This window comes from Streptomyces sp. NPDC047917 (assembly GCF_043204345.1).
In the GTDB taxonomy this organism is placed as follows: domain Bacteria; phylum Actinomycetota; class Actinomycetes; order Streptomycetales; family Streptomycetaceae; genus Streptomyces; species Streptomyces sanglieri.
Window position 1 is genome coordinate 263,274 of the sequence record NZ_JBIDCA010000006.1, and the last position, 56,390, is coordinate 319,663.

50 protein-coding genes and 2 pseudogenes (1 of these 52 only partly in view) are annotated in these 56,390 nt (G+C 71.6%); 15 read left to right on the forward strand and 37 right to left on the reverse strand.

Annotation, left to right across the window (positions count from 1 at the left end; all coding sequences use genetic code 11):
• Positions 1-606 precede the first annotated feature (606 nt).
• On the forward strand, positions 607-1,809 hold the full coding sequence (locus ACGF8B_RS16510; RefSeq protein ID WP_392738857.1) for an amino acid deaminase/aldolase: 1,203 nt from the start codon (positions 607-609) through the stop codon (positions 1,807-1,809).
• A 15-nt stretch (positions 1,810-1,824) separates the two neighbouring features.
• Here ACGF8B_RS16510 and ACGF8B_RS16515 read toward each other — a convergent pair whose 3' ends face one another.
• Positions 1,825-2,835 (reverse strand): DUF2510 domain-containing protein, encoded by a 1,011-nt coding sequence (locus ACGF8B_RS16515; protein WP_392738859.1) that lies wholly within the window; start codon positions 2,833-2,835, stop codon positions 1,825-1,827.
• 233 nt (positions 2,836-3,068) lie between these two features.
• On the opposite strand from ACGF8B_RS16515, the gene ACGF8B_RS16520 reads away from it, so the two are divergent.
• On the forward strand, positions 3,069-3,764 hold the full coding sequence (locus ACGF8B_RS16520; protein ID WP_392739282.1) for a FadR/GntR family transcriptional regulator: 696 nt from the start codon (positions 3,069-3,071) through the stop codon (positions 3,762-3,764).
• Between the two features lie 51 nt (positions 3,765-3,815).
• Here ACGF8B_RS16520 and ACGF8B_RS16525 read toward each other — a convergent pair whose 3' ends face one another.
• Positions 3,816-4,112: a hypothetical protein gene (locus ACGF8B_RS16525; RefSeq protein WP_392738862.1), complete on the reverse strand. Its 297-nt coding sequence runs from the start codon at positions 4,110-4,112 to the stop codon at positions 3,816-3,818.
• A gap of 34 nt (positions 4,113-4,146) precedes the next feature.
• Positions 4,147-5,070 carry a LysR family transcriptional regulator gene (locus ACGF8B_RS16530; RefSeq protein WP_342284061.1) on the reverse strand — a complete coding sequence of 308 codons (924 nt, stop codon included), beginning with the start codon at positions 5,068-5,070 and terminating at the stop codon, positions 4,147-4,149.
• A gap of 70 nt (positions 5,071-5,140) precedes the next feature.
• Between ACGF8B_RS16530 and ACGF8B_RS16535 the strand changes: the two genes are divergently transcribed.
• Entirely contained in the window at positions 5,141-6,319 is a 1,179-nt protein-coding gene (locus tag ACGF8B_RS16535) for a TDT family transporter (protein ID WP_392738865.1), read from the forward strand.
• On the opposite strand, the gene ACGF8B_RS16540 is transcribed toward ACGF8B_RS16535, so the two are convergent.
• The 4 genes from ACGF8B_RS16540 to ACGF8B_RS16555 all read right to left on the reverse strand — a co-directional run bounded on the left by ACGF8B_RS16540 (position 6,258) and on the right by ACGF8B_RS16555 (position 11,386).
• The gene (locus ACGF8B_RS16540; RefSeq protein ID WP_392738868.1) at positions 6,258-6,965 is read right to left on the reverse strand and encodes a helical backbone metal receptor; all 708 of its coding nucleotides are present in this window, start codon (positions 6,963-6,965) and stop codon (positions 6,258-6,260) included. The genes ACGF8B_RS16535 and ACGF8B_RS16540 overlap by 62 nt on opposite strands.
• Positions 6,966-6,977: 12 nt before the next feature.
• Entirely contained in the window at positions 6,978-7,523 is a 546-nt protein-coding gene (locus tag ACGF8B_RS16545; protein WP_266691864.1) for a helix-turn-helix domain-containing protein, read from the reverse strand.
• A 160-nt stretch (positions 7,524-7,683) separates the two neighbouring features.
• Positions 7,684-10,320, reverse strand: a complete 2,637-nt coding sequence (locus ACGF8B_RS16550; RefSeq protein WP_392738871.1) for an ABC transporter permease/substrate binding protein — start codon at positions 10,318-10,320, stop codon at positions 7,684-7,686.
• Positions 10,313-11,386, reverse strand: coding sequence for a glycine betaine/L-proline ABC transporter ATP-binding protein (locus ACGF8B_RS16555; protein ID WP_392738873.1), 1,074 nt, complete (start codon positions 11,384-11,386; stop codon positions 10,313-10,315). Before ACGF8B_RS16555 ends, ACGF8B_RS16550 begins: the two co-directional genes overlap by 8 nt.
• 348 nt (positions 11,387-11,734) lie before the next feature.
• Between ACGF8B_RS16555 and ACGF8B_RS16560 the strand changes: the two genes are divergently transcribed.
• Complete coding sequence (locus tag ACGF8B_RS16560; protein WP_392739284.1) at positions 11,735-12,643, forward strand: 5'-3' exonuclease H3TH domain-containing protein; 909 nt, start codon at positions 11,735-11,737, stop codon at positions 12,641-12,643.
• Between the two features lie 46 nt (positions 12,644-12,689).
• Complete coding sequence (locus ACGF8B_RS16565; RefSeq protein ID WP_392738875.1) at positions 12,690-13,532, forward strand: siderophore-interacting protein; 843 nt, start codon at positions 12,690-12,692, stop codon at positions 13,530-13,532.
• 153 nt (positions 13,533-13,685) lie between these two features.
• Here the strand turns inward: ACGF8B_RS16565 and ACGF8B_RS16570 are convergent, their stop codons facing one another.
• Positions 13,686-14,402, reverse strand: coding sequence for a MerR family transcriptional regulator (locus tag ACGF8B_RS16570; RefSeq protein WP_392738877.1), 717 nt, complete (start codon positions 14,400-14,402; stop codon positions 13,686-13,688).
• A 154-nt stretch (positions 14,403-14,556) separates the two neighbouring features.
• Here ACGF8B_RS16570 and ACGF8B_RS16575 point away from each other — a divergent pair, with 154 nt between their 5' ends.
• Entirely contained in the window at positions 14,557-15,486 is a 930-nt protein-coding gene (locus ACGF8B_RS16575) for a hypothetical protein (RefSeq protein ID WP_392738880.1), read from the forward strand.
• Positions 15,483-15,950: an ABA4-like family protein gene (locus tag ACGF8B_RS16580; RefSeq protein WP_392738883.1), complete on the forward strand. Its 468-nt coding sequence runs from the start codon at positions 15,483-15,485 to the stop codon at positions 15,948-15,950. The genes ACGF8B_RS16575 and ACGF8B_RS16580 overlap by 4 nt, the downstream gene beginning before the upstream one ends.
• A 9-nt stretch (positions 15,951-15,959) precedes the next feature.
• Here the strand turns inward: ACGF8B_RS16580 and ACGF8B_RS16585 are convergent, their stop codons facing one another.
• The 3 genes from ACGF8B_RS16585 to ACGF8B_RS16595 all read right to left on the reverse strand — a co-directional run bounded on the left by ACGF8B_RS16585 (position 15,960) and on the right by ACGF8B_RS16595 (position 18,657).
• On the reverse strand, positions 15,960-16,739 hold the full coding sequence (locus ACGF8B_RS16585; protein ID WP_392738885.1) for an ABC transporter permease: 780 nt from the start codon (positions 16,737-16,739) through the stop codon (positions 15,960-15,962).
• Positions 16,736-17,779, reverse strand: a complete 1,044-nt coding sequence (locus ACGF8B_RS16590; RefSeq protein ID WP_392738888.1) for an ATP-binding cassette domain-containing protein — start codon at positions 17,777-17,779, stop codon at positions 16,736-16,738. Before ACGF8B_RS16590 ends, ACGF8B_RS16585 begins: the two co-directional genes overlap by 4 nt.
• A gap of 197 nt (positions 17,780-17,976) precedes the next feature.
• Positions 17,977-18,657 carry a PadR family transcriptional regulator gene (locus ACGF8B_RS16595; RefSeq protein ID WP_392739285.1) on the reverse strand — a complete coding sequence of 227 codons (681 nt, stop codon included), beginning with the start codon at positions 18,655-18,657 and terminating at the stop codon, positions 17,977-17,979.
• Between the two features lie 218 nt (positions 18,658-18,875).
• On the opposite strand from ACGF8B_RS16595, the gene ACGF8B_RS16600 reads away from it, so the two are divergent.
• The 3 genes from ACGF8B_RS16600 to ACGF8B_RS16610 all read left to right on the forward strand — a co-directional run bounded on the left by ACGF8B_RS16600 (position 18,876) and on the right by ACGF8B_RS16610 (position 22,463).
• Positions 18,876-20,639, forward strand: coding sequence for a molybdopterin-dependent oxidoreductase (locus ACGF8B_RS16600; RefSeq protein WP_392738891.1), 1,764 nt, complete (start codon positions 18,876-18,878; stop codon positions 20,637-20,639).
• 290 nt (positions 20,640-20,929) lie between these two features.
• Positions 20,930-21,919, forward strand: a complete 990-nt coding sequence (locus ACGF8B_RS16605; RefSeq protein WP_392738894.1) for an ADP-ribosylglycohydrolase family protein — start codon at positions 20,930-20,932, stop codon at positions 21,917-21,919.
• Positions 21,920-22,019: 100 nt separating this feature from the next.
• Positions 22,020-22,463 carry an SPW repeat protein gene (locus tag ACGF8B_RS16610; protein WP_385825678.1) on the forward strand — a complete coding sequence of 148 codons (444 nt, stop codon included), beginning with the start codon at positions 22,020-22,022 and terminating at the stop codon, positions 22,461-22,463.
• A gap of 134 nt (positions 22,464-22,597) precedes the next feature.
• On the opposite strand, the gene ACGF8B_RS16615 is transcribed toward ACGF8B_RS16610, so the two are convergent.
• From ACGF8B_RS16615 to ACGF8B_RS16635, 5 genes are all read right to left on the reverse strand, one after another.
• Positions 22,598-23,671, reverse strand: a complete 1,074-nt coding sequence (locus ACGF8B_RS16615) for a DUF917 domain-containing protein (RefSeq protein ID WP_392738898.1) — start codon at positions 23,669-23,671, stop codon at positions 22,598-22,600.
• Positions 23,664-25,259, reverse strand: a complete 1,596-nt coding sequence (locus ACGF8B_RS16620; protein ID WP_392738900.1) for a hydantoinase/oxoprolinase N-terminal domain-containing protein — start codon at positions 25,257-25,259, stop codon at positions 23,664-23,666. The genes ACGF8B_RS16615 and ACGF8B_RS16620 overlap by 8 nt, the downstream gene beginning before the upstream one ends.
• A gap of 48 nt (positions 25,260-25,307) precedes the next feature.
• Positions 25,308-26,735, reverse strand: coding sequence for a purine-cytosine permease family protein (locus ACGF8B_RS16625; protein WP_392738903.1), 1,428 nt, complete (start codon positions 26,733-26,735; stop codon positions 25,308-25,310).
• A 122-nt stretch (positions 26,736-26,857) separates the two neighbouring features.
• On the reverse strand, positions 26,858-28,198 hold the full coding sequence (locus ACGF8B_RS16630) for a hydantoinase/oxoprolinase N-terminal domain-containing protein (RefSeq protein ID WP_392738904.1): 1,341 nt from the start codon (positions 28,196-28,198) through the stop codon (positions 26,858-26,860).
• Positions 28,195-29,241: a DUF917 domain-containing protein gene (locus ACGF8B_RS16635; protein ID WP_392738907.1), complete on the reverse strand. Its 1,047-nt coding sequence runs from the start codon at positions 29,239-29,241 to the stop codon at positions 28,195-28,197. The genes ACGF8B_RS16630 and ACGF8B_RS16635 overlap by 4 nt, the downstream gene beginning before the upstream one ends.
• Before the next feature lie 101 nt (positions 29,242-29,342).
• On the opposite strand from ACGF8B_RS16635, the gene ACGF8B_RS16640 reads away from it, so the two are divergent.
• From ACGF8B_RS16640 to ACGF8B_RS16650, 3 genes and pseudogenes are all read left to right on the forward strand, one after another.
• Positions 29,343-30,935 (forward strand): PucR family transcriptional regulator, encoded by a 1,593-nt coding sequence (locus tag ACGF8B_RS16640; protein WP_392738909.1) that lies wholly within the window; start codon positions 29,343-29,345, stop codon positions 30,933-30,935.
• A gap of 31 nt (positions 30,936-30,966) precedes the next feature.
• Positions 30,967-32,226 (forward strand): annotated as a pseudogene (locus ACGF8B_RS16645) (allophanate hydrolase); the annotation flags it as partial.
• A 226-nt stretch (positions 32,227-32,452) separates the two neighbouring features.
• Positions 32,453-33,544, forward strand: coding sequence for an LLM class flavin-dependent oxidoreductase (locus ACGF8B_RS16650; RefSeq protein WP_392738912.1), 1,092 nt, complete (start codon positions 32,453-32,455; stop codon positions 33,542-33,544).
• 327 nt (positions 33,545-33,871) lie between these two features.
• Here ACGF8B_RS16650 and ACGF8B_RS16655 read toward each other — a convergent pair whose 3' ends face one another.
• From ACGF8B_RS16655 to ACGF8B_RS16710, 12 genes are all read right to left on the reverse strand, one after another.
• Positions 33,872-36,706 (reverse strand): DEAD/DEAH box helicase, encoded by a 2,835-nt coding sequence (locus ACGF8B_RS16655; RefSeq protein ID WP_392738914.1) that lies wholly within the window; start codon positions 36,704-36,706, stop codon positions 33,872-33,874.
• A gap of 45 nt (positions 36,707-36,751) precedes the next feature.
• Positions 36,752-37,660 carry a diacylglycerol kinase gene (locus tag ACGF8B_RS16660; protein ID WP_392738917.1) on the reverse strand — a complete coding sequence of 303 codons (909 nt, stop codon included), beginning with the start codon at positions 37,658-37,660 and terminating at the stop codon, positions 36,752-36,754.
• A gap of 17 nt (positions 37,661-37,677) precedes the next feature.
• Positions 37,678-38,628, reverse strand: coding sequence for a twin-arginine translocase subunit TatC (tatC, locus tag ACGF8B_RS16665; RefSeq protein WP_392738920.1), 951 nt, complete (start codon positions 38,626-38,628; stop codon positions 37,678-37,680).
• A gap of 65 nt (positions 38,629-38,693) precedes the next feature.
• The gene (gene tatA, locus ACGF8B_RS16670) at positions 38,694-38,987 is read right to left on the reverse strand and encodes a Sec-independent protein translocase subunit TatA (RefSeq protein ID WP_392738923.1); all 294 of its coding nucleotides are present in this window, start codon (positions 38,985-38,987) and stop codon (positions 38,694-38,696) included.
• Positions 38,988-39,270: 283 nt separating this feature from the next.
• A complete protein-coding gene (locus ACGF8B_RS16675; RefSeq protein WP_259933213.1) occupies positions 39,271-39,468 on the reverse strand; it encodes a hypothetical protein in 198 nt (65 codons plus the stop codon).
• 19 nt (positions 39,469-39,487) lie between these two features.
• Complete coding sequence (locus ACGF8B_RS16680; protein WP_392738926.1) at positions 39,488-39,784, reverse strand: hypothetical protein; 297 nt, start codon at positions 39,782-39,784, stop codon at positions 39,488-39,490.
• Positions 39,785-39,803: 19 nt separating this feature from the next.
• Positions 39,804-40,760, reverse strand: coding sequence for a helix-turn-helix transcriptional regulator (locus ACGF8B_RS16685; protein ID WP_392738928.1), 957 nt, complete (start codon positions 40,758-40,760; stop codon positions 39,804-39,806).
• Positions 40,761-40,777: 17 nt separating this feature from the next.
• Positions 40,778-41,731 carry a helix-turn-helix transcriptional regulator gene (locus ACGF8B_RS16690; protein ID WP_392738931.1) on the reverse strand — a complete coding sequence of 318 codons (954 nt, stop codon included), beginning with the start codon at positions 41,729-41,731 and terminating at the stop codon, positions 40,778-40,780.
• Positions 41,732-41,844: 113 nt separating this feature from the next.
• Positions 41,845-42,219 (reverse strand): FKBP-type peptidyl-prolyl cis-trans isomerase, encoded by a 375-nt coding sequence (locus tag ACGF8B_RS16695; RefSeq protein WP_342286731.1) that lies wholly within the window; start codon positions 42,217-42,219, stop codon positions 41,845-41,847.
• A 43-nt stretch (positions 42,220-42,262) separates the two neighbouring features.
• Positions 42,263-43,210 (reverse strand): FKBP-type peptidyl-prolyl cis-trans isomerase, encoded by a 948-nt coding sequence (locus ACGF8B_RS16700; protein WP_392738934.1) that lies wholly within the window; start codon positions 43,208-43,210, stop codon positions 42,263-42,265.
• Positions 43,211-43,336: 126 nt separating this feature from the next.
• Positions 43,337-44,698, reverse strand: a complete 1,362-nt coding sequence (pafA, locus tag ACGF8B_RS16705; protein ID WP_266421641.1) for a Pup--protein ligase — start codon at positions 44,696-44,698, stop codon at positions 43,337-43,339.
• Positions 44,699-44,707: 9 nt separating this feature from the next.
• On the reverse strand, positions 44,708-45,967 hold the full coding sequence (locus ACGF8B_RS16710) for an MFS transporter (RefSeq protein ID WP_392738937.1): 1,260 nt from the start codon (positions 45,965-45,967) through the stop codon (positions 44,708-44,710).
• Positions 45,968-46,103: 136 nt separating this feature from the next.
• Here ACGF8B_RS16710 and ACGF8B_RS16715 point away from each other — a divergent pair, with 136 nt between their 5' ends.
• The gene (locus ACGF8B_RS16715; protein WP_392738940.1) at positions 46,104-47,144 is read left to right on the forward strand and encodes a LacI family DNA-binding transcriptional regulator; all 1,041 of its coding nucleotides are present in this window, start codon (positions 46,104-46,106) and stop codon (positions 47,142-47,144) included.
• Between the two features lie 69 nt (positions 47,145-47,213).
• Here the strand turns inward: ACGF8B_RS16715 and prcA are convergent, their stop codons facing one another.
• From prcA to arc, 6 genes and pseudogenes are all read right to left on the reverse strand, one after another.
• Positions 47,214-48,023 carry a proteasome subunit alpha gene (gene prcA, locus ACGF8B_RS16720; RefSeq protein WP_392738943.1) on the reverse strand — a complete coding sequence of 270 codons (810 nt, stop codon included), beginning with the start codon at positions 48,021-48,023 and terminating at the stop codon, positions 47,214-47,216.
• Positions 48,024-48,081: 58 nt separating this feature from the next.
• Positions 48,082-48,927, reverse strand: coding sequence for a proteasome subunit beta (prcB, locus tag ACGF8B_RS16725; protein WP_342286709.1), 846 nt, complete (start codon positions 48,925-48,927; stop codon positions 48,082-48,084).
• A pseudogene (locus tag ACGF8B_RS16730) lies at positions 48,879-49,066 on the reverse strand (endonuclease domain-containing protein); the annotation flags it as partial. The pseudogene ACGF8B_RS16730 and the gene prcB, both read right to left, overlap by 49 nt.
• A gap of 104 nt (positions 49,067-49,170) precedes the next feature.
• Positions 49,171-49,389, reverse strand: coding sequence for a ubiquitin-like protein Pup (locus ACGF8B_RS16735; RefSeq protein WP_124718707.1), 219 nt, complete (start codon positions 49,387-49,389; stop codon positions 49,171-49,173).
• Positions 49,390-49,510: 121 nt separating this feature from the next.
• The gene (gene dop, locus ACGF8B_RS16740; RefSeq protein WP_342286710.1) at positions 49,511-51,022 is read right to left on the reverse strand and encodes a depupylase/deamidase Dop; all 1,512 of its coding nucleotides are present in this window, start codon (positions 51,020-51,022) and stop codon (positions 49,511-49,513) included.
• 232 nt (positions 51,023-51,254) lie between these two features.
• On the reverse strand, positions 51,255-53,021 hold the full coding sequence (gene arc, locus ACGF8B_RS16745; RefSeq protein WP_392738948.1) for a proteasome ATPase: 1,767 nt from the start codon (positions 53,019-53,021) through the stop codon (positions 51,255-51,257).
• A 241-nt stretch (positions 53,022-53,262) separates the two neighbouring features.
• Here arc and ACGF8B_RS16750 point away from each other — a divergent pair, with 241 nt between their 5' ends.
• The gene (locus tag ACGF8B_RS16750; protein WP_392738950.1) at positions 53,263-53,574 is read left to right on the forward strand and encodes a ferredoxin; all 312 of its coding nucleotides are present in this window, start codon (positions 53,263-53,265) and stop codon (positions 53,572-53,574) included.
• Between the two features lie 39 nt (positions 53,575-53,613).
• Here the strand turns inward: ACGF8B_RS16750 and ACGF8B_RS16755 are convergent, their stop codons facing one another.
• From ACGF8B_RS16755 to ACGF8B_RS16765, 3 genes are all read right to left on the reverse strand, one after another.
• A complete protein-coding gene (locus tag ACGF8B_RS16755; protein WP_392739287.1) occupies positions 53,614-54,192 on the reverse strand; it encodes a hypothetical protein in 579 nt (192 codons plus the stop codon).
• 246 nt (positions 54,193-54,438) lie between these two features.
• Positions 54,439-55,344: a tRNA (adenine-N1)-methyltransferase gene (locus tag ACGF8B_RS16760; RefSeq protein WP_124718703.1), complete on the reverse strand. Its 906-nt coding sequence runs from the start codon at positions 55,342-55,344 to the stop codon at positions 54,439-54,441.
• A 61-nt stretch (positions 55,345-55,405) separates the two neighbouring features.
• Positions 55,406-56,390: the 3' portion of a site-2 protease family protein gene (locus tag ACGF8B_RS16765; RefSeq protein WP_392738954.1), read on the reverse strand. Its footprint extends 266 nt past the window's final position; the window shows 985 of its 1,251 coding nt (coding positions 267-1,251); the start codon falls outside the window, past its right edge; it ends in the stop codon at positions 55,406-55,408.

Here is a 56,390-nt window from a genome sequence, read left to right on the forward strand (position 1 = left end):
CCGGCGACCGGCGGAACGGCGGGTGGAACAGCGGGCGCGGACGCGGGCGCGACAGCGACCGGCGGAACGGCAACCGGCGGGGCCGCGACGGGCGCGGACGCCACGGCGACCGGCGGAACGGCGGGTGGAACAGCGGGCGCGGACGCGGGCGCGACAGCGACCGGCGGAACGGCAACCGGCGGGGCCGCGACGGGCGCGGGCGCTTCGGGGGTGGGGGCCGGGGGCACCGGGCGCAGCCGGGCCGTGGTCTCCACCGGCGGGACGGCCGCCGTGGACGGTGGTGTGCTCCGGCTCGTGGGATCAGGTGCGTCCGCCGGAGTCGTGGGAGCCGGCGCGGGGCCCTGCGCCGGAGCCGCCGGGGGCGTCGACGGCGGGGTCGTGGGGCGGGGCGGGACAGGAGCGCGCTGCGCCTCGGTACTCATCCGCCCCCCTGGTCCCGTTCCGTACCGTGCGCGGATCGACGTAACAGGCAGGCCTGTTGGTTGCCGCGTGCGGTCACTCTACGGGGTGGAAAGGCCCCGGCGGGAGCGGGCGGCCTCCCGTCCCGGACGATCTGCGCAGATCGTCCCCCTACCCAGCGGTACGGACGTCTGGCAAGCTGCGGCCATGACTGCCCGTGCCACTGACCGGACCCGATACGACCGGGCCACCGCCCATCTGGACGCCCCGATCGCCGTCGTCGATCTCGATGCGTTCGACGCCAATGCCGACGACCTCGTCCGCCGGGCGGCCGGGAAGCCGATCCGGGTGGCGAGCAAGTCGGTGCGCTGCCGCGCGCTGCTGGAACGGGTGCTCGCCCGGCCCGGGTTCGCCGGGATCATGTCGTTCACGCTGGCGGAGTCGCTGTGGCTGGCGCGGGCCGGGTTCGAGGACGTGCTGCTCGCCTATCCGACGGCCGACCGGGCCGCCCTCGCCGAGCTGGCCGCCGATCCGAAGCTGGCCGCCGCGGTGACGGTGATGGTCGACGACCACGCGCAACTGGAGCTGATCGACGCGGCGCGGTCGGGCGGCGGCGAGGAGATCCGGGTCTGTCTGGAACTGGACACCTCGCTCCGGCTGCTCGGCGGCCGGGTCCGGGTCGGCGCCCTGCGTTCCCCGCTCCGCTCCCCCGCCCAACTGGCGGAGCTGGCACGCTCGGTGGCCCGGCGGCCGGGGTTTCGGCTGGTGGGTCTGATGGCGTACGAGGGTCATATCGCCGGGGTCGGGGATTCCGTCGCGGGCAGGCCGCTGCGCTCCCGGGCGGTCCGGCTGATGCAGGCCGCGGGCCGCAGGGAGCTGGCCGTCCGGCGGGCCGAAGTCGTGCGGGCGGTACGGGCGGTGGCATCGGACCTGGAGTTCGTGAACGGCGGCGGCACGGGCAGTGTGCAGCACACGGCGGCCGAGCGCGCGGTGACCGAGATCGCGGCCGGGTCGGGGCTCTACGTACCGAGGCTGTTCGACAACTACACGTCGTTCACCGCCCGTCCGGCGGCGCTGTTCGCCCATCCCGTGGTACGTCGGCCCGGTGTGGGCGTGGTGACGGTTCTCGGTGGCGGCTATCCTGCGTCCGGTCCGGCGGGCCCGGACCGGCTGCCCGTCCCGTATCTGCCGGAGGGGCTGCACTACGACCCGCAGGAGGGGCCCGGCGAGGTGCAGACCCCGCTGCTCGGCGCCCCGGCCGACGATCTGCTGATCGGTGACAAGGTGTGGTTCCGGCACGCGAAGGCCGGTGAACTGTGCGAGCGCTTCGACGAGTTGCAGCTGATCGAGGGCGACCGGATCACCGCGACGGTGCCGACGTACCGGGGCGAGGGCCGTACGTTCCTCTGAGCCGGGCGGCCCGTGTCAGGGAGCGATCGAGCTGCCCGCGCCACCGCTCGTGGCACTGTCGCCGATCGGCCGGATCGCCTTGGTGATGGTGTCCATGAGCGAGAGCGGCGGTCCGTCGGGGCCCGCGTCGAAGGCGTAGCGCACGATGATCAGCGACTCGGTGCCGATCGTGGACGGGAAGACGAGCGACTGCACGTAACCGCCGGGCCCCTTGCCCGTTTCGACCCGCCAGCGCACCTGGTAGCCGGCCCGGCCGGCAACGCTCACGGACGCGGAGTCGAGCACCTTGTGGGACGTGATGCCGCCGTGGATCCGGCTGCCGACGATGTTCTTCTCGTAGGCGCCGTCGGCGGCGGTGGCGATGTCGTGCTTGGCGAGTTCCTCGGCGGAGGTGATGTCGGTGGCGTTCGCGATGCGGCTGGTCACGGTGCCGTGGTAGCAGAAGTCGGAGGAACTGCCGGGGCATTCGTAGGAGTTGACGGTGCGCATGGTGAGCACCGATTCGGCCGTGTGGTCGGGCTTCTCCCAGCCGTCGGGGATCGGCAGGGTGATGCCGTTGAGCTGGTCGACGAGGACCTTCGGGTCGTCCTCGGCCGGTGAGCCGGTGGGCGACGGGGTGTCCGTCACGGTGGCGGTGGGCGTCCCGGAGCCGCCCGGTCCGGCCTCGGGGCGCTTGCCGTCGTCGTCCCTGCCGAGCAGGACGGCTCCGGTGACGGCGGCGCCGACGACGATCAGCCCGGCCACGGCGAGCGCGACGATCCGGGTGGCGCCCCGGCCGGCAGGGGTGGTGCCGTTGCCGGCCGCGGTGGTGACCGGCCCGGGGAGGCGGAAGTCCTGGGGCACGGCGGCGACCGGTTCCGACGGGCCGAACACCTGGGGCGCGACGGCGACCGGTTCCGACGGGCCGAACACCTGGGGCGCGGCGGCCGGACGGGTGTGCGCGGTCCACGCGGTGCCGTCCCACCAGCGGTCGGTGCCCGGTGCCGCGGCGTCCGGATACCAGCCGGGTGGTGTCGCGTTGCTCATCCCCACACTCTAGGGTTCGGCCACCGGCACCGACCGTCGATTGTCCGACTGTCCGATTCCTCCTCGGGCGGTGACCGGGACCTCCGGGGACGCCCCGCACCGGGCCGGACGGAGGACTTAAGGTGAGCTTAAGGTGTGATGCTCAACCATTGACGGCGCGACCGTGGCGGTCGGCCGTCGGCCTGGAAGGGGAACGGGGCGTGGCCGGGGAAAGCGAGTTCATCGACCGCCTGATGCCCGTACTGCGGCCCGTCCGGGCGGGAAACGGCTTCGAGGAGGCGCTGGAGCAGATCCTCCAGGTGATCCGGCTCGGGCTGGTGCCGGGCGGCGGGCGGCTGCCGGCCGAGCGCGATCTCGCCGAGTTGCTGGGGATCAGCCGGGTCACCCTGCGCGAGGTACTGAAGGTCCTCCAGGACCAGGGCCTGGTGGAGAGCAGGCGCGGCCGGTACGGCGGCACGTTCGTGCTGCGGCGCACCGGAAGCCCCGGCGAGGACGAGCTGCGCCGCAGGATCGCCTCCGTCGACATCGAGGACGTGCTGCGCTTCCGTGAGGTGCTGGAGGCCGGGGCGGCCGAGCTGTGCGCCGCGCGGGGACTGGACGACGAGGGCGCGGGCCGGCTGCGTACCGCCCTGACGGCGACACACGAAGCGCCGCTGACGGACTACCGCAGGCGCGACACCCTGTTCCATCTGACCCTGGCCGAGCTCTCCGGGTCCGCGTCGCTGACCACGCAGTACGCGGCCGTGCGGGCCACCCTGAACGATCTGCTGGACTGCATACCGCTGCTGGTGCGGAACCTTGAGCATTCGCAGCACCAGCACACCAGCCTCGTCGAGGCGGTGCTCGACGGGGACGGGGAGGCCGCGCGCGCGGTCATGCGCGAGCACTGCGCGGGCACGGCCGCGCTGTTGCGCGGCTTCCTGACCTGAGTCGCGGCCGGTACGGCCCGGCGCCCGGGAAGGACCCAAAGGTCTTGTCCGTCACCATTGCCCCGGCTGTTCCGGGAACCGGCCGCGGGTGTCGTCCCGTCGTGCGGCGGGGCTGCCCGGGTTCGCCTCGGCGCCCACCGCCTTGACGAACGCGCGCCGTCCGTCCGCGAGCCGGACCCGGGCGGCGACGCCCGGCGAGAATCCGCCGCTCTGGCCGCGCGCCTCGACGGCCCAAGCGCCGAGGATGCCCTCGACGGCATCGCGGACGGTCGCGGGCAGGCCGGCCCAGTGGTGCCGGATGCCGGTGGCGGGTGGAGCGATCACATCCATCCGCGCGTTCTTCACCACGGACCCGGGCATCCGCCGACGCGTTCGCAGCCGGTCAGCCGTCCCGTGCGGTCAGTGACAGCAGGTCGCGGGCCGGTCCCGTCGGGCGGTGGCCCGAGGGCCAGACCGCGCGCAGCTGGCGCCGCAGGCGCACTTGGGCGACCGGGACCTTGACCAGCCGCCGCGAGGACAGCTCCTCGCCGAGCGCCAGTTCGCTCAGCACGCACGGCCCGGCGCCGCTCTCCGCCGCTCCCTTCACCGCGGTCGTGGAGGAGAGTTCGAGCAGCGGCTGGGCGAGGCCGCCGTACACGGCGAGGGCCGCGTCCAGGACCTGGCGGGTGCCGGAGCCGTGTTCGCGCAGGATCAGCGGGGTCGCGGCCAGTTCCTGCGGGGTGAGGGGGGTCATCCGGCGGGCCCAGGCGTGGGACGGGGCGACCACGACGACGAGGCGGTCATGGGCGATGACCGTGCCGTCGAGCCCTTCCGGTACGGACAGGCCCTCCACGAATCCGAGGTCGGCCTCGCCGACCAGCAGCCGGCCGGCCACCGCCGCCGAGTTCCCGGCCAGCAGCGAGACCGCCGTGTCAGGCCGTTCGGCGCGCAGCGCTATGAGCCAGCCGGGCAGCAGGTATTCGGCGATGGTCATGGAGGCGGCGACCCGCAGCCTGGAGTCCCGCCGGTCGCGCAGCGCCTGTGCGCCGGCGTCGAAGGCCTCGGCCGCCTCGATGATCCTGCGCGCCCAGTCGGTGACGAGCGCGCCCGCGTCGGTGAGCCGGGAGCCGCGCGGTGACCGGTCCAGCAGGGCCACGCCGAGCTGCCGCTCCATGGAGCGGATCCGGCTGCTGGCGGCGGGCTGGGTGACGCCGACGTCGCGGGCGGCGCGCCCCAGGCTGCCGTGCCGGGCGACGGCGAGCAGGAGTTCCAGCGCTCCGAGGTCGGGGATCCGGTGCGAGAGGGGGACATGTGCTTCGCCGGCCATAAAGCCACCTTATGACCTCATAGACATGGACTCCCTGGTGGGGCCCGGCCCCCGCCGGAAGAATCGTGGCATGGCCATCCTTCCGCAGACGCAGCAGACACCGCAGGCGAATCAGCCGCGACAGCCCTCGCCCCCGGTTCCGGCCGCCGAGCGGCTGCCTGCCCTGCGGTACCTCGGCCCCAACTGGTACGCGGCCGTGATGGGCACCTCGATCGTCGCGAGCGCGGGAGTCGCGCTGCCCGTGCACGTGCCGGGGCTGCGGGCCGCCTGCACGGTGGTGTGGGTGCTGGCGGCGGTGGCGCTGGCCGTGGTGCTGGTGGCCCGGACCGGGCACTGGATCGCCCACCGCGACCAGGCCCGCAGCCACCTCCTCGACCCCGCGGTCGCCCCGTTCTACGGCTGTCTGTCGATGGCGCTGCTGGCGGTCGGCGGTGCGTCGATGGTGGTCGGCCAGGACGTGATCGGACATCGGCCGGCGCTCGTCCTGGACGTGGTGCTGTACACGGCGGGCACGCTGATCGGGCTGGCCGCCGCGGTCGCGATCCCGTATCTGATGGTCGTACGCCACCGGATCGAGTCCGGCACCGCTTCGCCGGTGTGGCTGCTGCCGGTGGTGGCGCCGATGGTCTCCGCGGCTCTGGGCCCGCTGCTGGTGCCGGAGCTGCCGGCCGGGCAGTGGCGGGAGGCGATGCTGCTGGCCTGCTACGCGATGTTCGGTCTGAGCCTGCTGGCCACGCTGGTGATGCTGCCGCTGATCTTCGCCCGGCTCGTCCACCAGGGGCCGCTGCCGCTCGCGCTGACGCCCACGCTGTTCCTGGTCCTCGGCCCGCTCGGTCAGTCGACGACCGCGGTCAACCAGCTCGCCGATGTGGCGCAGGGTGCGATCGGGGCGCCGTACGCCTCGGGGCTCAAGGTGTTCGCCGTGCTGTACGGGGTGCCGGTGATGGGGTTCGCGCTGCTGTGGCTGGCGCTGGCCGTCGCGCTGGTGGTGCGGGCCGCACGCAACGGCATGACCTTCGGCATGACGTGGTGGGGCTTCACCTTCCCCGTCGGTACGTGTGTCACGGGCGCCGCCGGTCTGGCCCGGCACACCGGCCTCACCGCGTACACCTGGCTGGCCGTCGCGCTGTACGTGCTGCTGGTGGCGGCCTGGGCGGTGGCCGGGGTGCGGACGTTGCGCGGGCTGTTCAGCGGAGCGCTGCTCGCAGCACCGCAGGCGCCCGCACCAGTGACGGTCCGTACCACGTGAGGTACCGCCCGTCGACGAGTGCGGCGGGCAGGGCGGGGAAGGCGTCGGGCCCGTCGTCGGGGGTGAAGCGGTACGGCTCGTCGGGCAGGACGACCAGATCGGCGCCGGCCGTGCGGAGTGCGTCGAGCGAGATACGGGGATAGCGCTCGGGGTGGTCCGCGTACACGTTCTCGACGCCGAGCCGGGCCAGCAGGTCCCCGGCGAAGGTGTCGCGGCCCAGCACCATCCAGGGCCTGCGCCAGACGGGCACGATCGCGCGGCGCGGTGCACGGGGCGGCGGCAGCGCGGCCCAGGCCGCCTCGGCCTCGTCCAGCCAGCGCGGCCGGGCCGGCCCGCAGACGGTGACCAGGACCCGGTCCAGTTCCTCGAAGGCCTGGTCGAGGGTGCGGATCTCCGTGACGAGCACCTCGGTCCCGGCGGCCCGGAGCGCCGCGAGGTCGGGCTCGCGGTTCTCCTCCTCGTTGGCGACGACCAGATCGGGCCGGAGCGCGAGGATGGCCGGAACGTCGGGATTCTTGGTACCGCCGATCCGGGTCGCGGCCAGTCCGGCCGGGTGGGTGCACCAGTCGGTGACGCCGACCAGCAGGCCGGGCGCGGTGACGGCGACGGCCTCGGTGAGCGAGGGGACCAGGGAGACGACGCGCACGGCGGACCCCTCTCAGCGGCGCGGGTCGTAGGTGGCGTCGATGTGCTCGGCGACCGCGACGACCAGCAGCCGCGTGCCGGGCACGGTGGCCCGCCAGCGGTGCCGCACCCCGCCGGACAGGAAGAGGGTGTCGCCCTGCTCCAGCCGGTACGCCTGCCCCTCGGCCTCCACCTCTGCGGCGCCCTGTGCCACGTACATCACCTCGTCGTTGCGGTGCTGGAACTCGCGCCCGAGGTCGAGTTCCCCGGTGAACTCCAGGGCGCTGAGCTGGTGGCGGCCGCGCACCACCCGGCGTACGCCGTCGCCCTCGCCGGCCCGCACGACATCGACAGCGCGCGCCGAGTCCGCGGCGGCGCGCAGCCGTGCCGTGGTGGTCTCCAGGGCTTCCGCGACCCGGTCCAGCGACCGGGCGCTGGGCCGGGCCCGCTCGTTCTCGATCTGGCTGAGGAACGGCACGGACAGACCACTGCGGCCGGCGACCGCGGCCAGCGTGAGCCCCAGGGTTCTGCGCCTTCGGCGGACCGCGGCGCCCACGCGGAGTGCTTCCTTCTCGTCCATGTCCGGCTCCCTCCCGACTCGTCATCCTTCCGGCTGCCAGCACATTACGCACACGGTTGCGCAAGGTCGGCCGGATGACGATCGTCCGAAAACCCCGAAAGGGCGGGCCCGCCGTCGGCGGTGCCCACCCTTTCCGGTGGTTCGGGTCCTGCGGGAAGCCCTACTGCGGAGCCATCTTGTCCGCGATGCCCGGGTTCTTCCCCATCCAGGCCTTCACGGCCTCTTCCTCGTGCCCCGCGCCGTGCTTCTGGATCTGGTTCTCCAGGCCGGCGAGCTGGTCCTCGCTCAGCTTGAAGTCCTTGAACCACTTCGTCAGCTGCGGGTAGTTCTTCGGGAAGTCCTTGGACGCGATGGTGTGCAGCCGGTCACCGTTGCCGAAGGCCTTCTCGGGGTCCGTCAGCTTGGTCATGCCGTACTCGCTGTACGCCCAGTGCGGGGTCCAGAGCAGTACCGCGATGGGCTCCTTCTTGGCGTACGCGCGCTTCAGCTCGGCGAGCATGCCGGGCGTCGAGGAGTCGACGACCTTGTACTCCTTGTCCAGGCCGTACGTCGGCAGCACGTTCTTCTTGAGGTTCTCCATCGTGGCGGTGCCGGGCTCGATGCCGACGATCCGGCCCTTGAACTGCGAGGCCTTGCCCTTGAGGTCGGCGAGGGACTTGACGTCCTTCACGTAGGAGGGGACCGCGACCTCGATGGACGTCGGGCCGTACCAGGAGCCGAGATCGCTCAGCTGCGAGCCGTACTTCTCCCAGTAGTTCTTCTGGGTGTACGGCAGCCAGCCGTCGAACTGCACGTCGATCTGGCCGCGCGACATCGCGGCGTACATCGGACCGACCTCGAACTGCTTGAGGTTGATCCTGTAGCCGCGCTCCTCCAGGACCGCCTTCCACAGGTACGTGGCGGCGATGTCCTCCTCCCAGGGGAACCAGGCCATCTCGACGGCGCGGTCGCGCTCGTCCTTGCCGCTCGCGCCCTTGGACGCGGCGGCCTTGGTGACCGGGGTCCACTTGTCGGCGACGCCCGGGTTGGCCTTCAGCCAGGTGCGGACCGCCTCCTGCTCCTTGCCGGAGCCGGACTTCTGGATCTGCGCCTCAAGGCTGGTGAGCTGGTCCTCGGTCATCTTGAAGTTCTTGAGCCAGCCGCCGACCTCGGGGTTGTCGGCGGAGAAGCCCTTTCGGGCCAGGGTGTGGATGCCGTCGCCCTTGCCCCAGAGGTTCTTGGGGTCCTTGAGCTTGGTGAGCTCGAACTGGTTGTAGGCCCAGTGCGGCGACCAGAGCGGAACGACGATCGGTTCCTTCTTGGCGTACGAGCGCTTCAGCTCGGCCAGCATCGAGGGCGTGGAGCCGTCGACGACCTTGTACTCCTTGTCCAGGCCGTAGCCCGGCAGGATCTTGTCCTTGAGCAGGCCCGTCTCACCGGCGCTCGGCTCGATGCCGACGATCCGGCCCTTGAACTGCGAGCCCTTGCCCTTGAGGTCCTCCAGCGACTGGACGTCCTTCAGGTACGAGGGGACGGCCAGCTCCAGCGAGGTGGGGCCGTACCAGGAGCCCATGTCCTCAAGGTTGTCCTTGTACTTCTTCCAGTAGCTGGCGTGGGTGACCGGGAGCCAGGAGTCGGTCTCGAAGTCGATCTGGCCGTTGGCCATCCCGGTGTAGAGCGCACCGGCCTCGTACTGCTTGACGTCGACCTCGAAGCCGCGCCGTTCCAGCATCTCCTTCCAGAGGAAGGTGGAGGCGATGCCCTCGTCCCACGGGATGTAACCCATGCTGATCTTCTTGCCCGCGCCGATGTCCGAACCGTCGGCGGTGTTCTTCTTCTCGTCCGTGCCGGAGGAGCCGAAGATGCCCAGGGCGCCCGCGACGAGCGCGAGGACGACCACACCGGAGACCGCGACCACGGGCTGCGGACGGTGGTTCCAGATCTTCAGGCCGCCGGACATCGACTGCGCCCTGGCGAGCGCGCGGCGGGCGAGCGGGGAGACCTCGCGGCCGAGGGCGCCGGTCATCCGGTCCAGGTACATCGCCACGATGACGATGGAGATGCCCGCCTCGAAGCCGAGGCCGACGTCCACGTTGCCGATGGCGCGGTAGACGGCGCCGCCGAGGCCGCCGCCGCCGACCATGCCGGCGATGACCACCATGGACAGGCCCAGCATGATGACCTGGTTGATGCCCGCCATGATGGTGGGCAGCGCGAGCGGCAGCTGGACCCGCAGCAGGGTGTTGCGCTTGGTGGTGCCGAAGGCCTCGGCCGCCTCGACGAGCTCGCTGTCGACCTGGCGGATGCCGAGTTCGGTCATCCGGACGCCCGGAGGCAGCGAGAAGATGATGGTGGCGATGATGCCGGGCACCACGCCGACGCCGAAGAAGATGACGCCGGGGATCAGGTAGACCATGGCGGGCATGGTCTGCATGAAGTCCAGGACCGGCCGGGTCACCGCGCTGACGGTCTTGGAGCGGGACGCCCAGATGCCCAGCGGTACGGCCAGCACCAGCGCGATGATGGTGGCGACGAGCACCAGGGTGAGGGTGTCCATCGCCTCGTCCCACAGCTCGACGGAGTCGATGACGGCGAAGCCCACGAAGGCGAGCACACCGGCGAGCAGACCGCGCAGCCACCAGGCGATGACCGCGACGATGCCCGCGAAGAGCAGCGGGGCGGGGGCGGAGAGAACGGCGGCTATGCCGTCGAACATGTTGCTGACTATGGAGCTGATCGCGTCGAACAGCCAGGCGAGATGGGTCTGGAGCCAGTCGACGGCGGAGTCGACCCAGTCACCGAGAGGGAGCCTAAACACTGGCCACCTTCTTCGTGACGGTCGTGCCGGCCCGGACGTCCTTCGGGGCCTCGGCGGGGGTCATCGGCTCGCCGAGGACGGCGAGCAGCCGGGCACGCGGGACGACACCGACGAGCTTGCCCTCGGCGTCGGTCACGGCGACCGCGACCCCGCTCTGCGAGCAGGGCGTGAACAGCTCGATGATCGGGGTGGACTCGGTGACGGTGGCCGGGGCGGCCGCGAGCACGTCGGCGGCGGTGCGCAGCTCCTTGCCGTCGTCCGTGCTGGTGCCCATGACGGTGTGCGGCTCGGCCATGATCGCGCCGGCGGTCAGTACCCGGGTCCGGTCGACGTCCTGGGTGAAGGAGGCGACGTAGTCGTTGGCCGGGGTGACGAGGATGTCCTCGGCGGTGCCGAGCTGGACGATCTTCCCGTCGCGCATCACGGCGATGCGGTCGCCGAGGCGCATGGCCTCGTTGAGGTCGTGGGTGATGAAGACGATGGTCTTCTTCAGCCGCTTCTGCAGTTCGAGCAGCTGGTCCTGCATGTCTCGGCGGATCAGCGGGTCGAGCGCGCTGAAGGACTCGTCCATCAGCAGCAGGTCGGCATCGGTGGCCAGGGCGCGGGCCAGGCCGACACGCTGCTGCATGCCGCCGGACAGCTCGTCGGGCCAGGACTTCTCCCAGCCGGCCAGGCCGGTCAGCTCCAGCGCCTGGGCGGCGCGCTTCTCGCGCTCGGCACGCGGTACGCCCTGCACCTCCAGGCCGTACGCGGCGTTCTCCAGCACACTGCGGTGGGGGAAGAGCGCGAAGTGCTGGAACACCATGCTGATCTTGGTGGACCGGACGTGCCGCAGCTCGGCGGGGCTCAGGGCGGTCAGGTCCTGGCCGTCGAAGAGCACGCGTCCGGCGGTGGGCTCCAGAAGTCCGTTGAGCATGCGCAGCAACGTGGACTTTCCGGATCCGGACAGACCCATCACGACGAAGATCTGTCCCGGTTCGACGGTGAACGAGGCGTCGATCACCGCTGCGGTCGTTCCGTCGGCGCGCAGCTCGTCGCGGTCGGCGCCGCCTTCGAGCTTCTGCACGGCTTGATCGGGTCGTCTGCCGAACACTTTGTACAAGCGTTCAGCTTGCAGCCTTGACACATACACCTCGCGGGTTGAACCGAAAACGGTCTGCCACCCCCTCCGGCAGACCGTGGAGCGGCGCGGATTCTTCCCGCATGGCACGTGCACTGGTTGAAACCGGTACGTGATCCGCTCCGGCTGCGCGCCTGCCCCCGCTTACACAAAGCAAACACAAGAGTGATCCAGGTCACATTTCAGCGATGGCCGCCATTGTCCGTCCCTTCACCCCGGGGTCATGCGCGTACGGCGTCCGGGGCGGCCGGTGTCAGTGGGGTGCGGCATCATCGGGGTGTGACGCGACGCCTGATGCTCCTCGACACCGCCTCCCTCTACTACCGCGCCTACTTCGGGGTCCCCGACTCGGTGCGCGCCCCGGACGGGACACCGGTCAACGCCGTGCGCGGGCTGCTCGACTTCATCGGGCGCCTGGTGCAGGACCATCGTCCGGACGACCTGGTCGCCTGCATGGACGCGGACTGGCGGCCGCACTGGCGGGTCGAGCTGATCCCCTCGTACAAGGCGCACCGGGTCGCGGTGGAGACCTCCGAGGGGCTGCCCGACGAGGAGGAGACTCCCGACACCCTGGCCCCGCAGGTGCCGGTCATCGAGGAGGTGCTCGACGCGCTCGGGATCGCCCGGGTCGGCGTCGCGGGCTACGAGGCGGACGATGTGATCGGCACGCTCGCCGGCCTGGCCACCGGCCCCGTGGACATCGTTACCGGCGACCGCGACCTCTACCAGCTGGTCGACGACGCACGCGGGGTGCGGGTGCTCTACCCGCTCAAGGGCGTCGGCTCGCTCCAGCTGACGGACGAGGCGTGGCTGCGGGAGAAGTACGGGGTGGACGGCTCCGGCTACGTCGACCTGGCCCTGCTGCGCGGCGACCCCAGCGACGGGCTGCCGGGCGTCCCCGGCATCGGCGAGAAGACCGCGGCGAAGCTGCTGGACGCCTTCGGCGATCTGGCCGGGATCATGGCCGCCGTCGACGACCCGAAGTCCCGGCTGACGCCGTCGCAGCGCAAGCGGCTCGACGAGGCCCGGGACTACGTGGCCGTCGCACCGAAGGTGGTGCGGGTCGCCGGTGACGTACCGCTGCCGGCCTTCGACCCCGCGCTGCCCGCGGGTCCGCGCGATCCCGCCGCCCTCGAAGCCCTCACCGAGCGGTGGGGACTGGGCGGAGCGGTGCAGCGCCTGCTCTCCACTCTGCACGGCTGAGGTGTTAGCTTAGGTAAGCCTAAGCAATCGGAGCAGGGAGAACCTCGTGGCAGAACGACCGGCGCGGCAGGCACCCCAGGCGCAGGGGGCCCAGGTGCTGCGCACCGAGCGGATCACCCCGCACATGGTGCGCGTGGTGCTCGGCGGTGAGGGCCTCGCCGGCTTCGAGCTCGCCGGTTTCACCGACCATTACGTCAAGCTCTGCTTCGCCCCCGAGGGCGCCGGCTACGCGCACCCCTTCGACATGGCCCGCATCCGCGAGGAGCAGCCGCGCGAGCTGTGGCCCACCACCCGTACGTACACGGTGCGTTCCTGGGATCCGGCCACCCGTGAGCTGGCGATCGACTTCGTGGTCCACGGCGACGAGGGTCTCGCCGGGCCCTGGGCGCTGCGGGCGGCCCCGGGTGACCAGGTGACCTTCCTGGGACCGGGCGGGGGCTACGGCCCGGACGCCTCGGCGGACTGGCATCTGCTGGTGGGCGACGAGAGCGCGCTGCCGGCCATCGCGGCGGCCCTGGAGCAGATGCCGGCGGGCGCGGTGGTGCACGCGTTCGTCGAGGTGGCGGACGCGGCCGAGGAGCAGAAGCTCGTGACGCCGGACGGCGTCGGGGTGACCTGGCTGCACCGCGGCCGGCGTCCGGTCGGCGAGGCGCTGACCAACGCCGTGAAGGAGCTGGAGTTCCCCGCGGGCGAGGTCCGGGCGTTCGTCCACGGCGAGGCGGGCTTCGTGAAGGAGATCCGCCGCCATCTGCGCCTGGACCGCGGGATCCCGCTCCCCCAGCTGTCGATCTCGGGCTACTGGCGGCTCGGCCAGAACGACGACGCCTGGCGCTCGGTCAAGCGCGAGTGGAACGCACAGGTGGAGCGCGAGCAGGAGAGCGCCGCGTAACACCGGATCACACAGGTGCGCCCCGGCCCCCGGCCGGGGCGCACCTGCGTCCGGACCGCACCGGCTTCCGGACCGCGCTCGCGTCCGGGCCGCCGCCTCACCCACCGACGCCCGGCACCTGAGCACTCCTGCCGCTTCCTGCGCCCGCGCCACTCACGTCGCCCTCGCACTCACGCCGCTTTGGTCGCTCCCGTCTCCCTTGTCACTCCCGTCACCCCGGCCGGTCGACCCGCCCCTGCCGCCGTCGCCGTCGTACGCGCGCGCCGACGCGTCCGCCTGCGCGAGCCGTCGCAGCGCGCCGAACATCGCCTCCCCCAGCACCGTGCCCACGACCACGCTCTCTACCAGGTCCTCGCGCGCCACCCGCCGCCCCACGTAGTCGAGGTCGGCCCGCGCGACCGCCTCGGCGGCGGCCGCGTAGTCGTCGAGCAGATCGACGAAACCGCCGTGCCCGGCCCGTCGCAGTGCCACGACCACCTCGGCCAGCGACTCGCCGGCCGGCCCGTCCGCCCCGGCCCGCCAGCCGCGCCGCTCCAGCAGCTCCGCCACCTCGTCCCGGGCGTCCTCCAACTCGGGCCCCGATTCGCCCCCTCGCAGCGGGGTGAGGCGTTTCGCCGCGATGCCCAGCACCTTGTGCACGGGCTGCTCCGGGTCCTCGACCACCCGCAGCACATCGCCGATGGCGGCCAGTGAGAGCCCGCCGACATCCAGCAGCGCGCGGATCAGCCGCAGCCTGCGCTCGTGACCGGAGTCGTAACTCGCCTGGTTCGGACTGGTCAACTGCCCTGCCGGCAGCAGCCCTTCACGTACATAGAACTTGATCGTCGGTACCGGGACCCCGGACCTGCTGCTCAACTCGCCGATGCGCACCGAGTGTTGCTCCTTCCACGCTTGCCAACCCCCGGCCCATCATAGATAGTTCCACTATCGGATAGCGGAAAGTGCCACTATCCATAATCCCTGAGGGGTCCTCATGTCTTCCTGGCGCTCCTGGCATCGCCCGTTAGTCCTCTTCGCCGGGGCGATGGCCGTGATGACGGTCGTCTCGGCCGTGGGCCTGATATTCGACGACCGGGTCCTCGCGGGCACGGCGATATGGTTCAAACCGTTCAAGTTCGCGGTCTCGTTCGTGGTGTACGCGCTCGCCCTGGCCTGGATGCTGACGCTGGTCACCCGGGGCCGGCGGCTCGCCCGGTGGGCCGGGACCGTGGTCGCGCTGTCCAGCCTCACCGAAATGGCGATCATCACCGGCCAGGTGATCCGCGGCAGGCGGAGCCACTTCAACCACGCCACCCCGTTCGACGAGACGCTGTTCAACGCGATGGCCGTCACCGTCGTCGTGCTGTGGACCAGCACGCTGGTCATCGCGATCCTGCTGATGCGCGCCCGGATCGCCGACCGCGCCTCCGCCTGGGCGATCCGCTCGGGTGTGCTGCTCGCCCTGGTCGGCGCCGGATTCGGTTTCCTGATGACCCGGCCCACCCCCGAACAGCGGGCGGCCGGGAACCTGGACACCGCCGATGTGATCGGCGCGCACTCCGTCGGTGTGCCGGACGGCGGCCCGTCGATGCCGCTCACCGGCTGGTCCACGACCGGCGGCGATCTGCGCATACCGCACTTCATCGGGATGCACGCGCTCCAGCTGCTGCCGCTCTTCCTGCTCGCGCTGGTCTCCCTGGCCCCCCGCTTCCCCCGGCTGCGTGACGCACGGATCCGGCTGCGGCTGGTGCTGGTGGCCTCGGGGGCGTACGCGGCGGTCGTCGCACTGGTCACCTGGCAGGCGCTGCGCGGCCAGCCGCTGATCCACCCGGACGGTGCGACGCTGGGTGCCGCCGCGCTGATCGTCGTCGCGAGCGCCGTCGGCGCACTGGGAGCACTGAGGCCGGCTCCCGCGGGGCAGCGAACAGGCACGAGCCCCGAATCCGCTTCCGCCCAGAAGGAGTCCGTGTCATGACCGGTACCCTCTTCCAGCTCTCGTTCTACCTTGCGGCCCCGTTCTGGCTGCTCATGATCCTGGCGCCGAACTGGCGCCCCACGGCCCGCGTCGCGGCCTCGCCGCTCACCGTTCTGCCGGTGCTGGTGGTCTATCTGGTGATGGCCGTGCCCGTCTTTCCCGAGCTGTGGGACGCGGTGCGCAGCCCCGACATCGACTCCTTCCGCGCGTTGATGGCACTGGCGAACGGGGCCGGGGCGATCTGGGCGCAGGTGATCGCCTGGGATCTGCTGCTGGGCCAGTGGATGTACCTGGAGGGGCGGAGGCTGGGGATCTCTCCGCTGGTGATGGGGCCGTTGCTGGTGCTGACGATCCTGCTGTCGCCGTTCGGGCTGCTGATCTTCCTCGCGCTGCGGGCGGTCCGGAGGCCGAGGACCCGGCCCGGGAACGCGGTCCCGGACCGGGTCGGCCACGCGACGCCGTAGCGCCGTACGTCAGACGGACTTCTGGTACGAGCGGAACGTACGGGTCGACAGCCCGACCGCGATCACCGCGAGCACCAGAAGGGCTCCTCCCCGACTGAGCACCAGCCACCGGTCAGGGTCTGCGGACAGTGCCGAACGGCCCGCCACCATCGCCCAGTTGACGGGGTTGAAGTCGGCGACGTGCCGCATCCAGGACGGCATCTGGCTCGGTGCCATGAAGGAGGAGGAGAGGAAGGTCAGCGGCAGCAGCAGGAAGGTGTTGATGCCGATGATCGACTCGCGCCGGCGGACCAGCATGCCCAGGGCGTTGGAGAGCGCTCCGAAGACGGCGCCGAGCAGCACCGAGGCGAGGACCAGGATCAGCAGTCCGCCCGCACCGCCCGGGTAGGAGGCCCCGGCGGCCCGGCCGAGCAGCAGGATGACGACGGACTGCACGGCGGTGCCGATGCCGTTCTCCACGACATTGGCGTTCATCAGCGCGTTGCGGCTGACCGGCGTCGTCAGGAAACGGTTGAGCGTGCCCCGCTCGATCTCCTCCAGGGTGCCCATCCCGGCCCACATGCTCGACCCGAGCGCGCTCATCACCACGATGCCCGGGATCAGGTAGTCCAGATAGGACGTGGTGCCGAAGCCGCCCAGTTCGACGACCTTCTTGAAGAGATTGCCGAACAGGAACAGCCAGATCACCGGCTGGACCAGCGAGATGACCAGGAAGACCGGCTGCCGGGCGACCGCCATGAGCCGACGCTGCGTCATGTACCAGGTCTGGGCGAGTGCTTGAGTGCTCATCGGGTGCCTCCGGCGGGGGCGGGCGCGCCGGCGGAACGCGCGTCAGCGGTTTCGGCCTCGGAGAAGCGGCGTCCGGCGTAGCGCAGATAGACGTCGTCGAGGGAGGGGCGGGCCACGGTGGCGGCGGCGACCGCCGCACCGGCCCGCTCCAGGGCGGCGAGCAGTACGGGGACGGCCGCGGCGCCGTCCTCGGCGCGCACGCTCACCCGGCGGCCGTCGACCAGCACCTCGTGCACCCCGGGCAGCCCGGTGAGCGCGGTGGTGACGGCCCCGGTGTCGCCCCCGGCGCGCAGCTCCATGTGGACGGCGTCGCCCCGGAGTTCGCCCTTGAGTTCGTCGGGGGTGCCCTCGACGACGATCCGGCCCCGGTCGACGATCGCGATGCGTTCGGCGAGCCGGTCGGCCTCCTCCAGGTAGTGCGTGGTGAGGACGATGGTCAGCCCCTCGTCGCCGGCCAGCCGGGCGATCTCCTCCCACATCGCCGAGCGCGCCTCGGGGTCGAGTCCGGTGGTGGGTTCGTCGAGGAAGAGCACCTCGGGACGGTGGACCAGGCCGAGCGCCACGTCGAGGCGACGCTGCATCCCTCCGGAGTACCCCTTGACCTGGCGGTCGCCCGCGTCGGCGAGGTCGAAGCGGTCCAGCAGTTCGGCGGCGCGGCGCTGCACGGCCGCGCCCCGCATCCCGTACAGCCTGCCCTGGAGCAGGAGGTTCTCCCGGCCGGTGGCGACCGGGTCGGCGCCGGACTTCTGGGCGACCACGCCGATGGCCCGGCGGACCCGGTCGGGGTGGCGCAGGACGTCGTGTCCGGCGACGGTCGCGGTGCCGGAGTCGGGACGGGCCAGGGTGGTGAGGATCTTGACGGTGGTGGACTTTCCGGCGCCGTTGGGGCCGAGCAGTCCGAAGACCGTACCGGTCTCGATGCCGAGGTCCATGCCGCGCAGGGCGGTGACATCGCCGGGATAGGTCTTGATCAGGTTTCGCGCCGCTACGGCGGGCGCACGGGTGCTGTTCCGCGCCACGGCGGGCGCACGGGTGCTCATGACAGAGCTCTCCTGTGGGTCGGCGTGGTGCTCGGGTGCTCCGAGCACTCGGGCATGCCGAGCCGATCCGTGTGAAGAGCGCCGGGCTATCCTTGGTGTGCGGCACCTCGATCGCCCGGTTCGCCCTCACGGCGTGACCGGTCCGGGGTTCGAGACCCCGACGGTCGCTGCTCCAACAGCTTCCGTCGGGGTCCTGCTCACTCTGGGTCCTGCGTCCAGCCCTTCCGCTCGGGGTCCAGGACGATCTCCTGTTCGTCCAGGTCCTGCCAGTCCTGCGGGACTTCACCGGTCTCGTGGAAGGACTTCCACTCCTCGATACCGCTGATCGTCCCGTCGTCGAGTTCGTCGCGGAAGTTCTTGATCCACTCCAACTGGGCGTCGATCATGTGGAGCTGGTACTCGGTCTCGATGACGAAGACACGGGGCAGCTTCTCCCCCAGTTGGCAAAGGACACCCCGCACGGCCGCCGCGCGGATCGCCAGCGCCGCCGACCGGGTCTCCATCAGCTCCGACACTTCCTGCGGCGGCAGCACCGGCAGCAGCGCCAGCGCCGTCTCGAAGACCGGGTACTCGGCGGCGGGGACGGCGAGCAGGTCGGAGAGCCAGTCGAGCATCTCCGTACGCCCGGCTCCGGTGATGCCGTAGAGCGTGCGCTCCGGGCGGTTCCCCTGCCGCTGGACGCCGGCCACCTCCACGTACCCGTGCTTCTCCAGGTTCTGGACGACGGTGTAGAGCGAGCCGAAGTTGATTTTGACGCTGTGTTCCTTGCCGCGCCGCCGGAGCGTCTGGGCGATCTCGTACGGATGCATGGAGCGCTCGGCGAGCAGCACCATGACCGTCAGTGCCAGCGGATTGCTGAGCTTGCGCCGCTTGGCCACCGATCCCACCACCCTCACCCTGCCGTAACTCGCCATCGAATACTCGTCTGCGAACATATCGCGTGCACCCGGACGCGTCAACCACGATGTATCGCGACTTGCGGATGGCGGGCGGACAGCGTGACAGGATCTCGCACACTGACCGATTTGCACCGACAACGCCGTCCGGAACGATGCCCGGACGGACAGTCCCGAGGTGCCGCCGGGGAGGCCGCCGCATGAAGGAATCCGATGCGCAACACCGCGGAACCGCGGGGTCGGAGAGGGTACGCCGGAGCCGCGTCCCGCTCACCGTCCTCGCCGCGCTCGGCGGGCTGATCGCCGGGTTCTGCTCCCTGGCCGCGGCCGAGCTGGTCTCGGCCCTCGTACGCCCGGAGGCGGGACCGGTCACGGCCGTGGGCGCGGCGGTCATCGACCGCTCTCCCACCGCGCTGAAGGAGTTCGCCGTACGGCACTTCGGCACCGGCGACAAGTCGGCGCTGGAGCTGGGCATCGTGACGCTGCTGGCCGTCTTCGCCATGGCCATCGGGGTGCTGGCGCTGCATCACCGGCGGGCAGGGTCGGCGGCCGTCCTGGTCTTCGGCGCGGTCGGGGCGGCCGCGGCGGTGGGGCGGCCGGAGGGCAGCGCGCCGGATGTCCTGCCGTCGGTGGTGGGCGCCGCGGTGGGTGCCGGAGTGCTGTTCGCCCTGACCGGACGGCTCCCGACGGCTCCCCCTCGGCCGTCGGCGTCCGGATCCGTATCCGAGCCCGGGGACGTATCCGAGTCCGAGTCCGGGGCCGAGGCCAGCCCCGGGTCCGGGTCCGGGTCCGGGTCCGGGTCCGGGTCCGGGTCCGGGTCCGGGTCCGGGTCCGGGTCCGGGTCCGGGTCCGGGTCCGGTGGGGCGTACCGCGCGTTCGACCGCCGGGGCTTCGTCGTCATGGCGGCCGTGGTGACGGCGGTCTCGGCCGGCGCGGGGCTGCTGAGCCGGCGGCTCACCGCCTCCGTCCAGGCGGGAGCCACCGCCTCGCGCCACGACCTGGTCCTTCCCGTGCCCGACTCGCCGGCACCCGCCGTCCCGGCCGGCGCCGGGCTGAACATCCGGGGGCTGAGCCCCTTCTTCACGCCGGACAAGGACTTCTACCGGGTCGACACGGCCCTGGTGGTGCCCCGCCTCGACGCGGCCGAATGGCGGCTGAGGATCCACGGCGAAGGGGTCGCCCGGCCCCTCACGGTCGGTCTGCACGACCTGCTGCGCCGGGAGATCATCGAGCGGGACATCACGCTGGCCTGTGTCTCCAACGAGGTCGGCGGCCCGTACATCGGCAATGCCAGGTGGCTCGGGGTACGCCTGGCCGACCTGCTGCGCGAGGCCGGGGTGCGGCCGCCGTCGGCGGGCGGTCCGGCCGACCAGCTCGTGGCCCGATCCGTGGACGGCATGACGATCGGCACACCGGTCGAGGCGGTCATGGACGGACGGGACGCGATGCTGGCCCTCGGCATGAACGGCGAGCCGCTGCCGTTCGCGCACGGCTTCCCGGTCCGGATGGTGGTCCCCGGCCTATACGGATACGTGTCGGCCTGCAAATGGATCGAGGACATCGAGCTGACCACGTTCGACGCGTACGACGCCTACTGGGTCCGGCGGAGCTGGGCCCAGCAGGCACCGGTCAAGACCGGGTCCCGGATCGACACCCCCCGCGCGTCGGCCTCCCCGAAGCGCGGCACCGTCCCGGTGGCCGGGGTCGCCTGGGCACAGCACCGGGGCATCTCCCGGGTCGAGGTCCGGGTGGACGGCGGGAAGTGGCACCCGGCCCGCCTGGCCGCCGGCGACAACCGGGACACCTGGCGCCAGTGGGTCTGGGAGTGGCCGGCCACCTCCGGCCGCCACACCCTCGAAGTCCGCGCGACGGACGGCACCGGTGCCACGCAGACCGGCCGGCGGGCCGACACCGTTCCGGACGGCGCCACCGGCTGGCACTCGGTGGAGGTCGACGTCTCCTGAGCCCGGCACGTGCCGCCGGACCCGAGCCCGGCACGTGCCGCCGGACCCGAGCCCGGTACATGCCGCCGGACCCGAGCCCGGTACATGCCGCCGGACCCGAGCCCGGTACATGCCGCCGGACCCGAGCCCGGTGCATGCCGCCGGACCCGAGCCCAACGCCTGCTGCCACGCCTTGTCCCAACACCCGACGCCGCGCCTTGGCCCGACGCCCGCCGCCGGGTGTGCGCCCGACACATACCGCCGGGCCTCAGCCCGATACGTGCCGCCGGCCGCCCTCGTAGGCTGACCGGATGAATCCGACGAATGCTGCGGGCCAAGTGCACCGACCGGACCGGGTGGCGGGTGCCGTCGTGGGTTCGGCGGTGGGGGACGCCCTGGGCGCGCCCTTCGAGTTCGGGCCCGCCGGTGTGTACACCGCCCGCTTCCCGGACGGCGTCGGCACGATGTGCGGGGGCGGCGGCTGGGATCCGGGCGAGGCGACGGACGACACGCAGATGGCCGTGCTGGTCGCGGAGTCGCTGCTGGAGCGGGGCGGCCTCGACCTTCCCGACATGTTCGGCCGGTTCTGCCGCTGGGCCGCGGGCGGGCCGAAGGACATCGGGCTGCAGACCGAGGACGTGCTGACGAGCGGCGAGGCGTGGGACCTCGCGGCGGCGCTGCACTTCCAGGTCAACGGGCGTGCGGCGGGCAACGGTTCACTGATGCGGGCGGCCACCTCGGCCGTGTACTTCGCGGCGTCGGGCCGTACGGCGACCATGGACGCCGCCCGCCGGATCGCCGCCCTCACCCATGGCGACCGCGCCGCCTGGGAGGGCACCGCCGTCCTCCACGAGCTGATCCGGGTGGCGCTGGACGGCGGCGATCCGCTCCTCGCCGTCCCGGACGCCCTGGCGGACGTGCACGAGGATCACCGCGAACGCTGGGCCCGCGTCCTCGCGCCCGGCTGGCACCCGGACGCGGCGACGGAGTTCAACGGCGCGGTCTGGCCGTGCCTGGGCACCGCGCTGTGGGCGCTGCGCACCACCGATTCGTACGGGAGCGCTCTGGCCGCCGCCGTGGACGTGGGCGGGGACACCGACACGGTGGCCGCCGTGACCGGCGCCCTGGCGGGTGCGGTGTACGGCTTCGGCGCGATCCCGGCGCGCTGGACGGAGCCGCTGCACGTGCCGCTGCCGGGGTACGGGGACCGGGTGCTGCGGACCCCCGGCCTGGTGGACCTGGCCCGGCGGCTGGACGGTGCGTCACCCCGTGCGGTTCCCACGGATTTCCATGGGCTCTGAATCTACACATAAGGGAGATATAAGCGCAGAATGGCATAAGCAGGCTGCTCATAGCGCACAAGTGGCGGGTGGTCTGCACGGAGCGAAGGAGACGAACCCCATGTCAAACCTCTCGCACACCGGCCGTGACATGGCCAGTCACCCCGATGTTTCAGAAATGCGCGATCGATATGCCCGCATGCTCGGTGGCCGCGATGTGGCTCTGGTGGACGCACCGGTGTTCCTCGTCGGTCTCTACTGCGCCATCTCGCCGTGGGTGCTGCATTTCACCGCGACCCAGCCCACGCTCGCGACGCACAACCTGATCATGGGTATCGCGATCGCCGCGCTGGGCCTCGGGTTCACCGTCATGCCGGAGCGCATGTACGGCCTGAGCTGGGCCATCTGCGCCATGGGGATCTGGACGATCCTCTCGACGTGGATCGTCGGCAGCAGCCCCGACCTCGGCGTCGTCCTCAACAACGTCATCATCGGCGGCCTGACCGTACTGCTGGGCCTGGCCTGCGCGGCCGTGTCCATGAAGAGCGGCAAGCGGACGGTCTGAGAAGGGCGGACACCCGGTCCGGAACCTCCGGGAAGGACATGCGCCCCGGCCGGTCCGCGCGTGCGGACCGGCCGGGGCTGTCGTGGCCGTCGCGGTCGTAGCGGCCGCTACGGCCGTCATGGCCGTCCCGCGCTTCAGCTCTCCCGGAACGGCAGGTAGTCCACGTCGTACCCGAAGTACCGCGGCCCGGCGAGCGCCAGGCCGCCCGGAGTGGTCCAGCGCGGGTCGCAGGGTGCCGCGAGAACGCTGACGCGCAGCCCGTAACGCAGGCCCTCGGTGGTCACCGGGTCGCCGGTGTCGGTGTCCAGCACGCAGATCAGGTCGGGGGTGGTGGCGACCGTCTCGCCGTCCCGGGTGGCCAGCAGATGCTCGTTCTGGAAGCCGAGTTCGAGCACCCGGCCGCCGTCGCCGCCGATGCCCTCGATCCGGGCGTTGCCGCGGGCGAAGCCGCCCTCGGTGCGGCGGCTGACGTCGATCACCTTGCCGGTCAGCAGATGGGTGCCGGACAGCATGGTGCGGGCCGCGAGCACCGGGTCGGTGTGCGCGGCGCGCGCCTCGCGCACCGCCGCGCCGAGCCGCTCGGCGAGCGTCAGCGTGGCGGGGACGAGTCCGTCGGTGAGCTGGTCGCCGCGCATCACGGTGTCGGCGCTGGAGATCTGGCAGCCCAGCTCCACGCAGACCGCCCGCGCGATGCGCTCGGCGGCGTGGTTGGAGACGGCGTCGACGATGATGCTGTTGCCCTTGTCGTCGGCGAGCGCCATCGGGGTGTTGGCCACCCCGATCAGGCCGGGCAGCACCATCTGCGCCTCGGGGAAGGCGCGGCCCATGGCGTCGCCGTCGACCAGGGGCAGCCCCGCCTCGGCGGCGCAGGCGATCGGCAGCATGGAGTTGACTCCGCCGACCTCGATCGGTGCGATGTGGGTGGCGGCCCGTCCGATGTGCTTCTCCAGGGCGCGAAGGGCGGCCACCTCCTCGCCGCCGGCGGGGACGCGCTCCAGCAGTACCGTCGGTGCCCCCATCCCGGAGACGGGGACCACCGTCGCGTCGTCGGGCACCTCGTCGAAGGCGACCAGCCGGACCGGTCCGTACGTGCGGATGGCCTCGCGGGCCAGTAGCTTGCCGATGTACGGGTCACCGCCGCCGCCGGTGCCGAGGATGCCCGCGCCGCGCGCGATGTCGTCCAGGTTGTCGAGGTTGATCTCACGCATGTGACGCTGCTCCATGGGTGTCGCGCGCCCCGGCCGGGGCGCGGGTGGTACCGATGCCGTTCAGGTCGAGGTCGCCGACCGCCTTGACCCGGATCCGGGTCGCGCCGCCGGGTAGATAGGCCAGCGGGACCTCCTCCACGTCGACGACGCGGACCGTGCCGGGCCTGGCGCCGGCGCTCTCGGCCCGGCCCACGGCCTCCTCGCGGGCCTCGGCGAGCACGGCGTCCCGGCGCCCCTCCGGGACCTGGAAGACCCGGTCGACCTCTCCGCCGACCTGGGCGATGGCGGCGCCCACCGCGTTGGCGACGTCGAAGTGGCCGGGGCGGCGCACATCGTCGAAGCCGGGCAGGGCCGCGGGCACCAGCACGCTGCCGCCGCCGACCGCGACGACCGGCAGCGACCCCGCCGAGGTGCGCATCCGGTCGACGGTCTCCGCCAGCCGCTCCGCGATCCGGTCGAGCGCGCGGGCGGTGAACTCCGGGTCCAGGTGGGCGACCCGGGAGCGGTCGCCGATGTCGGCGCGGCCCGCGGCGACCGCGAGGTCGGTCGCCGTGAGCGTGGAGCCGCCGAAGACCAGCGCCTCCTCGGTGAGCCGGAATCCGACCGAGCGGGGTCCGGTCTCGCCCTCGGGCGACACCAGGGAGCCGCCGCCGATGCCCAGCGAGAGGACGTCGGGGATACGGAAGTTGGTCCGGATGCCCGCGGCCTCGCTCTCGCCCGCCGCCTCGCGCGGGAAGCCGCCGGCCAGGATGCCGACGTCCGCGGTGGTGCCGCCGACGTCGACGACCGCACAGTCGCCCAGGCCGGACAGGAAGGCGGCGCCGCGCATCGAGTTGGTGGGCCCGGAGGCGAAGGTGGCCACCGGGTAGGCGCGGGCGAAGTCCACGTCCATCAGCGTGCCGTCGTTCTGCGACAGGAAGAACGGGGCGGTCAGCGACACCTCGGCGAGCGACTTGGCGAACGACTCCACGATCGCGGCCGCCAGGTCGCGCAGCGCCGCGTTGATGATCGTGGCGTTCTCCCGGGCCAGCAGGCCGACCCGGCCGAGTTCGTGCGAGAGCGAGAAGTGCACGCCGGGGCCCAGTTCGGCACCGAGTATCTCGGCGGCCCGGCGCTCGTCCTCCTCGGCGACCGGGGAGAACACGGACGAGACGGCCACCGAGGTCAGGCCGCGCGCGGCGATGTCGGCGGCGGTGCGCCTCAGCTCATCGGGGTCGAGCGGGGACAGCGGCCGTCCGTCGAACTCCCGCCCCCCGTGGCAGAGATACCCGTGCCCGCCGACGGCCGCCCGCTGGCGCTCCGGCCAGTCGGTCATCGGCGGCAGCGCCGCGGTGGCCGGCAGACCGAGCCGTACCGCGGCGACGGGGGCGAGCCGGGCGCCCTCGATCAGTGCGTTGAGGAAGTGGGTCGTACCGATCATCACGGCGGTGACGGATTCCATCGGCGGGTCCAGGGCCCGGATCGCCGAGGTCACGCCGGAGGTGATGTCGGAGGTGGTGGGGGTCTTCGCGGTGGCGATGATCCGGTCGTCGTCCCCCAGAAGGGCGGCGTCGGTGTTGGTGCCTCCGACGTCGATTCCGATGCGCATGGTGTGTCTGTCTTTCGTAGGGGGTGAGGGGTTCGGGTGGTGTACGGGTCAGACGGTGGCCCTCGACGACCAGGCGGTGCCGGTCTCCGCCTCGATCGCCGCCGCGGGGCGTGCGGGCTGTTCGAACGGCAGGTCGCGGGCGCCGCGCACCAGGCCGAGCCTGCCGAGGACGACGTAGCCGAGTCCGGCCAGCAGCAGGGAGTCGAGCGCCGGGATGCCCCACCATTGGTAGTGGTCGCCGAGCCAGCCGAACAGGGAGGCGGCGGCCCACAGCGCGATCGTCGCGGGCACCCAGCTCGGTTCGGTCTCGGGCAGCCGTCCGGCGGCGCGCGAGGCGTCCAGCTGCGGGCGCCACTTCTTCACCACGAAGTACTCGGCGACCATGATTCCGGCGACGGGCGGGGTGAGGACGCCGAGCACCGTGAGGAAGTCGGTGAACCGGTCCAGGATTCCGGCCGCCGCGGCGAGGCTGCCGAGCACACCGATCGTGACGGTGGTGCCGACCCGGTTCAGCCGGACCTTGAAGAGCGCCTCGACCGCGCCGATCAGGCCGAGGGACGAGGAGTACAGATTCCAGTTGTTGATCTTCACGGTGGCGGAGACCAGGACGATGACGCCGATGACACCGGAGGAGGACGTGATGATCGCGATCAGGTCCGAGGACTTCACCGCGTAGGCGAGCAGCACCCCGCCGAGGCCCAGCACGTACTCGCCGAGGCTGATGCCCACCACCGTCTGCTTGACGACATCGCCGGTGTTGCGGTTGAAGCGGGTCATGTCGGGGGTGGTGACCGCGCCGACGATGTACGAGCCGGCGACGATGGTCGCGCCGGTGGCGATGGACATGTGGGCGCCGAACGGTGCCGAGGCCACCAGGTCGCCGACGTCGTGCCGGGAGAATTCCACCATCATCGCCCAGCCCGCGAGGCCGAGGAAGGCGGGGACGGTGACGAAGGCGGTCCAGCCCATGGCGCGGAAGCCGCGCAGGACGAGCGCGGTGACGCCGAGCCCGCAGATCAGGCACCAGGCCCAGACCGGCAGCGCGGGCACGATGGAGTGCAGCCCGGCCGCGAACACCGCGGTCTGCACACCGAACCAGCCGAACAGACTGACCGCGATGACGAGTCCGATGAGGGTGGAGCCGTAACGGCCGAACCCGGTCCAGCGGACCAGCATCGAGGTGGACAGGCCCTCCCGCATGCCGGCTATGCCGACGAATATGCAGACGATCTCCAGGATCACCGAGCCGAGCGTGAACGCCCAGAACGCGCCCCAGAAGGAGAGCCCGGCGCCGAGCGTGGCACCGAGCAGGAACTGCGTCAGGTCGGAGAGCTGGCCGAAGCGCTGCACGGCGACGTTGAACCAGGAGTAGCGGGCCGCGCGCGGCACCCGCTCCAGCGGGTAGTCCTCGTCCTGCTGCGGCTGCGCCGGTGTCTGCGTGGACGGCTCTCGGTGCACATCGAACTGCTGGGTCATGGGGACGGGTCCTCGGGTGAGCGGGTGAGCGGGCGGGCAGGAGGGCGCAGCAGCACGGCACCGGCCTGCTGCGGTGGGGCGGGGAGGGCGGGTTCAGAGCGGGAGGGGCGGGGGGGGTGGGTTCAGAGCGGGAGGGGCGGCCCGACGGCACGGGCCCGCAGGAGCACCGCCCCGGGCAGATACGGCACCGGAAGGTCCGGTTCCGCGTGGGTGCGTACGCGCCTGGGATCGGCGCCGGCCCGTACGGCGCCGGCCCGGGCCAGGTCGCGCACTTCGTCCCGAACGGCGTCGAGCCGCCGGCCGGTCCCCCGGCGGACGATGCGGTCGTACTGGCCGCCGACCGGGCTGGCCGCCGCGCCGAACGCCCCGGCGACGCCGCCGTGTTCGGGCCGTACGACGTCGAAGCCGGCCAGCACGTCGGCGGGTACGCCGCCCGCGCCGCCGCCGACCAGGATCAGCGGGAGGAGTCCGGCGGCGGGGCGCATCCGGTCGGCGGCCTCGGCCAGTTCGCGGTGGGCGTCGGCGCGCACGGTGATCAGGTCGGGGAAGCGCACGCTGACCGGGACGCCGCCGATGCGTTCCCCGGGGCCGGCCTCCTGCGGATAGCCGCCCGTCAGTGCCCCGACCCGGGCACGGCGTTCACCGATGTCGGCGACCACCGCGTCCGGGAGCCCGGCCAGGAGTCCGGCGCCCCGGATGGTGCAGGCGGGTCCGCTGCCCAGGCTGAGTCCGGGCTGACGGCGCAGGTACTCCAGGCTCATCAGCGTGCCGTCGCTGCGGGTGACGAGGACGGCGGCGCCGGGGGCGAGGCCGAGGCTGGGCAGCGTGGCGGTCAGTTCGTCGGCGACCCGGGCCACCAGCATGGACAGGGCGGCGTCCAGGACCGTGGCGTTCTCGCGGGCCAGCAGGTCGAGGGTGCCGACGTCGCTGGAGAGCAGGACGGTCGTGTCGGGGCCGGTCTCGGCGCGCAGGATCTCGGCCGCCTCCCGCTCCTGGCCGCCGTCGACGGGTGAGAACACCGCGGTGACGGCGAACGCCTCGGCGCGTCCGGCCAGCGAGGCGCCGAACCGGGCGACGGCGTCCCGGTCGAGCGGCGTGGTGTCGCGGGGCGCCAGACCTCCGCCGCCCCGTACGTTCGCGGTGCCCGCGCACACGGCGTCGCGCAGCGCCCCGGGCCAGCCGAAGAGCGGCCGCACGGCGTCGGCGGCCGCGCCGCCGACCCGCAGCACACCGACCCGGGCGAGCCCGTGCCGTTCCCTGACCGCCCGGGCGGCTACCCGCAGGCCCACGGCGAGCTGGGTGGCCCGGCCGCGCGGCTCGGCGGGGAGCGCGCCGACGGCGGCGGCGAGCGATCCGACGGCGTCCCCGGCCACCGAGGGCACCTTGACGGCCCGCACCGCCCGGTCGCCGTCGAGGAGCACGGCATCGGTGTTGGTGGGCCCGACGTCCACTCCGAGGATCATGAGCCGCCCCCCGGGGTCCGGAGCCCGCCCGCGGTGCCCGCGAGGCCGGCCAGGCCGAAGGCGGCGGGGCCGGCGAGCCGCAGTCCCTCGGGCGTGTACCAGGCGGGGTCCGAGGGGAGCGTGACGAGGTGGACGCGCAGCCCGTAGCGGACCTCCTCGACCGGAACGGCCCAGCCGGTCCGCACGTCGACCAGGGCGATGACGTCCGGCACGACGGCGAGCGGAGTGCCGTCCTCCAGGGCCGCGACGAATTCGCTGCGCGCCTCGACGAGCACCAGCCGGCCCGCATCGGGTCCGCCGCCCTCCAGCAGGACACCCGTGGCGTCGTCGCCGTCGGCGCCCTCGGTGGCGTACCTGCGGACGGAGGAGACCTTGCCGGTCAGCAGCGGGGCCGGTCCTTCGCCCCGCCCCAGGGCAAGGGCGCGGGTGACCGATCCGGCGACGGCGTGCCGGGCCGCCTGCCCGGCGGTGAGGGGATAGTCGGTGGAGGCGGCGCGCCCGCCGAAGGCGACGACGGCGGCGCGGGCGAACTGTTCGAGGTGCGCGCCGTCCACGTCGTCGATCACGACGGTGTGCCCGTGTTCGTCCGCGAGGACGGCCGGTCCGGGGCGCAGCCCGGCCAGCTCCAGGACGTTCTGGTCCATCCGGGGAAAGGCCCGGCCCATCGAGTCGGCGTCCAGCAGCCCCAGTCCCAGCCGGGCCGCCCAGGCGACGGCGACACAGCCGTTGAGACCGCCGATCTCGCTGCTCATCACGGCGGCGACGGGTGCGCCGTGCAGCGCCTCGAAGCGGTCCCGCAGCCGTGCGGGCTCGTCCCGTCCGCCGATCCGTTCGGCGGCGACGGCGGGCGATCCCACCAGCCCGACGGGCATGACGAGTGCGTCCGCCGGGAGCGCGGCCGGGTCGACGACGGGCACCGGGCCGCACTCCTCGATCGCCTGTCCGGCGGCGGGGAGGGTCACATCGGCGGGTCCGCCGCCCCCTGATCCCAGGACGGCACAGCCCCGCGCGAAGTCGGCGAGTGCTCCGGCGTCCACGTGCATGGATCCCAGCGTACGGAGCCGGATCGCGCTCCCCATGGGCCACGGGCCCGTGATTCGGCGGCCCGGTGTGCTTGTGGCACATCGGCGGCACACTGGGATGCATGGCGAACATCCTGGAGCTCCTCTCCTCCCCCGGGCTCGAATCGGTCCGCCCGCTGGTGGGCCCGCTCGACGCGGTGGAGGTCACGGGGGTGCGGCTGGAGCCGCGCCCGGACCGGCTCGCCGCGATCCCCACCGGGACGGTCGCGGTGCTGCTGGCCCCGGTGCCGGGGCACCTGCTGGACGTGGCGGTACGGGACGCGGCCGCGGCGGGGGCCGCCGCGCTGGTCCTGACGGGTGTGGCCGAGGCTCCGCACGGGCTGCCCGCCGAGGTGACGGCCACGGCACGGGCACTGGCCGAGCGGGGCCGGGTCGCGGTGCTGTACGCCGAGGGGGACCTCGCGGCCCTCGTGGTGGCGGTGGAGCGGACGGTGGCCGGGTCCGCGGCGGACGCGCTGGCCCGGGTCGCGGCCGCGGCGCGGGAGGTGACAGCGGTCGCGGGCGACCCCGACCGGGTGGTCGCGGCGGCCAGCCGCGCCCTGGGCGTACCCGTGGAGCTGCGCGCCGCCGGTCCGGGCGAGGACGGCGGGGTCGCCGCGGGACCGGACGGCGAGATCCGGCTCGCGGCCCCGGCCCGCCCGGGTCACGCGGGTACGGCGGTGCGCTCGGTCCTCGCGCTGGCGGCGCTCGCCGCGGCGGGCGGCGGGCACGGCGACGTACCGGTGCGCTCCCGCGGCCGGCTGCTCGCCGAACTGCTCGTGGCCCCGCAGGACCAGGCCGCCCGGCTGGCCGCCCGGGGCCGGGCGCTCGCGCTGCCGGTGGACGGCTGGCACATCGCGCTGCGGCTGGAGGCGGGCGGCCTGGACGCGCCGGACCGGCCGAAGGCGCTGGACGCGGTCATGTCCCAGGCGCTGACCCTGCTGCGGACCTGGGACGGCGCGACGGCGGCCCCTTCCGCCGCCCCGGCCCCGCAGTCCGCCGACTCCGTCCAGTGGAACGCCGCCCTGGTCGACGACGCCCTCGTCCTGCTCAGCACCTGGCCCGCCGATCCGGGGGCGGACGGGCGGCGCGCCACACTGGCACGCGCCCGCCGGGTGGTGGACCGGCTGGCCGGACTGCGCCCGGAGGCGGGTCTGCGGTGCGGCGTGGGCTCACCGCACCGGGGTCCGCTGGGCATCCGTACCTCCGCCCGGGAGGCCCGTGCCGCGGTGCCGCGCGGCCCGGGGCCCACGGTGGCCGCGCACGACGCGGTGGGCCTGGACCGGATGCTGCTGGAGTGGTACGCCTCCGACACGGCGCACGAGGCGGTGAGTGAACTCCTGGCTCCGGTACTGGCGTTGGGCCCGGAGCGGGCCGAGCCACTGCTGCGCACGCTCCAGGGGTACCTGGACCACAACAACTCGCCGGCCCGCGCCGCGGACGCGCTCCATCTGCACCGCAACGCGGTGGGCGCCCGCATCCGCAAGATCGTCCAGCTGACGGGCGCCGATCTGAACGAGCCGGATGTGCGCCTGGCGCTCCAACTGGCCTGCCGTGCGGGCCTGTCCACCACCCGGAGCGAGCCGGGCACGACCATCGGCGGCACAACCGCCGGCAGCGCTGCCACCGGCGCCACCGCCGACGGGCCGCCGCCCGGACGGGGCTTTGCCCGGTGACGCCCCGGCCCCGAGGATCCGAGGACCGACCATGCCGACGATCTCGCCCCTCCTGGACCGCGTCCGGGATGCCCACGCCCGCATCGACGCGGTGCGGCGCCCCGAGCTCTGGATCGATCTGCGCCCCCGGTACGACGTGGAGGCGGAGGCGGCGCGGCTCGGTGCCCGCCTGACCGCGGGCGAGCGGCTCCCCCTCGCGGGCCGCCTGCTGGCCGTCAAGGGAAACATCGACGTGGCCGGTCTCCCCACCACCGCGGGCTGCCCTTCGTACGCGTACGAGCCGGGCTCCGACGCCCCGGCGGTGGCCCGGCTGCGCGCCGCCGGGGCCCTGGTGATCGGCACGACCAATCTGGACCAGTTCGCCACCGGTCTGACCGGCATCTGTTCCCCTTACGGCGCGGTGGCCTGCGCGTACGATCCCGACCGGGTCGGCGGCGGTTCGAGCTCCGGTTCGGCGGTCGCCGTGGCCCTGGGCATCGTGGCTCTCGCCCTGGGCACCGACACCGCGGGCTCCGGCCGGGTTCCCGCCGCGTTCAACGGCGTCTTCGGGGTGAAGCCGACCCGCGGTCTCGTACCAACCGAGGGCGTGGTCCCCGCCTGCGCGAGCCTGGACTGTGTCACCGTCTTCGCCCGTACGCTCCCCGAGGCCGAACAGGCGATGGCGCTGATGGCCACCCCGGCCCCGCGCCCCGACCGCCCCCGCGTTCCGGGCCCCTGGCGGATCGCGGTCCCGCCCACCGCGCGGCTCGGTGGACTCGCACCGGGCCGGGCGGCGGCATTCGGGGCGGCCGTCGCCCGGCTCCGCACGGCGGGAGCCGTACTCCGGCCGATCGACCCGGCACCCTTCACCCGGGCCGCCGCGATGCTGTACGACTCCGCTCTCGTCGCCGAGCGCTACACCGCGGTCGGCGCGTTCGTCGACGCCACGCCCGCCCCGCCCGGCCTCGATCCGACGGTGGCGGGCATCATCACCGGGGCCCGCGACATCCCGGCCCACCGGCTCTTCGCCGACCGGGCCCGGCTGGCCGGCCTCTGGGCCGCCGCGACGGCCGCCCTCGGCGACGCGGACGCCCTCCTGCTGCCCACCACGCCGGACCACCCCACGCTCGCCGAGGCCATGGCGGACGTGCGGGCCGTCAACGCCCGCCTCGCCCGGTTCACCGGCTCCACCAACCTGTTCGGCCAGTGCGCGATCGCGGTCCCCGCCGGTGAGGTGGACGGGCTGCCGTTCGGCGTCATGCTGATCGGCCCGGCGCACACCGATGAGCGCCTCGCCCGCATCACCGAACTCACCGGGCTCGCCGACCACACCTCCCCCCTTGCCCCCGGAGACGGTTGACCACTCACCAACACACCTGTTCCACTGGGTGGATGCGACCTCGGCTGCGGCTGGTGACCCGCGACCACATCGACTTCGGTCGAGTGTGGTCCGCCTCGTGTTGCCGCTGACCCTTCCCACGTCAGCGCTTCCCACGACCGGTCTTCCGCTTCCCCGCAGCACGAGATGAGGCTTAGCCATGCCCGTCGAGTTCCTCGGCATCGCAGCAACGAACGAAGGTTCCGAAGTGACGGCCCGCTCCGGGCCTTCCTTCGACCGGGAGTACACCCTCAAGCTGGCCCGCGCGCACGAGGACCACGGCTGGGACCGGGTGCTGTTCGCGTACGGTTCCGGCTCCCCCGACCCGTCCCCGGCCGCCGCCTACGTCGCGGCCCACACCGAGAAGCTCCGGATCCTGGTGGCGCACCGCCCCAACGTCTCGTACCCGACGTTCGCCGCCAAGACCTTCGCGACCCTGGACCGGATCAGCGGCGGCCGCCTCGCCGTGCACTTCATCACCGGGGGCAACGACCACGAGCAGCAGCGCGAGGGCGACTTCCTCACCAAGGACGAGCGGTACGAGCGCACCCGTGAGGCCATCCGGATCATCAAGAGGGCCTGGACATCTCACGAGCCCTTCGGCCACGAGGGCACGCACTACCGCTTCGACGACTTCGTGAGCGACACCTTCCCCGTGCAACAGCCGCGGCCACAGGTCTCGTTCGGGGGTTCCTCACCGGCGGCGTACGCGGCCGGCGGCGCCGAGGCCGACATCTACTGCCTGTGGGGCGAACCGCTGGCACAGACCGCGGAGCAGATCGCTTCGGTGAAGGAGGCCGCGAGGGCGGCGGGACGTACGGACGTGCCGAGGATCCAGGTCGCCTTCCGCCCGATCATCGCGCCCACCGAGGAACTGGCCTGGGAGAAGGCCCACCGGACCCTGGCCCGGATCAGGTCCGGCAGGTCTGGCAGGTCCGGCGCACCGCGGAACACCCCGGAGAACACCGGCTCCCGACGCCTCCTGGCGGTGGCCGCCGCGAACGACCGCCACGACCGCGCCCTGTGGACACCGACCGCGGCGGAGACCGGCGGCGCCGGCAACTCGACGGCCCTGGTGGGAACCCCGGAAACAGTGACCCAGGCCCTGCTGGACTACTACGACCTGGGCGTGGAGATCATCTCGGCCCGCGGCTACGACCTCCTGGACGACGCCATCGACTTCGGCCGCCACGTCATCCCGCTGGTCCGGGAGGAAGTGGCCAAACGGGACGCGGCCAACTCGGCCGCATAACCCCTCCGGGCCGCATCCAGTCCTTCCGGGCCCGCCTCCAGCGCCTCCGGCGACAACCGGAACCTCCGGGCCACCTCCAGCCCCTCCGGGCCGCCTCCAGCCCCTCCGGGCCACATCCAGCCCCTCCGGCGTTTGAGGAGCGGGGGCCCGGGGGCGGAGCCCCCGGTTACGGGAAGGGGCGGGGAGGGGAGGGGACAGCCCCGCCGCAGGCACACCCCGCAACGCCAACCGCCCCGCAGGCGCACCCCGCAACGCCGCGCCGACCGCCCCGCACCCGCACCCGCACCCGCACCCGCACCCGCACCCGCACCCGCACCCAGCGGACACTCACCCCACGGAGCTGTACGCCACAACCCCCCGCAACACCGCGTCCACCGCCTTGTGCGCGTTGCGGGCCACTGAACTCCCGTCCCGCGGCGCCGCGGCCGCGATCTGACCCAGCACGTCGATCACCTGCTTGCACCACCGCACGAAGTCCCCGGCCGGCATCTCCGCCTCGCCCAGCACCTCGTCCAGCGAACGCCCCGACGCCCACATGTAGACCGCCCAGGCGAAGCCCAGATCGGGCTCGCGCTGCCCGACCCCTTCCGCCTGGTTGATCTTGAAGTCCTCCTCAAGGGCGTCCAGCCGCCCCCAGATCCGGACCATCTCGCCCATCGCGGTCTTCGCGGGCCCCGACGGCAGCTTCGGCGCCACCGCGTCGTCCGCCTGCCGCGCCTCGTACACCAACGCCGAGACACAGGCCGCGAGTTCGGCGGGGTTCAACCCCTCCCACACGCCCGCGCGCAAGCATTCGCTCGCCAGCAGATCGAGCTCGCCGTAGAGCCGGGCCAGCCGGCGCCCGTGCTCGGTGACCTCGTTGCCCCGCAGGTAGTCGAGCTCGGTGAGCAGCGCGACGATCCGGTCGAAGGTGCGGGCGATCGTGTTCGTCCGCCCCTCGATCCGCCGCTCCAGCTGCCTGGTGTCGCGCTGCAGCCGGTGATACCGCTCGGCCCACCGCGCGTGGTCCTCGCGCTCGTCGCATCCGTGGCAGGGGTGCGCGCGCAACTCCGCCCGGTAGCGGGCGATCGCCCGGTCGTCGGCCGCGACGGACCGGCTCTTGCGGTGCCGATCCGGAACTATGTGGCCGGCCTTGGTCCGCAGCGCGGAGGCCAGATCGCGACGCGACTGCGGGGAGCGCGGATTGAACGACTTCGGCACCCGCATCCGCTCCAGCGCCTCCACCGGAACCGGGAAGTCGATCGAGGCCAGTCGCTTGACCTGGCGCTCGGCGGTGAGCACCAACGGGCGCGGCCCGTCGTGGTATTCGAGCCCGCGGTGGCCGTGCCCATTGGTCCGCCCGGCGGGCAGACCCGGGTCGAGCACCAGCGCCAGCCCGGCGAACTTGCCGGTGGGCACGTGGATGACGTCGCCGGGCTTGAGCCGCTCCAGGGACGCCGCCGCCTCGGCCCGCCGCTGCGTCGCGCCCTGCTTGGCCAGCTCGGTCTCCCGGTCCTTGAGGTCGCGGCGCAGCCGCGCGTACTCCTCGAAATCACCGAGGTGGCAGGTCATGCCCTCCCGGTAACCCTCCAGCCCCTCTTCGTTCTTCTGGACCTGGCGGGAGATGCCGACCACCGAACGGTCCGCCTGGAACTGCGCGAAGGAGGTCTCCAGCAGTTCGCGCGAACGGTGCCGCCCGAACTGCTGCACCAGGTTGACGGCCATGTTGTAGGACGGCCGGAAGCTGGAGCGCAGCGGATACGTACGCGTACCCGCGAGTCCGGCCAGCGCGCCCGGATCCATGCCGCGCTGCCACAGGACCACCGCGTGGCCCTCGACGTCGATGCCACGCCGCCCCGCCCGGCCGGTCAGCTGGGTGTACTCGCCGGGGGTGATGTCGGCGTGCTGCTCGCCGTTCCACTTGACGAGCTTCTCCAGCACCACCGAGCGTGCGGGCATGTTGATGCCGAGGGCGAGGGTCTCCGTGGCGAAGACGGCCTTGACGAGCCCTCGGACGAACAGCTCCTCGACGACCTCCTTGAACGTCGGCAGCATGCCCGCGTGGTGCGCGGCGATGCCCCGCTCCAGGCCTTCGAGCCACTCGTAGTAGCCCAGGACATGGAGGTCCTCGCCGGGGATGGAGGCGGTGCGCTCCTCGACGATCTCGCGGACCAGACGCCGCCTCTCCTCGTCGTTGAGCCGCAGTCCGGCATGCAGACACTGCTGCACGGCGGCCTCGCAGCCGGCCCGGCTGAAGATGAACGTGATGGCGGGGAGCAGCCCTTCGGCGTCCAGCCGGTCGATGACCTCGGGCCTGGCCGGCGTCCAGATCCGGCTGCGCTGGCGCCGCTCGCGCTCCCGGTCCGCCTCGCGGACCATCTTGCCGCGCCGGCGTTCACGCGGGTTGTAACCCCGCTGGTTCTCCATCCGGGCGAGCCGGACGAGGTCGGGGTTGACCTCGCGGCGTCCGGCGCCCCGGCCGCCGTGGTCGGTCTCCTCCTCGAAGAGGTCGTACATCCGGCGGCCGGCCAGGACGTGCTGCCAGAGCGGCACGGGCCGGCTCTCGGAGACGATCACTTCGGTGTCACCGCGGACGGTGTCCAGCCAGTCGCCGAACTCCTCGGCGTTGGACACGGTCGCCGACAGTGACACCAGAGTCACGGAGTCCGGGAGGTGAATGATCACTTCTTCCCAGACGGCGCCCCGGAAGCGGTCGGAGAGGTAGTGCACCTCGTCCATCACCACATGGCCGAGGCCCCGCAGCGTCTGGGAGCCCGCGTACAGCATGTTCCGCAGCACCTCGGTGGTCATGACGACCACCGGGGCATCGGCGTTGACGCTGTTGTCGCCGGTCAGCAGGCCGACCTTCTCCGGCCCGTACCGCTTGACCAGATCGGCGAACTTCTGGTTGGACAGAGCCTTGATCGGCGTGGTGTAGAAGCACTTGCGGCCCTGCTCCAGGGCGAGGTGCACGGCGAACTCGCCGACGATCGTCTTGCCCGAGCCGGTCGGAGCGGCGACGAGTACGCCCTTGCCGGCCTCCAGGGCCTCACAGGCCTCGATCTGGTAGGGGTCCAGATCGAATTCGTACAGCTCGCGGAAGGGCGCGAGTGCGGTGGCCTGCTCGGCGGCGCGGATCCGAGAAGCCTGGTATCGCTCAGCTGGGGAGAGGTCCTCTGTCATCGTGCTTTCGAGACTACCCGCCACCTCTGACACCAGGCGCGATCTTTAAATCCCGCCCGGAGAACCCGGCACGAGCACCCGCACCGCACCGGGCACGCAGCGCGCGGTGAGCGGCAGCGCCCCGAGTTGTTCACCGTCCGCGTACGCGGTGACACCCGCTGCGGCCAGCTCGATCGAGGAGACCCGGTGCACGGTGACCTTGGGGTGGCTGAGATGCGTCCCCTTGTAGACGCGGGGGAACACCTTGAGCAGGGTGGCGCGGCTGCAGTCCCCGACGACGGTCACGTCGAACAGACCGTCGTCCATCACCGCGTCCGCGCAGATCCGCATGCCTCCGCCGTACGTCGACCCGTTGCCGACCGCGATGAGCGTCGCCTCGATCTCCCGGACCGGTCCGTCGTCCAGCCTGACGCGGTAGGGGATGGGCTTGAACGCGGCGAGTTCGGCGAGGATCGCGAGGTCGTACTTGAACCGTCCGCCGACCCAGCGCATCCGGTTCCCCCGGTCGTTGACCCGGGAGTCGAACCCGGAGGCGAGCACCGACCCGAACCACCGCTCACCGACCCGCCCGAGGTCGATCTCGCGGACGCCGCCACCCTTGAGCGCCTCGGCGGCCAGCCGCCCGGCGGCGGCCGGATCCCGTATCGGCAGCCCGAGCGCGCGGGCGAAGTCGTTCCCGGTACCGACGGCGACCACCCCTAGCGGGGTCATCGTTCCGGCAACGGCCTGCAGGGCGAGGGACATCATGCCGTCCCCGCCCACGGCTATCAGCGCCCCGGTCCCACCCGCGACGGCCTCCCGGGCCCGCCGCAGAGCGTCGTCGGCGTCCTCACCGAGAACCGTGCGCACGGAGAATCCGGCGTCCCGCAACGCGGAAGCGGCCGGCTGCGCGGCGTGCGCGCCCCGGCCGCGTCCTGCGGTGGGATTGACGAAGAGGGTGATCTCGCTGGTCACCCGGGGACCCTACAAGGTCAGGTGATGTCGTCGTAACCGTTCACCCGGTCCCGGTCCGAACTCGCCTGTGCGGGCAGCGACCGGGCGGACGAGACCGACTCGATCTCACCGATGTCCTCGGGAGTGAGGTCCAGGTCCGAGGCCTCGTCGTCGGCGGGTCCGCCCGCCGCGAGTTGCGCCTTGCGGCGGTCGTTGAGGACCGAGATCGCCGTGGCCACGAAGTAGAGCACCCAGATCGGAACGGCCAGCCCCAGCATGCTCACCGGGTCGGTGCTGGGCGTGGCCACCGCCGCGAAGAGCGTGATGCCCATGATCATGCCCCGCCACCAGCCGAGCATCCGCTTGCCGGTGATGATGCCGCCGAAGTTCAGCATGACGAGCAGCAACGGCAGCTCGAAGGAGAGCCCGAAGACCACCACCATGCGTGTGATCAGATCGAGCAGCTCGTCCAGCGGCAACTGGTTGTCGAGGTCGGCCGGCGAGAACTCCAGAAGCACCCGCGCCATCGTGGGCAGCGTCATGTACGCGAAGAAGCCACCGGCGAGGAAGAGGGGGAATCCCGCGCCGACGAAGGCCAGCGAGTACTTCTTCTCCTGCTTGTGCAGGCCCGGGGCGACGAAGGCCCACAACTGATAGAGCCACACCGGCGACGAAAAGACGACGCCTGCCATCAAGGAGACCTTGAGCGCGAGGGTGAACGGGGTGAGCAGACCGTTCAGGACGATACGCGCGCAGGTGACATCGTCCTGCTTGGCGAGTTCGGCGAAGCTGGACGCGCACCCGACCGACTTCAGCACCGGGTTGGTGAAGAACTCGATGATCTCCTTGTAGAAAAACGCGGCCACAATCGTGACGACGACGATTCCCAACAGGCCTTTCGCCAGCCGGTTACGCAGCTCACGCAGGTGCTCCACCAAGGGCATGCGGCCCTCTGGGTCGGTCTCCTGCTTGCGGGCAGACTTGAGCAACCCACGTCCTCATCTCGTGCAGCAGGCCCTCACTGTTCAGGGCGCCTGCGTCGGCCCGGTTCTTGTCAGCGCTTGGTCGAGTCGGTCGGCTCCGCGACCGGACGCGAGCTGCTGACGTCGCCGGGGGCGGCCTTGATGGTGCGCGGGGCGGCCTGGTCCTGGGCGGCGTCGTTGGCGGCCGGCTCGGCCGGGGTCGCCGACGGGCTGCCCTCGGACTTCATGGCCTTGGCCTCGCTCTTGAGGATGCGGGCCGACTTGCCGAGCGAGCGAGCCATGTCAGGAAGCTTCTTCGCGCCGAACAGCAGAACAACGACGACGAGGATCAGGATGATCTCGGGAGCGCCGAGCCTTCCGAACATATGTGTGTACCTTCTCACCGAGGCAGCAGGGGTGGGGCGGATCGAACCTCGGACGGACGTCCGACCTTCGTACTGTCAGCGATCGTATCCCGCAGGAGTAAACACAGGGCAATACCCACGCATCCTTGCGATTACGGCCCACGCCTCGCTCTCCGGGCCGCCTTCAGCAGCGTACCCCCCGAAACCGGGAAACTGGAGGCCGCGCCCGCTCCGATCCATCCGCCCTGCTCACAGGGCGGATCGGGGCAGCGGAGCCGGCACGCCCCGGCCCGGACGGAAGGCCCTAGCGCAGCGCCTCGCCGGTGGCGGCGAGGTCGGTCGCCGCCCTTTCGAGGTCCTCCGCGGCCCGGTTGATGCGCTGGGTGGTACGCGTCACCTGACGCCCGAGCCGCTGGGCCTCGATGAAGACCTTGACGGCCAGCACGCCGAGAACGGCGATCCCGAGGAACCCCAGGGCGATGGCGAGCATGGGCCAGAACATGTGCTGAGCCTCGATGTGTCTAGGGGGCCGACGGCGTGGACAGGGCCTGGAGGCCGGGGTGCAGGCGCAGCGTGCGCACACCGCCCCTGCTGAGGAGTTCGACTATCCGCTCCCCCGCGGGCTTGCGGACGGCCGCGTCGCACCGCGGGCAGGTGAAGGAGTAGAACGTCGTCCGGCGACTGGCCCCCACCACGAGGCGAACGGCGCTCGCCGCGAGCTCGAACCGTTCGCGGCAGTCCGGGCAGGCGGCCTTGAACCGTACGGACTCGGGCACCACCACGGTCGGAACACCTGACACCACAGACATATTGCTCATATCTCCCTCAGGTTTCCGCTCAGGCCGGTTCGTCGTACGCGGCGAGCGCCGCGCCGGCCGCCTGCTGTGCGCTGCGCGCCAGCTCCGGCGGGGAGACGATGCGGCCCTCGCCGCCCAGCCGCAGCGCGAGCCTGCGCAGCGAGGCCGGGTCGGGGGTGCGCAGGGTGATCCGCAGCCCGCCGTCGGGCAGCTCCTGTGCGCTGTCGTGCGGGTAGTACTCGGCGACCCAGCGTCCGCCCGGGCCCACCTCGACGACGACTTCCGGGTCCTCGGCGGCCGGCTGGACCAGCCCCTCGGACAGGTCCCGCAGCTCCAGCTCGGGCGGGGCGGCGGGCTCGTCGAGCAGCCGGATCTCGGCGACCCGGTCCAGCCGGAACGTGCGCCGGTCCTCGGACGACCTGCACCAGGCCTCCATGTACGTGTGTCCCACGGCGAACAGGCGGATCGGGTCCACCTCGCGCTCGGTGAGCTCGTCGCGCGCGGGCGAGTAGTAGCGCAGCCAGAGGCGGCGCCGTTCGGAGATCGCCCGGTCGACATCGGCGAAGACGCCGCCCTCGGACTCGAAGGTGACCGAGAGCCGCGAGCTCGCCGCCCCCACCTCGCCGGCCGCGGTCTCCAGCTTCGCGGTGGCCCGCAGCAGCGCCTGCCGGTCGCTCTCGCGCAGCCCCGGCAACGTGGCCACGGCACGGGCGGCGACCAGCAGGGCCGTCGCCTCGTCGGCCGCGAGCCGCAACGGCTCGGCGACGTCGTCCGGGTTGTGCCACCAGATGCGGTCGCCGTCGGTGTCGATGTCCAGCAGGTCACCGCCGCGGAAGCTCGTCCCGCACATGGGCAGTACGTCGAGGTCCGAGATCAGCTCGTCCTCGGTGATCCCGAAGGCGCGGGCGACGTCCTGGACATGGGCGCCGGGGCGCTCGCGGAGGTACGTCACCAGGGAGAGCATCCGGCGGGTCTGGTCGATCGCGTTCGTGGCCATGGGTTGCCGTACCTCTCTCAGTCCTTGGCCACGGCGCGCAGCCGGTCCACCACATCGGCCCGCAGATCGGCGGGTTCCTGCACGACGACGTCCGGGCCGAACTCTACGAGCCAGGCGTCCAGACCGTGTCCGTACGGAATCTCCAACTCATCCCACCCGTTCCCGAGTTCCCGGACCGACACGGCGCGCGAGCGCAGCGGGTAGCCCGCCCCGGTGCGCAGCCGGATCAGCGCGGTCCGGGTGGCCGTCTCCCCCGCCCAGCTCTCGACCGTCTCGCGTACGGTCACGACGTCGGGCACCTCGGCGGTGAAGGCACCGGCCCGGGAGCGGACCCGGCCGGTGATCCGGGAGAGCCGGAACACCCGCTCGGCGCCGCGGTCCCGGTCCCAGCCAGCCAGATACCAGTGTCCGCGCCAGCACTCCAGGGTCCACGGCTCGACCTGACGCTGTTCGGACGTGGCGGCGTTGCCCTTGCGGTAGTCGAAGGTGACCGGGCGGCGGTCGCGGCAGGCCAGCATGAGCGGCTCGAACGCCGCCTCGTGGACGGGGATGCGCGGTTCGAGGGCGCTGTGCACCTCGTACGCGTCCTCGGCCTCCGGCATGCCGGCGGCCCGCAGCTTCTGCAGCGCACCGCTGGCCGCGCCGGCCAGCCGCGCCTGCTGCCAGACCTTCGCGGCCAGTCCGAGCGCGGCGGCCTCCTCGGCGTCCAGCGTGATCGGCGGCAGCCGGTTGCTGTCGCGCCGGGCGAGATATCCCGTCTCGCCGTCCAGGTTCTCCACGGTCTCGATGATCAGACCGAGCTCGCGCAGATCGTCCTTGTCCCGCTCGAACATCCGGTTGAAGGCGTCGTCGGAGCCGGCTTCCAGATAGGCCTCGATGGAGCCGCGCAGCTCGCGCTTGCTGAGCGGGCGGCGGGTCCCCAGCAGACACAGCGCCAGATTCATCAGCCGCTCGGCCTTGGCAATCGCCATCGATGCCCTTTCTGTTTCGCTCTACGACGCTCGACCGTACCGCTACGCGGTGTCGGGACAAAAGCGAGGGCCCGTGCCTGGCGGCACGGGCCCTCGTATCGCACGGGCACGGATCAGACTGCGACCAGGTCGCAGACGAAGATCAGCGTCTCGCCGGGCGCGATGCGGCCGCCACCGGCGCCGCGGTCGCCGTACCCGAGGTGCGGGGGAATGATCAGCTGGCGACGACCGCCGACCTTCATGCCCTGGACACCCTGGTCCCAGCCGGCGATGACCTGGCCGCCACCGAGCTGGAACTGCAGCGGGCCGCCGCGGTTCCAGGAGGCGTCGAACTCCTCGCCGGTGGAGAAGGACACACCCACGTAGTGGACGGAGACGGTGGCGCCCGCCTCGGCAACCGGGCCGTCGCCCTCCCAGATGTCCTTGATCTCCAGCTCGGCCGGCGGCTCGCCACCCGGGAAGTCGATCTCGGGCTTCTCGATGCTCACTGACTTGCTCCTCTTGATGATGAACTGGGCAACCGGGACAGTCTTACATCTTCGCCAGGAGGTCCACGGAGAAGACCAGCGTGGACTTCGCGGGGATGGTCTGCTGCGCCTTGTCACCGAAGCCCTGGTCCGGCGGGATGACGAGCAGCACCCGGCTGCCGATCTTCTTGCCGACCAGACCGTTCTTCAGGCCCTTCAGGGTCACCTGGGCGAGCGGGAAGGTCTGTGTCTTGCCCGCGGTGTAGGTGCTGTCGAAGGTCTTGCCGTCCTTCCACAGCAGTCCCACGTAGTTCACGACGACGCTGTCGGTGTCCTTCACGACGTCGCCCTTCGACTCCAGGATGTAGTTGGAGACGAGCTTCGCCGGCGGGTCGCTCTTGGTCGGGATGGTGACCTTGGGGGCCTTGCCGTCGGTGTTGGTGCCGACCTTCGGCAGGTCGATGTTGTCCTGGGCGACCTCGGTGCCCTTGGCGGAGGCCGGGATCTGCGTCGCCTTCAGGACGTCGACGACGAAGACGAGGGTGGCGTTGGGCTTGATGTCGCCCTGGCCGTTGGCGCCGTATCCGAGGTCGGGCGGGATGACCAGCTGGACCCTGCTGCCGACCTTCTGACCGACGAGGCCCTTGTCCCAGCCCTGGATGACCATGCCGGCGCCGAGGGTCAGGTCGAACGGCTGCTTGCGGTCGAAGCTGTTGTCGAACGGCTTGTCGGAATCCCAGGCCTGACCGAGGTAGTTGACCTGAATCGCGTCGCCGTTCTTGAGCGTGGCGCCGTCTCCCTCGCTGACGACTCTGGTCTTCAGCTCCTTGGGCGGCTTCCCCGTGCCCTTGGCCAGGGTCGGCTTCTCACCGAATTTCGCGCCCGCGGTGATCGCGGGGAACCCGTCCTTCGACGCGGCGGAGGCGGAAACGGAATCGGAGCCCTTTTCGTCGCCGCAGGCCGCTGTCAGCAGCAACAGGGGGACGACGAGAAGGCCGGCAAGTCGGCGCACTTGTTCCTCAGATCTCAGACGGCACAGTTGGTTGAGTCCCCGACACTCTAGGGCGTACGCAGGGCCCCGTACGAGGAACGTACGGGGCCCGCGTCGCGCCGGCGGCCGGGAACGTGCGGTGCCGGCTCACATACCCGCGATCAGTTTCTCCACCCGGTCGTCCACCGAACGGAACGGGTCCTTGCACAACACGGTTCGCTGCGCCTGGTCGTTGAGCTTGAGGTGGACCCAGTCGACGGTGAAGTCCCGCCGCTGCTCCTGCGCCCTGCGGATGAAGTCGCCGCGCAGCCGCGCCCTGGTGGTCTGCGGGGGCACGGACTTGCCCTCGAAGATCTTCAGGTCGTTGCAGATGCGGGCGGCCTGTCCCTTGCGCTCCAGCAGGTAGTACAGGCCGCGCCGACGGTGGATGTCGTGGTACGCGAGGTCTATCTGGGCGACCCGCGGATGCGACATGGTCATGTTGTGCTTGGCCCGGTACCGCTCGATGAGCTTGTACTTCATCACCCAGTCGATCTCGGTCTCGATCCGGTCGAGGTCCTCGGCCTCGATCGCGTCGAGCGTGCGGCCCCAGAGCTCCAGGACCTGGGCGACGGTTCCGGTGCGGATGCCGCGGCGGTCGACGAAGTCGACGGCCTTCTCGTAGTACTCGCGCTGTACCTCGATGGCGGACGCCTCACGCCCGCTGGCCAGGCGCACCTTGCGCTGCCCGGTGGTGTCGTGGCTGACCTCGCGGATCGCCCGGATCGGGTTCTCCAGCGTCAGGTCCCGCATCACCGTGCCCGCTTCGATCATGCGCAGCACCAGGTCGGTCGCGCCGACCTTGAGCAGCATGGTCGTCTCGGACATGTTGGAGTCACCGACGATGACGTGGAGACGGCGGTAGCGCTCCGCGTCGGCGTGCGGTTCGTCACGCGTATTGATGATCGGGCGGGAACGCGTGGTCGCGGAACTGACGCCCTCCCAGATGTGCTCGGCACGCTGGCTGACGCAGTAGACCGCGCCCCTGGGGGTCTGCAGCACCTTGCCCGCGCCGCAGATCAGTTGCCTCGTGACGAGGAAGGGAATGAGGATGTCCGCGAGCCGGGAGAATTCTCCGTGCCGTGCCACGAGGTAGTTCTCGTGGCATCCATAGGAGTTTCCCGCCGAGTCGGTGTTGTTCTTGAAGAGATAGACGTCGCCCGCGATTCCCTCCTCGTGCAGGCGGCGTTCGGCGTCGACGAGCAGGCCTTCGAGAATGCGCTCGCCGGCCTTGTCGTGGGTGACCAGTTCGGTCAGGTTGTCGCATTCGGGGGTTGCATATTCCGGATGCGATCCCACGTCGAGGTAGAGGCGGGCGCCGTTCCGCAGAAAGACATTGCTGCTGCGGCCCCATGACACAACACGGCGGAAGAGGTAGCGCGCCACTTCATCAGGGGACAGTCGGCGCTGTCCCCTGAACGTGCACGTGACGCCGTACTCGTTCTCCAGCCCGAAAATGCGGCGGTCCATGACTGAACATTACGCCTGATGGCCTGAGCTGAAACCGGGTTCGACAGCACCGTTTCGATCATTTTCCGATCCCCGCGCGGAAACGGCCGTACGCCCGGGAACTGCGAGTACCCTTCCCGTCGCCAGCAGGACGAGCAGCGCCGCCACCCCACCGGCCCCCGCGACGGCGAAGCTCCACGAGGTGCCGCCCAGCTCGACGACCGGGCCCGCCACGGCCGTTCCCGCCGCCGCGCCCACCCCGAAGGTCGTCACCAGCCAGGAGAACGCCTCGGTCACGGTGCCCCGCGGGGCGTGCCGGTCGACCACGATGAAGGAGCAGGCGATCGCGGGCGCCAGAAAGACTCCGGCCACTGCCGCCAGTGCGGTCATGGCGACGACCCCGGGGGTCAGCATCAGCGGCAGATAGCCCAGTGCCAGCAGCGCGACGATGACCCGCAGCCGGCGCTCCGGCGCTCCGGCCCACTGCCGGGCCCCGTAGACCGCGCCGCCGGTCAGCGCCCCCAGCCCGAGCGCGGCCATCAGCCAGCCGTACACCGACTCCCGGCCGTGGTCGTCGGCGTAGGCCACACCGGCCACCGTGATCGAGCCCAGCGCGAGTCCGACGAAGAAGAACGAGCCGAGCAGCGCCAGCAGCCCCGGTGAACGCAGTGCGCCCAGCCAGTGCGCCTCGCGGGGTGCGGAGCGCCAGGTCCGTGAGGGCTCGGAGAGGACGACGGAGAGCGCCCCCAGGACCCCCAGCGCGTTGATGACCAGCAGGGCGGCGGCGGGCGACCAGAGGGAGACCAGCACCGTCACCAGCAGCGGGCCGACGGTGAACATGATCTCCTGGGCGACGGCGTCCATGGCGTACGCCCGGTGCACCCGCTCCTCGCCGCCCAGCACGCTCGGCCACAGGGCCCGCAGGCCGCCCTCCAGCGGCGGTGTGAAGACTCCGGCCACCGCCACGGCCGCATAGGCCAGCGGAAGCGATCCCAGGCCCACCAGGGCCAGCAGGGCCATGCCCAGCGCCGACACCACGGCGGACGGGAGCTGGACGCGCGGCTGGCCGTACAGGTCCACGGCGCGGCCCAGCAGCGGCTGGCCGACGGCGGTGGCCAGCCCGTACACGGCCGCGAGCGCGCCGGCGAGGGCGTAGCTGCCCCCCTCGGCCCTGGTGAACAGCACGATCGCGACGGGGGCGGTGCCGTTCGGCAGCCGACCCACCAGGGTTCCCGCCAGCAGGCGCGCGGCATGCCGCGCCCGGAGGATGTCCAGATATCCCGCGGCCATGTCCAGTCGCCCCTCTCCCTCGGAGGCGCTTCCGCCGCCCTGAGGTTTTACGTATAACGTCGAAGCTCATACGTACCATGTGCCCAGTCCGCAGGTCCACCTCACGGCGCCTGCCCCGACCGGCCCGGAGGCCCGAGTGACCAGCGCACCACAGCCCGCCCCGACCCGGCCCACCAGCCGCGATGTCGCGCGGGCCGCAGGCGTCTCGCAGGCCACCGTCTCCCTGGTGCTCGGCGGCAAATGGCCGGGCCGGGTCTCCGAGGCCACCGCCGAACGCGTCCGGCAGGCCGCCCACGGCCTCGGCTACCGGCCCAATCTCGCCGCCCGCAGTCTGCGCCTGGGCAGCACCAGGACCGCGCTGCTGGTCGTCCCGGCGCTGACCAACGAGTTCTTCGCGCGGGTCTACACCGGCGCCGCCGAGGTCGCCGCCGAACACGGTTTCGGCGTCGTGCTCTACCCGTCCCCCGAAGGCACCGGCCCGGCCCGGGACCCGTTCGCGTCGGCGAGCGCCTCCCTGGACGGCGTCATCGCCTCCTCCATGGCCGCCGGGGCGCTCGACGCGCTGCGCGGCGCGGGACTGCCGCTGGTCATGCTCGACAGCGACCCGGCGGACACCGGTGTCGCGGCCCGCGTCAATCTGGACATCGCCGACGGGATGCGGCAGGTAGTGGAGCATCTCCTGGCCCTCGGCCACCGCAGCTTCGTCCACCTGGCCTCGGCGGTGGACTCCTGGACCTTCGCGGTGCGCGGCCGGGCGCTGCACGAGACCCTGCGCCGGGTGCCCGGCACCTCCGTGCGGACCGTCACGGCGGCGCTGGACGTCCACGCGGGCCGCATCGCTGCGGAGCGCGCCCTCGCCGCCCCGGACGCCCGGCCCACCGCCCTGGTCTGCGACGACGACATCCTCGCCGCCGGAGCCTGCAAGGCGGCCCGCAGGCTGGGCCTGCGGGTGCCCGGCGACCTGTCCGTCACCGGGTTCGACGATCTGGCCCTGGCCACGGCCGTCGAGCCGGAGCTCACCACCGTGCGGCTGCCCGCCGAGCAGGTCGGGAAGCGCGGCATGGGCGCCCTGCTGGCGGTCCTGGACGACCGGCCGGCCGAGACCGGCAGCCTCCCCGTGCGCCTGGTGGCCCGGGGTTCCTCGGCGCCCCCGCCCGCGGACGCCCCCCGGGCATGACCGTGCCCCGGCCCGCCGGGAGGGGCGGACCGGGGCACGGCCGACAGCGGTGGAAGGTCGTTCGGCGGACTACTCCACGTCACCGCCGGAGTCGCTGGACTGGGTCTGGTCCGCCGCGGCGGACCCGTTGTCCTCGCCCTCCTCGGTGTCGGACGGGGCGTCCGTCGGCGCGGAGCCGCCGTCCGCCTCCAGCAGCCGCGCGAGCTGCCTGCCGACGATCCGCTTGAACTTCCGCTGCTGGGGCCGTGTACGGTCCAGCACCGCGACCTCCAGCCGCTCGGCGGGGATCTCCCGCTCGCTGCCGTTGGGATCGCGCGACAGCGCCTGCACCGCCAGCTTGAGCGCCTCGGCGAGCGTCATCCCGTCGCGGTGCCGCTGGTCCAGGAAGGTGCTGATCTGCTCGGCGTTGCCGCCGACCGCCACCGAGCCGTGCTCGTCGACGATCGAGCCGTCGTGCGGCAGCCGGTAGATCTGGTCGCCGTCCGGGTCGGTGCCCACCTCCGCGACCACCAGCTCCACCTCGTACGGCTTCTCGGCCGCACTGGAGAAGATGTTGCCGAGCGTCTGCGCGTACACGTTGGCCAGCCCACGGGCCGTCACATCGTCACGGTCGTAGGTGTATCCGCGCAGATCGGCGTAGCGCACTCCGCCGATGCGGAGATTCTCGTACTCGTTGTACTTGCCGGCGGCGGCGAAGCCGATCCGGTCGTAGATCTCGCTGAACTTGTGCAGCGCGCGGGACGGGTTCTCGCCGACGAACACAATGCCGTCGGCGTACTGCAGCACAACCAGGCTGCGACCACGGGCGATGCCCTTCCGGGCGTATTCCGCCCGGTCGGCCATGGCCTGCTGAGGTGAGACATAGAACGGCGTCGACACCGGTTATCCGTCCCTTTCTGTCAGTGACGAGAGCATCGGAGAAGCAGCGGAACGGGGGTCAGAGCAGCGCGGCGCGCGGGCCGTCGGGCTGTTCCAGCCGGCGTTCCAGGACCGAGCGGGCGATCTCGGAGGACTCCGCCTCGTCCAGCTTCCGGAAGCCTTCGTCGGTGATGACCGTGACGATCGGATAGATCCGCCGGGCCACATCGGGGCCGCCGGTCGCCGAGTCGTCGTCCGCGGCGTCGTACAGCGCCTGTACGACCAGGGTGAGGGCCTCCTGCTCCGTCAGCTCCCCGTGGTAGAGCTTCTTCATCGAGCTCCGGGCGAAGACCGACCCGGAACCGGTGGCCGCGTACCCGTGCTCCTCGGAGCGGCCGCCGGTGACGTCGTACGAGAAGATCCGGCCCTTCTCGCGGTCCACGTCGAAGCCGGCGAACAGCGGCACGACGGCGAGGCCCTGCATGGCCATCGCCAGGTTGCTGCGGATCATGGTGGAGAGGCGGTTCGCCTTGCCCTCCAGGGAGAGCTGGGCGCCCTCGACCTTCTCGAAGTGCTCCAGCTCCAGCTGGAAGAGCTTGACCATCTCCACGGCCAGTCCGGCCGTGCCGGCGATGCCCACCGCCGAGTACTCGTCGGCCGGGAACACCTTCTCGATGTCGCGCTGGGCGATCACATTGCCCATGGTCGCGCGCCGGTCACCGGCCAGCACCACACCGCCGGCGAACGTCACCGCGACGATCGTCGTCCCGTGCGGCGCCTCGACGGCCCCCTGCAGGGGCGGCAGGTTGCGGTTGCCCGGGAGCATGCCGGGCGACTGGTCGGACAGGAAATCCATGAACGAAGAGGATCCCGGCGTCAGGAAGGCAGCTGGTAGACGCCCGGTGCTACGAGTGTTGGCTTCCACGCGTTTCCCTCCAGGTAAGCGACGGCCCTGAGCAAGGCGTCAGGATCGTCTCCCAACTTGCCGATGGCCGAATTGCAGTTGATGCGGTTACGCCACGGACCCTACCCGTCCCGTGGCGGTGATCCACATGATCCGCGGGGACAGCCGCACGGCTCGCGGTGCCGTTTGCACCCGCGCGGTACGGGCCGACCCGGCCCGTACCGCGCGCACCGCACTCCACTCCCCCGCGTTCACACCCGTGAACTACTGGCCACCCTTTTGCACGAATGACCTGACGAAATCTTCGGCGTTCTCTTCGAGCACATCATCGATCTCGTCCAGAACCGAGTCGACGTCGTCGCTCAGCTTCTCCTGGCGGTCCTTGAGGTCCTCGGAGACCTGCGCGTCCTGCGCCTGCTCCTCGACCTCCTCGGTGGAACGCGTCGCCTTCTGCTGTCCGCCGCCGGTGTCCTTGGTCGCCATCTAGCTCACCCCGCTCGGTTCGAAGCACTTGATCAGACCCTACCCACGGGCTACGACATCGGCCCGGTACTTTCTCTCAACGTCCGGGGGTCATCCCGATGATTCCCCGATCCCGGCCCTTTCAGCCGCCCGACAGGAACTGGACCAGCTCCTCCGCCGTGCGGCAGCGGTCCAGCAGCTCCTTGACGTGATTACGGGTGCCGCGCAGCGGTTCCAGGGTGGGTACCCGCTGCAATGAGTCGTGACCCGGCAGATCGAAGATGACCGAGTCCCAGGAGGCCGCGGCCACGTCGTCGGCGTACTGCTCCAGGCAGCGGCCGCGGAAATAGGCCCTGGTGTCCTCCGGAGGCCCCGTACGGGCCTGCTCGACCTCGTTCTCGTCCAGGAGCCGCTTCATCTTCCCGCGGGCCGCCAGACGGTTGTACAGGCCCTTCTCGGCCCGTACGTCGGCGTACTGGAGGTCCACCAGGTGCAGGCGCGCCGCGTCCCAGTCCAGGCTGTCGCGGCGGCGGTAGCCCTCCATGAGCTCCCGCTTGGCGATCCAGTCGAGCTCGCCGGACAGGCTCATCGGATCGTTCTCCAGCCGGTTGAGGGTGTCCTCCCAGCGGATCAGCACGTCCTTGGTCTGCTCGTCGGCGTCCGCCCCGTACCGTTCCTCGACGTACTTGCGGCCCAGCTCGAAGTACTCCATCTGCAGTTGTACCGCGGTGAGCGTACGGCCGCTGCGCAGCGTGATGAGGTGCTTCAGGGACGGGTCGTGGGAGACGTGGTGCAGGGTGCGCACCGGCTGGTCGACCGCGAGATCGACGTTGATGAAGCCGTCCTCGATCATCGAGAGGACCAGGGCGGTGGTACCGAGCTTGAGGTAGGTGGAGATCTCCGAGAGGTTCGCGTCCCCGATGATCACGTGGAGCCGGCGGTACTTCTCCGCGTCGGAGTGGGGTTCGTCCCGGGTGTTGATGATGGGGCGCTTGAGCGTGGTCTCCAGCCCGACCTCGACCTCGAAGTAATCGGCGCGCTGACTGATCTGGAAGCCGTGCTCGTGGCCGTCCTGGCCGATTCCCACCCGTCCCGCTCCGGTGACCACCTGGCGGGAGACGAAGAACGGGGTCAGGTGGCGCACGATGTCGGAGAACGGGGTCTCCCGCTTCATCAGGTAGTTCTCGTGCGTGCCGTACGAGGCGCCCTTGTTGTCGGTGTTGTTCTTGTAGAGGTGGATCGGCTGGGCGCCGGGGAGCTGGGCCGCGCGCTCGGCCGCCTCGGCCATGATGCGTTCGCCGGCCTTGTCCCAGAGGACCGCGTCCCTCGGATTGGTGACTTCCGGGGAGCTGTACTCCGGGTGTGCGTGGTCGACGTAGAGGCGGGCCCCATTGGTGAGGATCACATTGGCGAGGCCGATGTCCTCGTCGGTGAGCTGGCTGGAGTCCGCGGTCTCGCGGGCGAGGTCGAAACCTCGCGCGTCCCGCAGCGGGTTCTCCTCCTCGAAGTCCCAGCGGGCGCGGCGCGCCCGGTGCATCGCCGCTGCGTAGGCGTTGACGATCTGGGACGAGGTGAGCATGGCATTGGCGTTGGGGTGGCCGGGGACGGAGATCCCGTACTCCGTCTCGATGCCCATTACTCGCCGTACGGTCATGCGGCCCTCCTTGCCCGGCGGCGCTCCCATGAGGGGCGGCGCTCCAGTACCGCTGCTTGTCGGTGCGCGTGCACTGCCCGTCCACGCACTGCGCGACGGGCGGTACGCAAGAGCCTAGAGCGCCTCTGTGCTGGTGGGGAGATCAATTGCGTCATTGCTGCGGTGTCGCGCGATCGGGACCGAAAGCAACCGGCTGCGGATGCCCGGCGGGCATCCGCAGCCTGTCCGCGTTCTACAGGTACTGCCCGGTGTTCGCCACCGTGTCGATGGAGCGGCCGGTGTCCGCGCCCTGCTTTCCGGTGACGAGCGTGCGGATGAAGACGATCCGCTCGCCCTTCTTGCCGGAGATCCTGGCCCAGTCGTCCGGGTTGGTGGTGTTCGGCAGGTCCTCGTTCTCCTTGAACTCGTCCACGCATGCCTGGAGGAGGTGGGAGACGCGAAGGCCTTTCTGCCCCTGGTCGAGGAAGGCCTTGATGGCCATCTTCTTGGCCCGGTCGACGATGTTCTGGATCATCGCGCCGGAGTTGAAGTCCTTGAAGTACAGGACTTCCTTGTCGCCGTTGGCGTACGTGACCTCCAGGAAGCGGTTCTCCTCGGACTCGGTGTACATCCGCTCGACGACCGACTGGATCATGGCGTGCGCGGCGGCGTCCTTGGAGCCGGTGTGCTCCGCGAGGTCGTCGGCGTGCAGCGGCAGCGAAGGCGTGAGGTACTTCGCGAAGATGTCCTTCGCGGCCTCCGCGTCCGGGCGCTCGATCTTGATCTTCACATCGAGGCGTCCGGGCCGCAGAATCGCGGGGTCGATCATGTCCTCGCGGTTGGAGGCGCCGATGACGATGACGTTCTCCAGGCCCTCCACGCCGTCGATCTCGGCGAGCAGCTGGGGGACGATCGTGTTCTCCACGTCCGAGCTGACGCCGGATCCACGGGTACGGAAGAGGGACTCCATCTCGTCGAAGAAGACGATGACGGGGGTGCCCTCACTGGCCTTCTCACGGGCACGCTGGAAGACCAGGCGGATGTGCCGCTCGGTCTCGCCGACGTACTTGTTGAGGAGCTCCGGGCCCTTGATGTTGAGGAAGTAGCTCTTGCCCGTCGGCTGGCCGGTGACCTCGGCGACCTTCTTGGCAAGGGAGTTGGCGACCGCCTTGGCGATGAGTGTCTTGCCGCAGCCGGGCGGACCGTAGAGCAGGATGCCCTTCGGCGGACGCAGTTCGTGTTCCTTGAAGAGGTCGGGGTGGAGGTAGGGGAGTTCGACCGCGTCCCGGATCAGTTCGATCTGGTCGCCCAGGCCGCCGATCTTGTCGTAGTCGATGTCCGGTACCTCTTCGAGGACGAGCTCCTCGACCTCGCTCTTGGGGACCACTTCGTAGACGTAGCCGGACCTGGGTTCGAGCAGCAGGGCGTCGCCGGGGCGGATGGTGATGTCCAGCAGCGGCTCGGCGAGCCTCACCACCCGTTCCTCGTCGGTGTGCCCGATGACCAGGGCCCGCTCGCCGTCCTCAAGGATTTCCTTGAGGGTGACGATGTCCCCGGCCCGCTCGAATTCCATGGCGTCGACCACATTGAGCGCTTCGTTGAGCATGACTTCCTGGCCGCGCCGGAGGTCTTCGAGCTCGACGCTGGGGCTGACGTTCACCCGGAGCTTTCGGCCTCCGGTGAAGATGTCACAGGTGCCGTCCTCATTGCCCTGAAGAAACACACCGAAACCGGCCGGCGGCTGTGCGAGCCGGTCGACTTCTTCCTTGAGGGCCACGATCTGGTCGCGGGCCTCGCGCAGTGTGTTGGCGAGCCGCTCATTCTGTGCGGACACGCCTGCCAGGTTGGTCTGCAACTCGACGATCCGCTCTTCGAGAATCCTCGTATGGCGCGGAGAGTCGGCGAGCTTACGTCGCAGGACGGCGATTTCCTGCTCAAGATAGGCGACCTGGCCGGCTGGGTCTTCGGACCCCCGCCCGGGCCGGATGCCGCGGTTGATGTCGTCGTCGTGGGCTGCCACGGTCCTCACCTCCTCCAAGGGGAGCTGGACGCTTCCTGACCCTACCTGGGTGGGTGATGATTGAAACCCCTAGATCACAAAGACTGCGGGGCGTGTCCGATCTTCACCCTTGCGTTCCCCCTCGTGTCAGGGGAATACCCACCCTTCAACATCGGAAAGCGGCCGGTTGTATCGTCGAACCGTTCAACACCCGTCAGGGCTGGCTTCTTTTGGTTCGGATACGCAGGGAACGGCAGGAGAAATGACCGTGCAGCAGGACGCTTCCAACGGCGGCGACGCGCAGGACCTGGAGGTCTGGATCGACCAGGACCTCTGCACGGGAGACGGCATCTGCGTCCAGTACGCACCCGAGGTCTTCGAGCTGGACATCGATGGTCTGGCCTATGTGAAGAGCTCCGACGACGAGCTGCTGCAGGACCCGGGCGCCACGACGCCCGTCCCGCTGCCGCTCCTCCAGGACGTGGTCGATTCGGCCAAGGAGTGCCCGGGCGACTGCATCCATGTCCGGCGCGTCTCGGACAGCGTCGAGGTGTACGGCCCCGAGGCCGCCTGATCCGGCGGCCGCGGAGCCCCGGTCACTCGGGGTAACCGGTCAGGCGCTGCTCGGGGCGGCCCGGGTGGCGCGGACGAACGCGCCGCCCCGCCACTGCCAGGTGACCCGCTCCTGCTGGTCGGGGCAGCAGCGCGGCACCGAGTCGGAGGAGTAGCCGAGCAGCGTGGCCGAAATGATTCCGTCACGCACCGCGAAATCGCCGATGCTCATCGCCTGAGCGGGGTCCACCAGGGTCGCCACGACCCGCGGTGCGGCCCCGCTTCCGCGTGTGAGGACGTAGACGCCGCTGGGCGGGGTACCGGAGCCGGCCGCGCAGTGGACCACCGCGACGGTCTCGGGGCGGCCGTCACCGTCGAGGTCGCCGGTGGCCTGCTTGGCCACCGTGCTCTCCACTCCGCCGCACTCCAGGGGGAAGTCCGCCCGCGCCGGATCGGGGGCGGTGACGGCCGTGCTGCCGCGCTGCGCCGTAGTGCGGTGGGGGGTGGAGGCGGAGGCCGCGGGGTCCGGCTGGAGCAGCCCGGCGACCGCGACGACGGCGGCCATGGCAGCCGCGGTGGCGAGCCAGTGCAGCGGCCCGGAGTCGGTGTGCGCGAGGTCCGGGAGCTCGGAGGTCTGCACGCGGGATGTCTCCTGTGGTTCCTGTGGATCGAGGACGCCCGGGTGGGCGGAGCCACCGGTGGGACTGCCGCGGCGGCGTGGGGTGGCCAGCATCGTGCCACACCTCACAGAACAGCGGAACGGTGGGGTCGGCACGGAATACGGGTCGCCGAGGACGGTGTCCTCGTAGCGGCAACGAAAGGGCGCCGCCGCCGAGTTCCCGGGTCGGTCCGGGAACTCGGCGGCGGCGCCGGTGCGTTGCGCGGGTCAGCCGCGGGAGGAGCCGCTCTGGCTGCCGGGACCGTCGTAGTCCTCGCCGTAGGCGCCCTTGGCGGGGCGGCGGCGGCGCAGCGGGGCCTCCACACCGTCGGCCAGGCGGCGCGCGGTGACGAGGAAGCCGGTGTGGCCGATCATGCGGTGGTCCGGGCGGACGGCCAGACCCTCGACGTGCCAGTTGCGGATCATCGATTCCCAGGGCTGCGGCTCGGCGAAGCAGCCGATCTCACGGATGGACTCCACGGTCCGCGCGAGCTGGGTGGTGGTGGCGACGTAGGCGCAGAGGATGCCGCCGGGCACCAGCGCCTTGGAGACGGCCTCCAGGCACTCCCAGGGGGCGAGCATGTCGAGGACGACACGGTCGACGTCGGTGTCCGAGAGGTTGTCCTGGAGGTCGCCGACGGTGAGCTGCCAGGCCGGGTGCGGTTCGCCGAAGTAGCGTTCCACGTTCTGCTGGGCGATCTCGGCGAAGTCCTCGCGGCGCTCGTAGGAGTGCAGCATGCCCTGGTCGCCGATGGCGCGCAGCAGGAAGGTGGAGAGCGAGCCGGAGCCGACGCCGGCCTCCACGACGCGGGCGCCGGGGAAGATGTCGGCGAAGGCCAGGATCTGCCCCGCGTCCTTGGGGTAGACCACGGCGGCGCCGCGGGGCATGGACAGGACGTAGTCGGGGAGCAGGGGGCGCAGCGCGAGATAGGCGACGTTCCCCGTGGTTCGGACAACACTGCCCTCGGGAGCACCGATCAGCTCGTCGTGCGGGAAAGAACCCTTGTGGGTGTGGAAGTTCTTTCCGGCTTCGAGCGTGAAGGTGTAGTGGCGTCCCTTGGGATCGGTGAGCTGGACCTGGTCCCCGACCTTGAAGGGCCCGCGTCGGCGGGCGGCACCGGTCGGTTCAGACATGTGACCAGCGTACCGGTGATTCCCCGGGCTCCGACCGCGAGCCCGGGGCGGGGCCCGGCGGTCAGGCGGCGGGCCTGGCCAGGGCGGCGACGAACGCGCGCTCGACGTCGGCGGTGGAGAGGACGCCGTAGATCTCGCCGGTCTCCTCCAGGACGAGGTACTCGGTGGCCGGGCTGGCCTTGAGCCGGTCCAGGAGCGCCTCACCGGCCAGCTCGGCGGAGACCTTCATTCCGTCGGTGAGGTCCTGGGCGAGGCCGCTGACGGCGACCCAGGGGCGACGGTGTTCCGGCACGGCGACGATGGCCGTCTCGCGGACGATGCCCTTCGGTTCGCCGTGGCCGTCGACGACGACGAGGGCGCGGGCGCCCGCCTCGTTGGCCCGGCGCAGCGCCTCGGAGAGCGGGGTGGCGGACTCCACCGGGACGGCGCGCCGGGTGAGGGTGCGGGCGCGCAGCTCGGGAAGGTGTTCGCGCAGGCGGGCCATGCGCAGGCTGTTGCCCGCTCCGGTCCAGATGATCGCGGCGAGGATGGCGGCGAGCAGCGCGTCGGTGATGGTGTCCATGCCGCTGAGCTCACCGGGGTCGTTGCCGAAGGTCCCGGTGTGGGTGAGCAGCGGCAGGCCGACCAGGGTGATGACGGCGAGGGCGCGGCCGACCCAGGCGGCGGCGACGGTGCCGCTCATCGGGCGTCCGGTGATCTTCCAGACGACCGCGCGGAGCATCCGTCCGCCGTCCAGCGGGAGGCCCGGCAGGAGGTTGAAGGCGGCCACCAGGAGGTTGGAGATCATCAGCCCGGCGAGCAGGACACCGGGCACGGTGCCGGGCGCGACGAACATCATCCCGATGTAGAAGACGCCCGCGAGCACCAGGGAGAGCAGCGGTCCGACGAAGGCGAGCAGGAACTCGCGGCCCGGGGTCTCGGACTCCTTCTCGATCTCGGAGACGCCTCCGAAGAACTGGAGCTGGATGCGGCGCACCGGCAGCTTGTAGCGCAGCGCCACGACGGTGTGGGCGAGTTCGTGGACGAGCACGGAGGCGTAGAAGGCG

Excerpts from the sequence above, each read along its gene's own strand:
- ACGF8B_RS16605 (WP_392738894.1), top strand. The coding sequence starts at position 20,930 with ATGAATCCGACGAATGCTGCGGGCCAAGTGCACCGACCGGACCGGGTG.
- ACGF8B_RS16650 (WP_392738912.1), top strand. The coding sequence starts at position 32,453 with ATGCCCGTCGAGTTCCTCGGCATCGCAGCAACGAACGAAGGTTCCGAA.
- ACGF8B_RS16750 (WP_392738950.1), top strand. The coding sequence starts at position 53,263 with ATGACCGTGCAGCAGGACGCTTCCAACGGCGGCGACGCGCAGGACCTG.
- ACGF8B_RS16690 (WP_392738931.1), bottom strand. The coding sequence starts at position 41,731 with ATGGCGATTGCCAAGGCCGAGCGGCTGATGAATCTGGCGCTGTGTCTG.
- ACGF8B_RS16640 (WP_392738909.1), top strand. The coding sequence starts at position 29,343 with ATGGCGAACATCCTGGAGCTCCTCTCCTCCCCCGGGCTCGAATCGGTC.
- ACGF8B_RS16635 (WP_392738907.1), bottom strand. The coding sequence starts at position 29,241 with ATGCACGTGGACGCCGGAGCACTCGCCGACTTCGCGCGGGGCTGTGCC.
- ACGF8B_RS16520 (WP_392739282.1), top strand. The coding sequence starts at position 3,069 with ATGCCCGTACTGCGGCCCGTCCGGGCGGGAAACGGCTTCGAGGAGGCG.
- ACGF8B_RS16760 (WP_124718703.1), bottom strand. The coding sequence starts at position 55,344 with ATGTCTGAACCGACCGGTGCCGCCCGCCGACGCGGGCCCTTCAAGGTC.
- ACGF8B_RS16630 (WP_392738904.1), bottom strand. The coding sequence starts at position 28,198 with ATGATCCTCGGAGTGGACGTCGGGCCCACCAACACCGATGCCGTGCTC.
- ACGF8B_RS16510 (WP_392738857.1), top strand. The coding sequence starts at position 607 with ATGACTGCCCGTGCCACTGACCGGACCCGATACGACCGGGCCACCGCC.
- ACGF8B_RS16560 (WP_392739284.1), top strand. The coding sequence starts at position 11,735 with ATGCTCCTCGACACCGCCTCCCTCTACTACCGCGCCTACTTCGGGGTC.
- ACGF8B_RS16680 (WP_392738926.1), bottom strand. The coding sequence starts at position 39,784 with ATGAGCAATATGTCTGTGGTGTCAGGTGTTCCGACCGTGGTGGTGCCC.
- ACGF8B_RS16625 (WP_392738903.1), bottom strand. The coding sequence starts at position 26,735 with ATGACCCAGCAGTTCGATGTGCACCGAGAGCCGTCCACGCAGACACCG.
- ACGF8B_RS16655 (WP_392738914.1), bottom strand. The coding sequence starts at position 36,706 with ATGACAGAGGACCTCTCCCCAGCTGAGCGATACCAGGCTTCTCGGATC.
- ACGF8B_RS16575 (WP_392738880.1), top strand. The coding sequence starts at position 14,557 with ATGGCCGTGATGACGGTCGTCTCGGCCGTGGGCCTGATATTCGACGAC.
- ACGF8B_RS16530 (WP_342284061.1), bottom strand. The coding sequence starts at position 5,070 with ATGGCCGGCGAAGCACATGTCCCCCTCTCGCACCGGATCCCCGACCTC.
- ACGF8B_RS16710 (WP_392738937.1), bottom strand. The coding sequence starts at position 45,967 with ATGGCCGCGGGATATCTGGACATCCTCCGGGCGCGGCATGCCGCGCGC.
- ACGF8B_RS16610 (WP_385825678.1), top strand. The coding sequence starts at position 22,020 with ATGTCAAACCTCTCGCACACCGGCCGTGACATGGCCAGTCACCCCGAT.
- ACGF8B_RS16675 (WP_259933213.1), bottom strand. The coding sequence starts at position 39,468 with ATGTTCTGGCCCATGCTCGCCATCGCCCTGGGGTTCCTCGGGATCGCC.
- ACGF8B_RS16580 (WP_392738883.1), top strand. The coding sequence starts at position 15,483 with ATGACCGGTACCCTCTTCCAGCTCTCGTTCTACCTTGCGGCCCCGTTC.
- ACGF8B_RS16535 (WP_392738865.1), top strand. The coding sequence starts at position 5,141 with ATGGCCATCCTTCCGCAGACGCAGCAGACACCGCAGGCGAATCAGCCG.
- ACGF8B_RS16585 (WP_392738885.1), bottom strand. The coding sequence starts at position 16,739 with ATGAGCACTCAAGCACTCGCCCAGACCTGGTACATGACGCAGCGTCGG.
- dop (WP_342286710.1), bottom strand. The coding sequence starts at position 51,022 with ATGACCGTACGGCGAGTAATGGGCATCGAGACGGAGTACGGGATCTCC.
- ACGF8B_RS16735 (WP_124718707.1), bottom strand. The coding sequence starts at position 49,389 with ATGGCGACCAAGGACACCGGCGGCGGACAGCAGAAGGCGACGCGTTCC.
- ACGF8B_RS16515 (WP_392738859.1), bottom strand. The coding sequence starts at position 2,835 with ATGAGCAACGCGACACCACCCGGCTGGTATCCGGACGCCGCGGCACCG.
- ACGF8B_RS16615 (WP_392738898.1), bottom strand. The coding sequence starts at position 23,671 with ATGCGTGAGATCAACCTCGACAACCTGGACGACATCGCGCGCGGCGCG.
- tatA (WP_392738923.1), bottom strand. The coding sequence starts at position 38,987 with ATGTTCGGAAGGCTCGGCGCTCCCGAGATCATCCTGATCCTCGTCGTC.
- ACGF8B_RS16685 (WP_392738928.1), bottom strand. The coding sequence starts at position 40,760 with ATGGCCACGAACGCGATCGACCAGACCCGCCGGATGCTCTCCCTGGTG.
- ACGF8B_RS16545 (WP_266691864.1), bottom strand. The coding sequence starts at position 7,523 with ATGGACGAGAAGGAAGCACTCCGCGTGGGCGCCGCGGTCCGCCGAAGG.
- ACGF8B_RS16590 (WP_392738888.1), bottom strand. The coding sequence starts at position 17,779 with ATGAGCACCCGTGCGCCCGCCGTGGCGCGGAACAGCACCCGTGCGCCC.
- ACGF8B_RS16600 (WP_392738891.1), top strand. The coding sequence starts at position 18,876 with ATGAAGGAATCCGATGCGCAACACCGCGGAACCGCGGGGTCGGAGAGG.
- ACGF8B_RS16620 (WP_392738900.1), bottom strand. The coding sequence starts at position 25,259 with ATGCGCATCGGAATCGACGTCGGAGGCACCAACACCGACGCCGCCCTT.
- pafA (WP_266421641.1), bottom strand. The coding sequence starts at position 44,698 with ATGGACCGCCGCATTTTCGGGCTGGAGAACGAGTACGGCGTCACGTGC.